Source organism: Hydrogenophaga sp., assembly GCF_030656115.1.
Lineage (GTDB): Bacteria > Pseudomonadota > Gammaproteobacteria > Burkholderiales > Burkholderiaceae_C > Hydrogenophaga.
In genome coordinates, this window is the sequence record NZ_JAUSOO010000028.1 from 1 (window position 1) to 55,330 (window position 55,330).

The 55,330-nt window shown below is 65.2% G+C and carries 46 protein-coding genes, 1 tRNA gene and 3 pseudogenes; 30 read left to right on the top strand and 20 right to left on the bottom strand.

All coding sequences use genetic code 11. The features are described 5' to 3' along the window. From Q7J58_RS02905 to Q7J58_RS02925, 5 genes and pseudogenes are all read right to left on the bottom strand, one after another. Window positions 1-854 (bottom strand): annotated as a pseudogene (locus Q7J58_RS02905) (pyruvate dehydrogenase (acetyl-transferring), homodimeric type); the annotation flags it as partial. Between the two features lie 19 nt (window positions 855-873). Continuing rightward, window positions 874-1,122, bottom strand: a pseudogene (locus Q7J58_RS02910) (LysR family transcriptional regulator); the annotation flags it as partial. Window positions 1,123-1,185: 63 nt separating this feature from the next. Then, entirely contained in the window at window positions 1,186-2,358 is a 1,173-nt protein-coding gene (locus tag Q7J58_RS02915) for a methionine gamma-lyase (protein ID WP_304823171.1), read from the bottom strand. Further along, entirely contained in the window at window positions 2,355-2,894 is a 540-nt protein-coding gene (locus tag Q7J58_RS02920; protein WP_304823173.1) for an OsmC family protein, read from the bottom strand. The genes Q7J58_RS02915 and Q7J58_RS02920 overlap by 4 nt, the downstream gene beginning before the upstream one ends. Before the next feature lie 59 nt (window positions 2,895-2,953). Beyond that, on the bottom strand, window positions 2,954-4,255 hold the full coding sequence (locus Q7J58_RS02925) for a PLP-dependent aspartate aminotransferase family protein (protein ID WP_304823176.1): 1,302 nt from the start codon (window positions 4,253-4,255) through the stop codon (window positions 2,954-2,956). A 140-nt stretch (window positions 4,256-4,395) separates the two neighbouring features. Between Q7J58_RS02925 and Q7J58_RS02930 the strand changes: the two genes are divergently transcribed. Then, window positions 4,396-4,863, top strand: coding sequence for an Lrp/AsnC family transcriptional regulator (locus Q7J58_RS02930; RefSeq protein WP_304823179.1), 468 nt, complete (start codon window positions 4,396-4,398; stop codon window positions 4,861-4,863). A 444-nt stretch (window positions 4,864-5,307) separates the two neighbouring features. Here the strand turns inward: Q7J58_RS02930 and Q7J58_RS02935 are convergent, their stop codons facing one another. Next, window positions 5,308-5,763: a GFA family protein gene (locus tag Q7J58_RS02935; protein WP_304823182.1), complete on the bottom strand. Its 456-nt coding sequence runs from the start codon at window positions 5,761-5,763 to the stop codon at window positions 5,308-5,310. Between the two features lie 254 nt (window positions 5,764-6,017). Here Q7J58_RS02935 and Q7J58_RS02940 point away from each other — a divergent pair, with 254 nt between their 5' ends. Beyond that, window positions 6,018-6,977 (top strand): alpha/beta fold hydrolase, encoded by a 960-nt coding sequence (locus Q7J58_RS02940; RefSeq protein WP_304823185.1) that lies wholly within the window; start codon window positions 6,018-6,020, stop codon window positions 6,975-6,977. Between the two features lie 22 nt (window positions 6,978-6,999). Here the strand turns inward: Q7J58_RS02940 and Q7J58_RS02945 are convergent, their stop codons facing one another. Further along, window positions 7,000-7,911: a LysR substrate-binding domain-containing protein gene (locus tag Q7J58_RS02945; protein ID WP_304823188.1), complete on the bottom strand. Its 912-nt coding sequence runs from the start codon at window positions 7,909-7,911 to the stop codon at window positions 7,000-7,002. A 128-nt stretch (window positions 7,912-8,039) separates the two neighbouring features. On the opposite strand from Q7J58_RS02945, the gene Q7J58_RS02950 reads away from it, so the two are divergent. The 3 genes from Q7J58_RS02950 to Q7J58_RS02960 are packed head-to-tail and all read left to right on the top strand — an operon-like array spanning window position 8,040 to window position 10,401. Beyond that, on the top strand, window positions 8,040-9,230 hold the full coding sequence (locus Q7J58_RS02950; protein WP_304823191.1) for an MFS transporter: 1,191 nt from the start codon (window positions 8,040-8,042) through the stop codon (window positions 9,228-9,230). Then, complete coding sequence (locus tag Q7J58_RS02955; RefSeq protein ID WP_304823194.1) at window positions 9,227-9,361, top strand: hypothetical protein; 135 nt, start codon at window positions 9,227-9,229, stop codon at window positions 9,359-9,361. Before Q7J58_RS02950 ends, Q7J58_RS02955 begins: the two co-directional genes overlap by 4 nt. Continuing rightward, window positions 9,358-10,401: an isocitrate lyase/phosphoenolpyruvate mutase family protein gene (locus Q7J58_RS02960; RefSeq protein WP_336623467.1), complete on the top strand. Its 1,044-nt coding sequence runs from the start codon at window positions 9,358-9,360 to the stop codon at window positions 10,399-10,401. The genes Q7J58_RS02955 and Q7J58_RS02960 overlap by 4 nt, the downstream gene beginning before the upstream one ends. Before the next feature lie 658 nt (window positions 10,402-11,059). On the opposite strand, the gene Q7J58_RS02965 is transcribed toward Q7J58_RS02960, so the two are convergent. After that, window positions 11,060-11,227 carry a hypothetical protein gene (locus Q7J58_RS02965; protein ID WP_304823197.1) on the bottom strand — a complete coding sequence of 56 codons (168 nt, stop codon included), beginning with the start codon at window positions 11,225-11,227 and terminating at the stop codon, window positions 11,060-11,062. 146 nt (window positions 11,228-11,373) lie between these two features. Here Q7J58_RS02965 and Q7J58_RS02970 point away from each other — a divergent pair. The 3 genes and pseudogenes from Q7J58_RS02970 to Q7J58_RS02980 form a co-directional block, all read left to right on the top strand. Next, window positions 11,374-11,580, top strand: a pseudogene (locus Q7J58_RS02970) (3-hydroxy-2-methylbutyryl-CoA dehydrogenase); the annotation flags it as partial. Between the two features lie 348 nt (window positions 11,581-11,928). Next, window positions 11,929-14,250, top strand: coding sequence for a kelch repeat-containing protein (locus tag Q7J58_RS02975; RefSeq protein WP_304823200.1), 2,322 nt, complete (start codon window positions 11,929-11,931; stop codon window positions 14,248-14,250). A gap of 17 nt (window positions 14,251-14,267) precedes the next feature. After that, window positions 14,268-15,614: an SH3 domain-containing protein gene (locus Q7J58_RS02980; protein WP_304823202.1), complete on the top strand. Its 1,347-nt coding sequence runs from the start codon at window positions 14,268-14,270 to the stop codon at window positions 15,612-15,614. Here the strand turns inward: Q7J58_RS02980 and Q7J58_RS02985 are convergent. Continuing rightward, window positions 15,593-16,222: a hypothetical protein gene (locus Q7J58_RS02985; RefSeq protein ID WP_304823205.1), complete on the bottom strand. Its 630-nt coding sequence runs from the start codon at window positions 16,220-16,222 to the stop codon at window positions 15,593-15,595. The two genes, Q7J58_RS02980 and Q7J58_RS02985, sit on opposite strands and share 22 nt — an antisense overlap. A 215-nt stretch (window positions 16,223-16,437) precedes the next feature. Further along, complete coding sequence (locus Q7J58_RS02990; protein ID WP_304823208.1) at window positions 16,438-17,229, bottom strand: enoyl-CoA hydratase; 792 nt, start codon at window positions 17,227-17,229, stop codon at window positions 16,438-16,440. A 146-nt stretch (window positions 17,230-17,375) separates the two neighbouring features. On the opposite strand from Q7J58_RS02990, the gene Q7J58_RS02995 reads away from it, so the two are divergent. From Q7J58_RS02995 to Q7J58_RS03030, 8 genes are all read left to right on the top strand, one after another. Next, window positions 17,376-18,554, top strand: coding sequence for an acetyl-CoA C-acetyltransferase (locus Q7J58_RS02995; protein ID WP_304823212.1), 1,179 nt, complete (start codon window positions 17,376-17,378; stop codon window positions 18,552-18,554). 94 nt (window positions 18,555-18,648) lie between these two features. Further along, complete coding sequence (locus Q7J58_RS03000; protein ID WP_304823215.1) at window positions 18,649-19,494, top strand: ABC transporter ATP-binding protein; 846 nt, start codon at window positions 18,649-18,651, stop codon at window positions 19,492-19,494. Beyond that, window positions 19,491-20,207 (top strand): ABC transporter ATP-binding protein, encoded by a 717-nt coding sequence (locus tag Q7J58_RS03005; protein WP_304823218.1) that lies wholly within the window; start codon window positions 19,491-19,493, stop codon window positions 20,205-20,207. The genes Q7J58_RS03000 and Q7J58_RS03005 overlap by 4 nt, the downstream gene beginning before the upstream one ends. Window positions 20,208-20,219: 12 nt before the next feature. Further along, the gene (locus Q7J58_RS03010) at window positions 20,220-21,092 is read left to right on the top strand and encodes a branched-chain amino acid ABC transporter permease (RefSeq protein WP_304823220.1); all 873 of its coding nucleotides are present in this window, start codon (window positions 20,220-20,222) and stop codon (window positions 21,090-21,092) included. A gap of 27 nt (window positions 21,093-21,119) precedes the next feature. Beyond that, window positions 21,120-22,136, top strand: coding sequence for a branched-chain amino acid ABC transporter permease (locus Q7J58_RS03015; RefSeq protein WP_304823223.1), 1,017 nt, complete (start codon window positions 21,120-21,122; stop codon window positions 22,134-22,136). Beyond that, complete coding sequence (locus Q7J58_RS03020) at window positions 22,133-22,933, top strand: enoyl-CoA hydratase-related protein (RefSeq protein ID WP_304823226.1); 801 nt, start codon at window positions 22,133-22,135, stop codon at window positions 22,931-22,933. The genes Q7J58_RS03015 and Q7J58_RS03020 overlap by 4 nt, the downstream gene beginning before the upstream one ends. Window positions 22,934-23,072: 139 nt before the next feature. Further along, complete coding sequence (locus Q7J58_RS03025) at window positions 23,073-24,299, top strand: ABC transporter substrate-binding protein (protein ID WP_304823229.1); 1,227 nt, start codon at window positions 23,073-23,075, stop codon at window positions 24,297-24,299. Between the two features lie 87 nt (window positions 24,300-24,386). Next, window positions 24,387-26,024, top strand: coding sequence for a 3-(methylthio)propionyl-CoA ligase (locus tag Q7J58_RS03030; RefSeq protein WP_304823231.1), 1,638 nt, complete (start codon window positions 24,387-24,389; stop codon window positions 26,022-26,024). Between the two features lie 55 nt (window positions 26,025-26,079). Here Q7J58_RS03030 and Q7J58_RS03035 read toward each other — a convergent pair whose 3' ends face one another. Next, window positions 26,080-26,877 (bottom strand): SDR family oxidoreductase, encoded by a 798-nt coding sequence (locus Q7J58_RS03035; RefSeq protein ID WP_304823234.1) that lies wholly within the window; start codon window positions 26,875-26,877, stop codon window positions 26,080-26,082. Between the two features lie 130 nt (window positions 26,878-27,007). Between Q7J58_RS03035 and Q7J58_RS03040 the strand changes: the two genes are divergently transcribed. Continuing rightward, window positions 27,008-29,704 (top strand): LuxR C-terminal-related transcriptional regulator, encoded by a 2,697-nt coding sequence (locus Q7J58_RS03040; protein WP_304823237.1) that lies wholly within the window; start codon window positions 27,008-27,010, stop codon window positions 29,702-29,704. 27 nt (window positions 29,705-29,731) lie between these two features. Here Q7J58_RS03040 and Q7J58_RS03045 read toward each other — a convergent pair whose 3' ends face one another. Further along, entirely contained in the window at window positions 29,732-30,481 is a 750-nt protein-coding gene (locus Q7J58_RS03045) for a tyrosine-protein phosphatase (protein WP_304823240.1), read from the bottom strand. A 168-nt stretch (window positions 30,482-30,649) separates the two neighbouring features. On the opposite strand from Q7J58_RS03045, the gene dctP reads away from it, so the two are divergent. The 8 genes from dctP to Q7J58_RS03085 are packed head-to-tail and all read left to right on the top strand — an operon-like array spanning window position 30,650 to window position 39,373. Beyond that, window positions 30,650-31,735, top strand: a complete 1,086-nt coding sequence (gene dctP, locus Q7J58_RS03050) for a TRAP transporter substrate-binding protein DctP (protein WP_304823243.1) — start codon at window positions 30,650-30,652, stop codon at window positions 31,733-31,735. A 1-nt stretch (window position 31,736) separates the two neighbouring features. Next, entirely contained in the window at window positions 31,737-33,047 is a 1,311-nt protein-coding gene (locus Q7J58_RS03055) for a TRAP transporter large permease subunit (RefSeq protein ID WP_304823245.1), read from the top strand. Then, window positions 33,044-33,598, top strand: a complete 555-nt coding sequence (locus Q7J58_RS03060) for a TRAP transporter small permease (RefSeq protein WP_304823248.1) — start codon at window positions 33,044-33,046, stop codon at window positions 33,596-33,598. Before Q7J58_RS03055 ends, Q7J58_RS03060 begins: the two co-directional genes overlap by 4 nt. Before the next feature lie 10 nt (window positions 33,599-33,608). Continuing rightward, a complete protein-coding gene (locus Q7J58_RS03065) occupies window positions 33,609-34,637 on the top strand; it encodes a phosphotransferase family protein (RefSeq protein WP_304823251.1) in 1,029 nt (342 codons plus the stop codon). Between the two features lie 13 nt (window positions 34,638-34,650). Further along, window positions 34,651-35,898 carry an acyl-CoA dehydrogenase family protein gene (locus Q7J58_RS03070; RefSeq protein ID WP_304823254.1) on the top strand — a complete coding sequence of 416 codons (1,248 nt, stop codon included), beginning with the start codon at window positions 34,651-34,653 and terminating at the stop codon, window positions 35,896-35,898. A 10-nt stretch (window positions 35,899-35,908) separates the two neighbouring features. Then, window positions 35,909-36,751, top strand: coding sequence for an enoyl-CoA hydratase-related protein (locus tag Q7J58_RS03075; RefSeq protein WP_304823257.1), 843 nt, complete (start codon window positions 35,909-35,911; stop codon window positions 36,749-36,751). Next, on the top strand, window positions 36,748-37,764 hold the full coding sequence (locus Q7J58_RS03080; RefSeq protein ID WP_304823260.1) for a nitronate monooxygenase family protein: 1,017 nt from the start codon (window positions 36,748-36,750) through the stop codon (window positions 37,762-37,764). Before Q7J58_RS03075 ends, Q7J58_RS03080 begins: the two co-directional genes overlap by 4 nt. Next, window positions 37,754-39,373 carry a class I adenylate-forming enzyme family protein gene (locus Q7J58_RS03085; RefSeq protein ID WP_304823263.1) on the top strand — a complete coding sequence of 540 codons (1,620 nt, stop codon included), beginning with the start codon at window positions 37,754-37,756 and terminating at the stop codon, window positions 39,371-39,373. Before Q7J58_RS03080 ends, Q7J58_RS03085 begins: the two co-directional genes overlap by 11 nt. Before the next feature lie 92 nt (window positions 39,374-39,465). Here Q7J58_RS03085 and Q7J58_RS03090 read toward each other — a convergent pair whose 3' ends face one another. Together Q7J58_RS03090 and Q7J58_RS03095 are read right to left on the bottom strand one after the other, a co-directional pair. Continuing rightward, window positions 39,466-40,614, bottom strand: coding sequence for a diguanylate cyclase (locus Q7J58_RS03090; RefSeq protein WP_304823265.1), 1,149 nt, complete (start codon window positions 40,612-40,614; stop codon window positions 39,466-39,468). Between the two features lie 381 nt (window positions 40,615-40,995). Continuing rightward, window positions 40,996-41,085: transfer RNA gene (locus Q7J58_RS03095), tRNA-Ser, on the bottom strand. 122 nt (window positions 41,086-41,207) lie between these two features. On the opposite strand from Q7J58_RS03095, the gene Q7J58_RS03100 reads away from it, so the two are divergent. Next, window positions 41,208-42,617 (top strand): HAMP domain-containing sensor histidine kinase, encoded by a 1,410-nt coding sequence (locus Q7J58_RS03100; RefSeq protein WP_304823267.1) that lies wholly within the window; start codon window positions 41,208-41,210, stop codon window positions 42,615-42,617. A 22-nt stretch (window positions 42,618-42,639) separates the two neighbouring features. Here the strand turns inward: Q7J58_RS03100 and Q7J58_RS03105 are convergent, their stop codons facing one another. The 6 genes from Q7J58_RS03105 to Q7J58_RS03130 form a co-directional block, all read right to left on the bottom strand. Further along, window positions 42,640-43,233, bottom strand: a complete 594-nt coding sequence (locus tag Q7J58_RS03105) for a response regulator transcription factor (protein ID WP_304823270.1) — start codon at window positions 43,231-43,233, stop codon at window positions 42,640-42,642. Window positions 43,234-43,402: 169 nt separating this feature from the next. Beyond that, window positions 43,403-44,698, bottom strand: a complete 1,296-nt coding sequence (locus Q7J58_RS03110) for a tryptophan--tRNA ligase (protein WP_304823273.1) — start codon at window positions 44,696-44,698, stop codon at window positions 43,403-43,405. A 12-nt stretch (window positions 44,699-44,710) separates the two neighbouring features. Continuing rightward, entirely contained in the window at window positions 44,711-45,379 is a 669-nt protein-coding gene (locus Q7J58_RS03115; protein ID WP_304823276.1) for a site-2 protease family protein, read from the bottom strand. Between the two features lie 106 nt (window positions 45,380-45,485). Further along, the gene (locus Q7J58_RS03120; protein ID WP_304823279.1) at window positions 45,486-46,121 is read right to left on the bottom strand and encodes an L-threonylcarbamoyladenylate synthase; all 636 of its coding nucleotides are present in this window, start codon (window positions 46,119-46,121) and stop codon (window positions 45,486-45,488) included. A 100-nt stretch (window positions 46,122-46,221) separates the two neighbouring features. Next, window positions 46,222-47,076 (bottom strand): 3',5'-nucleoside bisphosphate phosphatase, encoded by an 855-nt coding sequence (locus tag Q7J58_RS03125; protein ID WP_304823282.1) that lies wholly within the window; start codon window positions 47,074-47,076, stop codon window positions 46,222-46,224. Window positions 47,077-47,184: 108 nt separating this feature from the next. Next, window positions 47,185-50,163 (bottom strand): phosphoenolpyruvate carboxylase, encoded by a 2,979-nt coding sequence (locus Q7J58_RS03130; RefSeq protein ID WP_336623468.1) that lies wholly within the window; start codon window positions 50,161-50,163, stop codon window positions 47,185-47,187. 203 nt (window positions 50,164-50,366) lie between these two features. Between Q7J58_RS03130 and hemC the strand changes: the two genes are divergently transcribed. Genes hemC through Q7J58_RS03150 form a run of 4 tightly spaced genes read left to right on the top strand, consistent with a single transcriptional unit; the run spans window position 50,367 to window position 54,792 of the window. Beyond that, window positions 50,367-51,341, top strand: coding sequence for a hydroxymethylbilane synthase (hemC, locus tag Q7J58_RS03135; protein WP_304823288.1), 975 nt, complete (start codon window positions 50,367-50,369; stop codon window positions 51,339-51,341). Window positions 51,342-51,344: 3 nt separating this feature from the next. Next, window positions 51,345-52,235: a uroporphyrinogen-III synthase gene (locus tag Q7J58_RS03140; RefSeq protein WP_304823291.1), complete on the top strand. Its 891-nt coding sequence runs from the start codon at window positions 51,345-51,347 to the stop codon at window positions 52,233-52,235. Further along, on the top strand, window positions 52,232-53,473 hold the full coding sequence (locus Q7J58_RS03145) for a uroporphyrinogen-III C-methyltransferase (protein WP_304823294.1): 1,242 nt from the start codon (window positions 52,232-52,234) through the stop codon (window positions 53,471-53,473). The genes Q7J58_RS03140 and Q7J58_RS03145 overlap by 4 nt, the downstream gene beginning before the upstream one ends. A gap of 23 nt (window positions 53,474-53,496) precedes the next feature. Then, on the top strand, window positions 53,497-54,792 hold the full coding sequence (locus Q7J58_RS03150) for a heme biosynthesis HemY N-terminal domain-containing protein (protein ID WP_304823297.1): 1,296 nt from the start codon (window positions 53,497-53,499) through the stop codon (window positions 54,790-54,792). Window positions 54,793-55,330: the final 538 nt, after the last annotated feature.

Below are 55,330 nucleotides of genomic sequence, written 5' to 3' on the forward strand. Positions count from 1 at the left end.
TTTTCCAGCTCGTCGATGATGCGGCCGTTGCCGCGCACCGGGCCGTCCAGCCGCTGCAGGTTGCAGTTGACCACCCAGACAAGGTTGTCCAGCTTCTCGCGCGCGGCCAGCGTGAGCGCGCTCATGCTCTCGGGCTCGTCCATCTCGCCGTCGCCAAACACGCCCCAGACTTTGCGGCCTTCGCAGTTCAACAACTGCCGGTGCGTGAGGTAGCGCATGAAGCGCGCGTGGTAGATCGAGCTGATGGGGCCGATGCCCATGGAGCCGGTGGGGAACTGCCAGAAATCGGGCATCAGCCATGGGTGCGGGTAGCTGGAGAGGCCGCGCGCGCCGCTGGCCGGGGCGGTGATCTCCTGGCGGTAGTGCAGCAGGTCTGCCTCGCTCAGGCGGCCTTCAAGGAAGGCGCGGGCGTAGACGCCGGGCGCGCTGTGCGGCTGGAAGAACACCAGATCGCCCTGGCGGCCGGCTTTGAAGAAGTGGTTGAACCCGGTCTCGAACAGATCGGCCGCACTCGCATAGCTGGCGATGTGCCCGCCCAGTTCGCCATACGCCTGGTTGGCCCGCACCACCATGGCCAGCGCGTTCCAGCGCATCAGCGAGGCCAGGCGCTCTTCCACCGCCAGGTCGCCAGGGAACGCGGGCTGGTCTTCGACCGCGATGGTGTTGATGTAGGGCGTGTTCAGCTCGGGCTGCCAGCCGATGCGCTGGCCCCGTGCCAGGCGAGAGAGATCGTCCAGTATGAAACGGACCCGGTCGGGGCCGGCGTTTTCCAGCACCGACAGGAAGGCTTCTCGCCACTCCGTGGTCTCCTGAATGTCGGTATCTTTCTGGGCCGACGAAGATGGCTCATGCATGGTTGTCTGTCTCTATCAGTTGAAGGTTGGTCCGTGCAGACTGAAGGCTGTGAAGTGCATCGATGGCTTTCCACCTCAGCACCTGGCCAGCTGGCGTCAGCCTTGTAGGATGGGTCGAGCGGTCCACCAAATCAGTTCCGGCCCAGTGTTCCAGTGACTTGATGTGCCTGGACAGGGTGGGCTGGGAGACATGGCGGAGTTCTGCCGCACGACTGAAACTCCGTGTCTCTGCTAGGGTGATCAGATCTTCAAGCAATTTTGTTTCCATACGGATCCCTTGGATCAAGCATCAGGGAGGAAGAGAGAGTCCGCTCTTGTACTGGCCTTGTGATCAATCCAGGGCCTGGGCAATGTCGTCCGTGATGTCCTTCAAGTCTTCCAGCCCGATGGACAGTCGCACCAACCCATCTTCAATACCGTGAAGGCGCCGCTGCTCGGGGGTATACGAAGAATGGGTCATGCTGGCCGGGTGCTGGGCCAGGGTCTCGGCATCACCCAGGCTGACCGCGCGTGTCACCAGTTCCAGTGCATCCATGAAACGCTGCCCAGCCTGCAAGCCGCCCTTCAACTCGAAAGCGACCATGCCACCGAACTGCCGCATCTGACGGCAGGCCAGTTCGTGCTGGGGAAACGTGGGCAACCCGGGGAAGTGAACCACGGCCGTCTTTGGGTGCTCCTGCAGCAGCTTCGCGACCTGCATAGCACTTTGACAGTGGCGGTCCATGCGCAAGGTCAGGGTCTTGAGACCCCGCATCACCAGGTGCGCATCTTGCGCCGACATGACGGCGCCGGTCATGTCCTTGAGGCCCTGCAGACGCACGCGCTGCGCCAGCTCCGCATCGGCAAACACCGCCGCGCCTGCCGTCAGGTCACCATGTCCACCCAGGTACTTGGTCATGGAATGCAGCGAAACGTCGGCACCCAGGGTCAGGGGCTGCTGGAGATAGGGCGTGCAATAAGTGTTGTCCACCACCACGCGCGCCTGAACCGCATGGGCCAGCTTCGCCACTGCGGCGATGTCGGCCATGCGCATGTTGGGGTTGGCCGGTGTTTCAAAGTACACCACCCGGGTCTTCGCGTGGATCGCCTGGGCGACCTGCTCCAGATCGCTCATGTTCACATGCCGAACCGTGACGCCAAAGCGCGCCAGGCCGTGCTGCAGGAAGGCAAAGGTGCAACCGTAGAGCGTCAGATCGGCCAGTATCTCGTCGCCGGGCTCCAGCAGGGTCCACAGCGTGGAAGTCACCGCGCCCATGCCCGATCCGAACACGACCGCAGCTGCGCCCTCTTCCAGACTGGCCAGACGGGACTCCAGCAAAGCCAGCGTGGGGTTGCTGATGCGGGTGTAGAAGTAACCCGGCTCCTCGCCGGCAAAGCAACGGCCACCATAGGCCGTGTCCGGAAAGGAGAACGTGGAGGAGGTGTAGATCGGGGGCACCAGGGCGCCGTGGTTCTCCGCCGGGTTGTATCCGAAGTGGATCGCTCGCGTGCTGAAACCGCTCATGCCAGCTCCAGCGTTCCGGACACCGGCACAGCCGTGGCCAAGGACATCGCATTGGGGCTGTGGGCCTGGGCGGCCTGGCGCAGTTGTTCGAACTGCTCGGGCGTGCCATCGCCCGCCACACGGACCACATAACGAATGCCCTGGAGCGGCACCGGGGCGCCATCGCGCGCCGAGAGGAAGCCCGCCAGATCAATCCCGCTGCGCACCTCGATCTCCAACTGTGACAGTTGCAGGCCCATGATGGTCGCCCCCACCAGGTAGGCCACCATCAGGCAGGAGCCAAAGCCGCTGAGCAGATACTCCTGCGGATTGGGGGCGTGGTTGCTGCCGCCGAGTTGTTTGGGCTCGTCAATCAACCATGAAAAATCGCGGTTGACCGACTGGTCGCCCACCTTCATGGGCAGGGCGCTGGCCTGTGAACGGGTGCCGGACAGCCAGCGCACCTGCACGCCGTAGGTGGCGATGCCTTGTGCGGGGTTTTGTTGGATTTCATGGGCCAGTTCGGACAGGCCGGCCGCGGGAATGCCGTTGCGCATAGGGAACTCCTTGGGAATGGAAAAACAGGAAAGAGGTTGAGGCGGTGAAGCCGCTGTGATCAGAGGGCGGCCAACGCCTGCTCGAGGTCGGCGATCAGGTCTTGCGGGTCTTCAATGCCGACCGACAGACGCACACAGCCGGCCGGGATGCCCAGGCGCGTGCGCTGGTCGGACGTGTAGGCGGCGTGCGAGGTGTTGTAGGGCAGGCTGACCAGCGTTTCGACGCCACCCAGACTGGTCGCCTGGCGCATGAGTTGCAAGCGATCGAGCAGCTTGAGGGCCATGGCGTCGCTTTCGACGGCAAAAGCGATCATGCCCCCCATGTTGCTCAGCAGCTTCTTGGCCAGTGCGTGGTCGGGGTGGCTGGGCAACCCCGGGTAGTGAACCTCACGAATCTTGGGGTGCTGTTGCAGGAACGTGGCGACCGCGTGTGCCCCCTCGGCGTGTGCCCGCATGCGCAGCGGCAGCGTCTTGAGGCTGCGCTCCAGGAGGAAACACGCGTGTGGATCCAGGCAGCCGCCAAACGCCAGCAGGCGCGGCCAGATCGCGTCCATGTGTTTGCGCGCTCCCATGGCCACGCCGGCCACCAGGTCGCTGTGCCCATTGAGGTACTTGGTGCAGGAATGCACGACCACGTGGGCACCGTGTTCCAGCGGGTGCATGCCCAGCGGGGTGGTGAACGTGGCATCGACCACCAGGCGAAGACTGTGCCGCCGGGCGAGTTCGCCGATGGCCGGCATGTCGACCACCTTGACCAAGGGGTTGGTCATGGTCTCGAAGTACAGCACCATGGTGTTGGGCTGGATCGCCGCCTCGATCGCCGACATGTCGCGAGGATTCACATAGCTCACGGTGAAGCCCAGCGAAGGCAGCTCGTGATGGAAGAAGTTGTAGGTGCCACCATACAGCTCGTTCGACGCCACCACGTGTGCGCCCTTGTCGAGCATGGACAGCACCGTCGCGGAAATGGCCGCCATGCCACTGGAGAATACGATCGCCGACTCGGCCCCCTCCAGCGCCGCCAGCTTCTCTTGCACCGCCCACTGGCTGGGATTGCCGTAACGGGTGTAGATGAAGCGGTCACGGGCGTAGCCTTCTTCGACGGCTCGGTATTGATCCTCGCCCAGGATGAAGGTGCTGGTCTGGTAAATCGGTGTGCCCACCGCCCCGGTGACCGGGTCGTCGTGCGTTCCCGCATGAACCGCTGTGGTGGCAGGGCGCCAGGTCGTCGAGCCGCTGCCATGCCCGCTCAAGCGCTGCGAAGGGCCGCTTTGCCGCTTGCGCCCCATTTCGTTGACCCACTTCACCGTGCCCACGCCCGGCAGCGCCGCAGCGGGGTCACCCTTCACCAATTGCTCCATGCTCTGACTCCTGTGTTGACGATGTCTGGACAGAAGTTTCGGTCCTTTGATGAGGCAAATAGTTGCCTTTTGATCCTATAAAAGACATTAAATGAGGCAATATATGCCTTGAATTGTGATTTTTGAGGAAAGGATCAGAAGTGGAAACCGTGAAGCTCGATGCGACCGACCGGGCGCTCCTCTGGGCCCTGCAAAAAGACAGCCGCGTCACCATCGGTGAGCTGGCGGAAAAGGTGAACCTGTCGACCTCGCCGTGCTGGCGGCGCGTCAAGCGGCTGGAAGAAGCTGGCTTGATCGAGGGATACACGGTGCAACTGTCCCGGCACAAACTCGGCCTGGGCGTCACGGGTTTCGTCCAGCTTCAGATGGAAAACCACACGCCGGAAGCCGCAGCCTCGTTCGAACGCGAGGTGATCGCGTTGCCGCAGGTACTGGCTTGCCACAACCTGTCCGGTCGCTTCGACTACCAACTCGAAGTCGTGGGTCAGGATCTGGAGAGCTTCTCGGAGTTCGTGCGCACGCGGATCCGTGCACTGCCGGGTGTTCGAGAAATCTCGACGAGCTTTTCGCTCAAAGAACTAAAGCGCTCAACCAGTCTGCCCCTATAACGTGTTCAATCTGCTGTTCATGCAGCGCCGTCGTGAAGGGTTGAGGTTGCGCGGTTTCGCCTGTCGTCGAAAGAATCGTTTGGAGGCATTTCCTCAGTACCGATTCCCTGCCGTCACGGTGAGAACGCTGACCGAACATTGAATGCCTGGAAACGCAGGCGCAGCGGTTGTTCGCATCCTCCGTTCTCGAATGACGGGTGACCACGACGAGCGACCTTCAGGCGTGCTAGGTCACCGACAGCAACCAGCCTCAAGCGCCTGTTGCTATTTTTTGGGATGTAGTCGTTCAGTTCGATCACGTCCCTGTCAGCGTTTGTGGCTCAAATCGGGACCGGCGCCCAAACTCACATGAACCACCAGGCGGTCGCAGCAGGTGGTGGGCAGCACACAGCGGGCCTGTCAGTCGGCCTCTGCCATTGCCAACTACGCTGGCGTGCCCCGTCGTTAAGCATGAGAAGCGCCCCAAGCTGCGAGTAGTCCATCGAAATCCGGTGGATTCCCAACGTACTGCAGTTGTGTGTCCGATATGCAAACCCAAGCCTGTTTGCTGGAGGTCCAGATATGCCCCACAGGTACCAGCGCCCGGGCATTGTTGAGCGTGCCGGGTTTGATGCTTAAAAGCGCTGATTGACCGAGCACCCTATGGAACAAGCGCGTACCGCAGGTGGGGCAGAAGCTGCAAACCATGCTGCGTCCAGAGGGCATGAGGCGTGTCCACTCGTTCAGTGCGCCACAAACCAGATCAACCTCTGCTTGACGCAGCCAGAGCGCCATGCCGAAGGCGCTCGCTGACTGACGCTGGCACTCTGTGCAATGGCACACAAACACCGTGGCAGCCGTGCCCTTCACACGGTATTTCACACCGCCACATTGACACTGTCCTTCAAAGGTTTCGCTCATGAGAAATGCCATTTTGAACTCTCGGACACCGATACCGTTTCACGAGGTTCCCGGGGACCCTCAAACGCACCTCAAGCGGCGCCGAAGTTTGGTTTTTTTGAAAGAACCACACGCCGAATGCTTATGGAGTGTCACACATCAGAACGTACTTTTCGCATGAGTAAAGCGCATGTTTTTGAGCCAAATATGTCGCGTGAAAATTTCTATGGATTAGATAGATTTCACACGTATCACATGCACCATGAGAATGCGAAATGCCTCACAACAACACTGGTCCAGAGTTGGTAGAAATCACCGCTTCCGATGGGTACACCCTGAAGGGGGTCTGTTGGCGGCACGAACGTCCTGATCCCAGGCGACCTGTGGTGGTGGTCAACCCCGCCACCTCGGTGTGCTGTCGCTACTACGTCCGGTTTGCCGAGTTTTTACATCACCATGGTTTGGATGTGTTGATCTACGACTACAGGGGCATTGGCGAGTCGCGCCCAGAAACATTGCGAGGGTTCAATGTCGGCTGGATCGACTGGGGACGCTTGGACTTCGAGGCAGCACTCCAATGGGTGAGCCACTCGATGCCTGGTCAGCCTATCCATGTGGTGGCCCACAGTGTTGGAGGTTTTCTGGTGGGACTTGCGGAGTCCAGTCACCGGATATCACGGGTTTTCACCGTGGGTGCGCAGTACGCCCATTGGCGGGACTATGCCCGCGGTCATCGCTTGCGCATGCTCTTGAAGTGGCACGTGGCCATGCCCGCCCTCACTTCGGTGTTTGGCTATTTTCCGGGCAAACGCTTGGGCTGGCTGGAAGACACGCCGAAAGGGGTGGTGCGTGACTGGACGTCCCGCACCCCTCGGTTCGAAGACACCTGGCGCAAGGGCTCACGGGCGCTGAGCACCGATGAACGCCGAGCTTTGGTCAGAAGGTTTTCAGATATGCAGGCCGAAATACTGGCGCTGAGCCTCAGTGACGACGAGTTTGGAACCGTGGCGGCGGTACGGCGCTTGTTGGCCTACTTCTGCGGCAGCCGTCGCACCCATCTGCATCTGCACCCTCAGGAAGTGGGTGAGACCAGAATCGGTCATTTCGCTTTTTTTCACAGCCGCTTTCAACACAGCTTGTGGCCTGTGGCGCTGGAGTGGTTGCGCCATGGACTCGTTCACCCGAATGTTCAAGGCGAGGTGAGCAGGCAATGTCCAGTTCCAGCACCTCGCTAACTGGTAGGTCGGCGGCCTCACACTACGAAGCGCCCAGAGCGGCTTGAGCACGAATCCACTCCACCACCCTGAACACTTCAGGGCTGGGGTTGGCATTGGCTTGAATCAACCAGGAGGAAGGGCCATCTTCCGGAGCTGCTCGATGTGCTTCCAGAGCAACCAGGCGGCCATCCGCCAACAAGGTATCTACCAAGGGCTTCCGTCCCAGGGCAATTCCCTGTCCAGCCATTGCGGCATGAATGGTCTGGTCATACTGATTGAACCGGAGCATGCCCTTCGGCCGGATGGCTGACCAGCCATGACCAGCCAGCCAGTCAGCCCACTGGAGCCAAGGGCGATACGGCCCGTCAAATTCCAGCAACACCTGTCGCTCCAACTCCGCCGGGTTGTTCAGCACAGATATCCCCAGCGATGGATGGGCCACTGGCACCACGGTTTCGCCAAACAGCAGCTCTGCCCCTGCGGGCATGGACTCGCGTTTGCCGTACCGGATGGCCAAATGGACGCCTTCAGCCTTCAGGTCAACCAGGCGATCGCTTGCCGACAAGCGGACTTCGATGTCAGGGTGTGCATCGATGAATCCCCCCAGCCGGGGCATCAGCCACAACCCCGCAAACCCGATGGGAGTGGTCAGCGTCACCACCCGTTGGTCATTGCTTCTCTTGAGCTCTCCCACCACATCCTGCAGCTGTTGAACCGCACGGTCGGCGCTGCGAAACAGCCGTTCACCTTCCGGGGTGAATGCGATGCTCCTGTGCCCCCGAACCAACAGCTTCATGCCCAGGGCTTCCTCCAAAACATGAATTTGCCGACTGACGGCCGACTGCGTCAGGCACAGATCCTGAGCGGCCAAGGTGATGCTCATGCGCCGACCCACGGCCACAAACCCTTTGACAGCATCGAGTGAAGGCAAGCGCGTCAAAGATATTGACATTCTTTTTTTGCATCCAAGTTGTTCATAAAAGTCGTTTGAAAGACGCTTGGACAGCCAGTGTAATGGGCTCTCTTTGTCAGCTCAACACATTCACAAATCGAATGCTAAAAAGTCCTTCAAAAACCTGGATGCAAAACCCCTGGACCCTCGTGTTGGCCGCAGGTTTGATCATGGGGTTGTCGCTGGGGGTGCGTCACTCGCAGGGCATCTTTCTGTTACCAATTACCCTGGATCGGGGTTGGTCGCGTGAAGATTTTGGGTTTGCCATCGCCTTGCAAAACCTGCTGTGGGGGGTAGCCCAGCCCATCACGGGCATGTGGGCAGATCGGTACGGCTCGCGCTTTGTCATGGCGGGTGGTCTGGTGATGTACGGCATGGGCTTGATCGGAATGTCCATGTCCACCACACCCTTGGGCTTCACGCTCTCAGCAGGCCTGTACGTGGGACTGGCACTGTCGGGCACCGCGTTTGGCGTGGTGTACGGTGCACTCAGCCGAATGCTGCCCGCGGACCGTCGCAGTTGGGGTTTGGGCGTGGCGGGTGCCATTGGCGGTTTGGGGCAATTTTTCCTGGTACCCCTATCTCAGGGCTTGATCGGGGCAGCGGGCTGGGCCGGCGCCTTGGTGATACTGGCCATCCTGTGCGCGGTGGCGCTGCCCTGTGTATTGCCCATTCAGGATCGGCCACAGGTGCCGTCCCATGCTGAACAGAGCCTGAAGGATGCGCTGACCGAGGCGTTTTCGCACCGCGGGTTCTGGCTGCTCAATCTGGGCTTTCTGGCTTGCGGTTTTCAACTGGCCTTCATCGCATCCCATCTGCCTGCGTACCTGATGGACCAGGGCCTGCGTGCTTCTGATGCGGTGGCGGGCCTGGCCATCATTGCCTTGACCAACGTCGCTGGAACCTATTTTTGCGGCTGGCTGGGTGGGCATCGGCGGCGAAAGTACCTGCTCAGCGCCATCTACTTGGTCCGATCGGCAGCCATGGCGCTGTTTGTCCTACTCCCTGTCAACGTGTGGAGCCTTTACGCGTTCTGCGCCGTGATGGGCTTTGTCTGGCTGGGCACTGTGCCGCTGACCAACGGGTTGGTGTCTCAGATGTTTGGCGTGCGCTACATCACCACCCTGTTTGGCTTTGTGTTCCTGGGCCACCAAATCGGAGCGTTTTTCGGGGTTTGGCTGGGGGGTTATGTGTTTGACACAACGCAGTCGTATCAGCCTCTTTGGGCCATCAGCATTGCATTGGGGGTCATCGCAGCGTTGCTGCATTACCCCATCGATGACAGGGAGCTTGTCCGATCGGCGGCGGTTCCGGCATGACCCGCATCCCCACCTTCACCCGCTGGGCACTTGCCTGTGTGCTTGGTCTGGCGCTGGTTTGGGCCTTTGAGGCCTGGACTCGGCCTGAACTGGTGTTCAACGTCACATCCTTCATGTCCTTCTGCCCATGAAAACCCAATACCAGAAAGCCCAAGCATTCCGGGCTCTACATGAACGCCCCGGACTTTTCGTCACACCCAACCCGTGGGATCGGGGCTCCGCCATCCTCTTGGAACAAATGGGCTTTCAAGCCCTGGCCACCACGGGAGCAGGCTTTGCCTTTTCCTGTGGGGCGCCGGACAACAGTGTGGGTCTGGATCGCATGCTGATGCACCTGCGCGAAGTGTCCTCCGCGACGCAGCTTCCCGTCAGTGCTGATCTGGAAAACGGGTATGCCCACACCCCGCAGGCCGTGGCACGAACCATCTCACGGGCTGCAGAAGCCGGGGTGGTGGGCGGGTCCATAGAGGACTCGACAGGAAACCCCCAAACGCCGCTCTACCCGTTTTCACAGGCTGTCGAGCGTGTCCATGCTGCCGTGGAGGCAGCGCTGGCTTTGCCCTTCCCATTCACCTTGACGGCGCGGGCCGAGAACTACTTTTGCAGCCCCAACCCTGATCTGGACGATGTCCTGCGGCGGCTGCAAGCGTATGAGGCTGTCGGGGCTGACGTTCTGTTTGCTCCCGGCATCAGACGCTTGTCGGACTTGGCTACGTTGGTACAAGCTGTTCACCGCCCTGTGAATGTGATGATGGGATTTCCGTCGGCGGACTTTGGATTGAAAGAATTGGCCGATCTGGGTGTAAAGCGGGTCAGTCTGGGCGGGTCTCTGGCCCGAACAGCACTGGGGGCGGTGCTCCGGGCCGGGGAAGAAGTCCTGAAGCTGGGCACGTTCAGTTTCGCAGACCAAGCCATCCCCAACGGAGAAATGAACGCACGCTTCGCCAACCGCGCGCAGCAGCAAGGCGAGGGCGGATGCCATGGGTATACACCCTACCGGACAAGGTCGTTGTTGGCCCGCTTGTTGGACCTGCTGGCGCGCCACCCACCCCCCCTGGGTGATCAACGTGTGACGCACGCGATGCTGAAGGACCTGGGTCTAAGCCGAAACGACATCCCAGCGATTCGAACCGGTCGCTTCGTCCAAGACGAAACCAGGCGGCAACGCTGAGTGAGGATTGCAAGCTGTGGTTTTGTTCAGCAACCACCGGTCGGCCGCATGAGCCAACTGCCAAGTCTGACTGGCTGCTTAAGCCATGTTGGCGTTTGATGAGAGGCCGGTAACTGAGGAGCAGCGATCGTTCGACCCTTCCATTCTCGAAGTACAGGTGACCACGGCGGCCGACATTCAGTCGTGCTTGGTCAGCGGCAGCAACCAGCCTTGATGTAGAGCTCTACATCAAGGCTGTTATGCGCAGTCCACGGTTATGAACAGTTGCCGAGGTTGATTGAGCTGAGTGCTTGGATTCGTCTATGCCACTGACAGTGGCAGTCTTCGTGAACTGGACATAAGCCCGGCGCTGCCGCAAGACTTGTGATCCCATAAAAGAAGAGGGCGCTGTCCCGGCTGCAGAATCCCTGCGTCGTCGCACGCCGCTTTCGGGCAGATGACTCGCTATTGGACTTCCTCACGACCTTGTGACTATGTTCAGCCCATGGCTGCGATGGCTCTTCTCGTTCGAGGGAGCGCCCCTGCCGTGCAGGGCCGAACTGCTCATAACTGAACCCTGTGCATAACAGCCTGGCGCCGTCGTTCGTTCGAGAACCACGTGTGGAACTTCCTCGCCGTGAGCCACCAATGACCTTGGGCAAGCAAGAAGCTCGACACCTTATCCCTGCCTCCGCCCCCGTTCCTGCACCGCCGCCCGCCGCCTCTCCAGTGCCTCCGGTGTCTGCGCGGCTGCCCATTCCTTCGACCGCTGCGCTTCCAGCGCCATCGCCTCACCCAGCGGCAGGCCGAACCCTTCGTCGATCAAGCGTTTGTAGGCGCGCAGCATGCCGGGCTCGGCGCTGGTCTGCGATGTGCGTCAGGTCACGCCTGACGCCCGCATGAATGCCAGCTTCATCCGCATCGGGCGGACCGGTTGCGACATGACCGCTTGAATTTACTTTTCAGCCCGCTGCATTTCGGAGGGGATTACCCACCATCCTGCCCGGCATCTTCAACACCCCGCTGCTGCAAGGCGCCCCCGAACATGTGAAAGCCGCACTCGCCGCCTCGGTGCCGTTCCCCAAGCGCCTGGGCGAGCCCGACGAATACGTCCACGTGGTCGAAACCATGCTCACCAACGGCAATTTCAACGGGGAAAGCTTGCGGCTGGACGGGGCGATCCGGATGGCGCCACGTTGAGGGGGCATGGCTGAGCGCTTTTGGCACTGAGCGATGGGCGGCTGATGGGTTGTTGGCGAGGTCCGTTTTGTCAGCGGTGGCTACAGGTCAACCGCTGGTCGTTCTGTTGGCGCCAAGGTCAGCTATGGGCCAGCAGCCGCCATTGCTGAAGGGCTGCTTCCTGGAAGCTCATCTATCAACTTACTTCGGAATCCACGCGAGGCGTTCGCCAATTTGAGCACGGTAGTTGTTTGACTCGGTCTCGGGACGCCGCCTTGAGGAAATATGAGGTCACCCAAGGACTGAGCCCTCGGAGTCTGATGCTCAATACCATTGACGTTTTCCCTTCTCAGCATTCGTAATTCCCAGATGCAGACTATCCGCAAAATCTTGTTGGTATTCACGTGCGGCCTCGCGTTGTTGCAGCTACAGGCAGCACACGCGGTGTTCATTTATCACCCAGCACCTTTGGCCGATCCTGTGGCGGTCGGCCACGACGAGATGGTCTTCTTGTTCGACGTTGGTTGGGAGTTGCGAGTCGAGCGTCGCCATTGGGCGAGCGGCAAGGTCACTACGCACCCGCTGCCTTTGCCGCCGCGCGATGGGAAAGGACTCCTGCCGCGGCACGTGCTTGCTGTGAACGGCAGTGGCATCTGGGTCGTAAGCCACAAGGTGACTCATGTGCGCAGCGACGGCAAGCTTGCGCAGGTGGATTTCCCGATCCCGGCCACGTCGCGTGGACTGTCGACGTACGAAGAGGGTTCGCAGGACATCGCGATTGGCCTGGCCGACGGCGACCTGTTGCTGCTGCGTAAGGTGCGTGGCGAAACACGAGGGGCGGCGTTCCGCATCCGCAGGCAAGGGCTCGACCGCCTGGCCATCCAACGCGTCGACGGTACGCCGCAGTTCAATCACGGTGCTGCGGCAACGCGGCTGCGTGACGGCCGCGTGTTGCTCTTGGCTGGCTATGGGACAACGGACCAGGCATGGCTGTTCGACCCGTCCAGTGACCGCTGGGTGCAGACAGGGTCGCTGCGTTTGGGGCGGATGCATGGTGCATTGGCTGCTACCCCCGATGGCGGCGCCTTTGTCGCCGGCAACGGATGGCCGGTGCAGAGGGACAAGGTGGGTGCACGCGAGCAAGCCTCTCACGGGGCGGAGATCTGGAACCCAACCAACGGCAACTGGTCACCCCTGCCGCCACTGCCGCTCTCGTTGAGAGTCAGCACCTTTCTTTCTGAACGGCCTTCCGCTACGGCGCTACCGGACGGATCGCTACTGGTGGCAGGAGGCATGCACCCGCACGTGCAGTTGCTGCGCGCCCGCAACGGCACCTACGCGCCGGACTGGCAAGCCGTTGCAAGTCTGTCGGAGTCTCGTATGGGTGGCGTCGTGCAGGCTCTGAGCAACCAGGAAGTGCTCGTGTCGAGCGGTATGCAGCCCAACCGGTGCTGCCGGTATGAGTTCGGCACGGAGCGAGTTGCCTGGCAGGGCGATGGCGAGCGAAGGGCCTCGAGCGTGGGCCTTACGAGGCGCGAGGCCGCTGTGGCCCAGCGGGCTGACCGCGTGTTCGTGGCTGGCGGCTGGGAGTCGTTCCATTTCTTTACAGGCACCATTCAAGCCAGTGCGGTGGCAGAACTGGTTGACTTGCCAGCTGGCACCGTGCGGGCTTTGCCGCCATTGCCGCATCCCATGTTCACCGGAAAGGCGCAGTGGCTGGATGACGATCATGTCGTCGTGAAGGCCATCGCGAACGGCGCGGTGTACGACCAACCGTTTCAGGGCTTAGATGGCCGCTCGCTGGAGTTTGATTCCCGCGGTTTCCTTGCCGTACTTGACCTGAAGCGCAACACCTGGACAACGCTGAACGACAACAGACTTGCCCGGGCTGAGCTCGCTGGTGTGCTGAGGGGCGAGGCTGTTCTGCTCAACCCTGACGGCGCTGGCTGGCTCGTGGAGCCGATCAGCGGGCAGGTACGCAATTTGCCACCTGCAATTTTCGCGCGACGCGGCGGCACCTTCCGTGTGCTGCCTGATGACCGCGTCGTTGTCGCTGGAGGCGCGGCGCAGTCGGAGTCCATCCAGGCCGTCGATGCCGATTGCCAGGGCGCCGCGTGCAAGGAGCGCTCTTACGGCACTGGGCCGCTGACGCCGGCGCACCGTTTTGAAGTTCTGCGCGAAGGCCATTGGGCTGCGAGCGCCCCGAGCCGCGCCGGCAGCACCAGTGCCATCGTGCGGAACGATGGCCGGGTGATGACGTTGGGTTGGTACGAGCCGGCAGCGAAATCCGCAGCATCAGAGGTCGGTCGCTGGCTGATCGAGCAGTCGACCGTGTCGGGCGGTCAATGGCGCACGATACCGTTACCTGAGGGTGTGTCCCCTGCGGAAGGTGCACCAGGTACCTCCTGTGGCCACAGCGCAGACGAAGCGATGTGCAGACTTGTGTTTGTGGAGCATCCGGCGCTGGCGCCGAGCTCGATCTTCCTTTTGCGCACCGGCACGGGCGGTTTTCTGGAGGACGTGTGGCGTTGGGTGGATGATGCGAGCGCCTGGAGCCCGGCGCCGCGCACGTCTCGCACCAGGTCAGCCATCCCGTTCGCTGAAAATCGCGTGCCGATGCAGATATTGGGCGGCAAGACCTTGTATGGTGCCGATATTCTGTCGGCGGGTGCACGCTACTGGTTGGAATGAAACTGACGGAGCATTGGATGAATCGAAGTGTTTTGGCGGCTACGGCGGTGGCGATTGCGCTTTCCATCGGTCACGCGCGAGCGGCCGAAATACTGTGGATACAGGGCTCATGGGTCAATCTGCGCGCGGAGGCTGCTGCAAACAGCACCATCGTCGATCGGCTGATCGTCAACACGGAAGTGGCGCTGCTGTCGAAGCAGGGCAACTGGTGTGAGGTGACGGCGAAAACGCCCGAAGTGCGAGGCTTTGTGGCCTGCGCCCTGCTCGGCACGCAAGCTGTTTCGCTGGCGGAGGTGGGGTCGCCGACGATGGCTGAGGATAAGGCCAACCCACATTATTCGGCGCAACGTTCGTTCTGGCTTGCGCCTTCCATGAGGCGGCTGCTGGAGGCTGGCGAAAACTTCTGGAGCGCCATGCTCACGCAAGAGCAACAGGAGAAGGAGCGGCCTGGCTGGTTTTCAGTCGCATATTCGGGCAATCAGCCCGCGCCTGTGCGCTATGCCATCCCTGAATTTGAGGCCATGAAAAATGTGATGAAGGTGGGCATCGTTGCGGCGCCTGAGCGCCGTCCGATGCTCACCCGTTGGAGCGAACTGAAGCAGAGGGTGGACGCGAGTGTCGATGTGCAATACGCGTCAATCCAGCTATCGGGCGGGCAATGGGTGCCGGATGAGGTGGCGTCGATGGTTCGCATTGCGCGGCTAAATCCTGCGAGGCCCTCATTCTTCAAGCACCAGGGCGAATTGGCGCCTGCGGTCAGTGACGTCGAAGCACTCAGTGCGCAGTTCGGCATCGTTGAAAGATTGAAGGTGCTGAGTGGTCCGAAGTGGGTGCATCCGCGCCACAACGACCCATTTGTGGAAGGCAGCTGGGATGTTGGCTCGTTCGAGGTCACTCTGGACAAGCCCGTGCTCGAGTATGCGATTGGCCGCAGGGGGCTTGCGGAGCTGCGCGAAGCGGTCATTTCGTGGAAGTTTGACGTGAACGCGGAGGAATCGTGCAGCGAAGGGTTCAACCTCAAGCCGCGCGCGATGGCGCGATCCCTGTCAGGCTATCCGCGGGTCAAGCATCCACTCGCTTGGCTACACGTTGCCGAGCCGATACCTTTCAAAAAAGTACAAATCACAACGGCAGCTCGAAAGCTGGTCACTCAGCCAAACGAACAGCATGGGCGTAACGCTTTCACGACAATTTTCATGCACGACGTGGACGTCGAAGGCGACGGTGTGCCGGACCTCGCCGTATGGGAAGGCATGCTGCGCGAAGGAAGCGGGGGCGACATGCTCGGTGTCCGCGTCGTTTTCGCGAACATCGGCGGCGAGTGGTTCCTTTTGGACTCCGATTACTTCGCCGAGTGCTCTTGATCGGTGATGGGTACGCCCCTGCGCCAACCGAGCAAGGTACCGGCGAAAAGCGCTTCCGCCACCACTTCGAGCGCCTCTTCCAAGCGCGCCAGGTTCGGCGGCCAGCCAGTGAGGTCCACCAGGATCGCGAGGCTGGCCACCGTAAGTGATGACCAGAGCCACAGGCGGCAGCCCCGATCACGAAGCAGGCAATGCAAGTGCGCGACCGTCGCCGCGCCCGCAATGGCCACGGCCAGGATGGGCGCTTCGGTCATCCAATGGTGGTTGCGACAGGCATCGAACCATTGGTGGCAACCATACTTCCAATGCTCGTGGAACATGAACTGTTCGTCGCATGCCAAAAGCATCATGGCGACGGCCATCCATGCGGAGGTGAGAACGGGCAGAGAACGGTCGGCGCCGAGGCGCAGTGACAAGAGGGCGATGGTCCACAGCTGCGCGCTGGACAGCCACGAGACGGGCGAGTTGTCGGATAGGAACGCAAGTTCCGGGGTGGGCCAATGCCACGCGGCGGCGAGCGCCATGAAAAGGACTGCTCCGGCCACAGTGAAGCCGGCGACCCAAGGGGTGAAAGCGCCTTCAGCCTTGCGTTCTCGTGTGTTCTGCATTCGCGGGGATCATAGTCTCGCGCAATCTGACCTTCTGGCTGGCACGCTCATATTGTTTCGCTTGGCAACCACAGGTGAATTGATGAGGTTCAGCGCAAATCGAGTGCATGCGCCTCTCTGGCAACGGGCGGCTTCCCGGCAATGAGCCCGTGTCGGGATAAATCCGCTCCGGGTCGTCAGCAGTCAGACAGATGAGCCAATGCGGCGGCCCGGCGTTAGCCTTGCCCCGCCTGCCCCCGCCCCCGCCCCCGCCCCCGTTCCTGCACCGCTGCCCGCCGCCTCTCCAGTGCCTCCGGTGTCTGCGCGGCCGCCCATTCCTTCGACCGCTGCGCTTCCAGCACCATTGCCTCACCCAGCGGCAGGCCGAACCCTTCGTCGATCAAGCGTTTGTAGGCGCGCAGCATGCCGGGCTCGGCACTGGCCATGTCGGCGGCCAGGGCGAGGGCGGCGGGCAGCAGTTCGTCGGGGCTGAGCACGCGGTTGGCGATGCCCCAGCGTTCGGCGGTGGCGGCGTTGATGAAGTTGCCGCTGAAGGCCATTTCTTTGGCGCGGGGCAGGCCGATCAGGCGGCTGAGTTTTTGTGACAAGCCCCAGCCCGGGATTACGCCGATGCGGGCGTGCGTGTCGGCAAAGCGCGCGCTGGTGGAGGCCAGCAGCACGTCGCAGGCCAGCGCCAGTTCAAAGCCGCCGGTGACGGCCGCGCCGTTGACGGCGGCGATCAGCGGTTTGCTGAAGGCGGTGATGGCGCGCACCGGGTCGTTGGCGCCGCCCAGGGTGGGCACGCCCTCGGTGCCGAGTTCGCGCAGGTCCAGCCCGGCGCAGAAGGCTTTGCCCGCGCCGGTGAGCACCACGGCGCGCACCGTGTCGTCGCGGTCCAGCGCCTGCAGCGCCGCCACCAACTCGGCGCGCAAGGCGGCGCTGAGCGCGTTGAGTGCGTGGGGGCGGTGCAGCGTGAGCACGGCGCAACCGGGTTGGGGGCGGCTCTGGAGCAGGGGCGATTCGGTCATGGTGGGGGCCTTTCAAAACGGGTGGGTTCAGTGTGCGCGTTACCGGGCTTTTGAAAATCGTCTGTTCCGACGAAGCCCCTGCCGCAGGCGCCCCACAGAATGGCCGCAACCCTTTCACCTTCCACCCAATCCACGAAGCGTCTCTTATGTCTGAAGCCTATATTGTCTGTGCCGTCCGTACCGCAGGGGGGCGCCGAGGTGGCCGCCTGGCTGGCTGGCACCCTGTTGAACTCGCCGCCCAGGTGCTCAATGCGCTGGTGGACCGCACCGGGGTCGACCCGGCGCTGGTCGAAGACGTGATCATGGGCTGCGTGAGCCAGGTGGGCGAGCAGTCCACCAACGTGGCGCGCAACGCGGTGATGGCCTCCCGGCTGCCCGATTCGGTGCCCGGCACCTCGCTGGACCGCCAGTGCGGCTCCTCGCAGCAGGCGGTGCACTTTGCGGCGCAGGCGGTCATGTCGGGCACCATGGACGTGGTGATTGCGGCGGGCGTGGAGTCGATGACGCGCGTGCCCATGTTCAGTCCCTCGTCGCTGGCGCAGAAGGCGGGCATGGGCTTTTACCAAAGCCCGGCGATCGACCGCCGCTACAACGGGGTGGCGTTCAGCCAGTTCGTGGGCGCCGAGATGATGGCGAGCAAATACGGCCTGAGCCGCGAAGACCTGGACCGCTTCGCCTTGCTGAGCCACCAGCGCGCCATCGCCGCCACACGGGCCGGCGCGTTTGACGCCGAAATCCTGCCGCTGCCGGTGCGCGATGCCCAGGGCCTGGACACGGCCGAGATCCACAGGACGGACGAAGGCATCCGCTACGAGGCCACGTTCGAGTCCATCCAGGGCGTGAAGCTGCTGCAAGAAGGCGGCGTGATCAGCGCGGCCAACGCCAGCCAGATTTGCGACGGGGCCACCGGCGTGATGGTGGTGAACGAACGCGGTCTGAAAGCGCTGGGTGTGCAGCCGCTGGCGCGCATCCACCACATGACGGTGATGGGCCACGACCCGGTGATCATGCTGGAGGCACCGATTCCCGCCACCGAGCGCGCGCTGAAGAAGGCGGGCATGCACATCGGCGACATCGACCTGTACGAGGTGAACGAGGCCTTTGCCTCGGTGCCGCTGGCGTGGCTGAAGGCGCTGGGCGCCGATGCCGACCGCCTCAATGTGAACGGTGGCGCGATCGCGCTGGGCCACCCGCTGGGCGGTTCGGGCACCAAGCTCATGACCACGCTGGTGCACGCACTGGGCGCGCGCGGCCAGCGCTATGGCCTGCAAACCATGTGCGAGGGCGGCGGCATGGCCAACGTCACCGTCATCGAACGGCTGTAAACCGGCTCCGCCGCTGGCGCACGGCGCCAACAGACCCCGACAACCGCTTGAACAACCGCTTGAACAACCCCTTGAACAACCCAGGGATCGAAGCATGACCCATGACAACGATCACGGCGACCCGAAAACCCGTCCCCTGCTGCAGGTGCAGGGTGTCACCGTGCGCTTTGGCGGCATCGTCGCGCTCGACGGGGTGTCGTTCGACATCCACCGTGGCGAAATCTGCGCCCTGATCGGGCCCAACGGCGCGGGCAAGAGCACGCTGTTCAACTGCCTCTCGCGCCTGTACGACTGCAACGCCGGCAGCATTGCGTTCAACGGCCAGACCATTTCTCGCCTGCCGCGCCACCGCATGGCCGGTATCGGCATGGGCCGCACGTTTCAAAACCTGGCGCTGTTCCACTCCATGACGGTGCGCGACAACGTGCGCGTGGGCTGCCACAGCAAGCACCACGCGGGCATGCTGCGCAACGCTTTTCGGCTCCCGGGGGCGGCGCGCATCGAGGCCGAGGCGCAGGCCCGCGCCGAGACGCTGCTGGACTTTCTGCAGCTCTCGGCGGTGGCCGAGCGCACCGTGGCCGACCTGCCGTTTGGCACGCAAAAGCGCGTGGAGCTGGCGCGCGCCCTGGCTTGCGAGCCGCAGCTGCTGCTGCTCGACGAACCGGCCTGCGGCCTCAACCACGAAGAGCTGGAAGGCCTGGGCCAGCTGATCTGCGAGATCCGCGACCGCCTGGGCGTGACCGTGCTGCTGGTGGAGCACCACATGGGCCTGGTGATGAAGATTTCCGACCGGGTGGTGGCGCTGAATTTCGGCAAAAAGATCGCACAGGGCACCCCGGCCGAGGTGCGCGCCCACCCCGAGGTGATCCGCGCCTACCTGGGTGCGGACGAAGCCGAAGAAGCACAAGCACAAGCACAAGCACAAGAGGCACTGCCATGACCCATTTGCTCGAAGTGCGCGGCCTGCACGCCCGCTACGGTGCCACCCAGGTGCTGCAGGGCCTGGACCTGGATGTGGCCGAAGGCCAGGTGACCGCGCTGCTGGGCGCCAACGGCGCCGGCAAGACCACCACGCTGCGCGCCCTGTGCCGCTTCATGGTGCAGGCCAGCGGCTCGGTGACGCTGGCCGGCGAACGCATCGACGGCCGCTCCACCGAACAGATTGCCCAGCTCGGCGTGGGCCATGTGCCCGACGGGCGCGGCACCTTCATGGGCCTGAGCACCGAAGAAAACCTGCACCTGGGCGCGTATTCGCGGCGCACGCGCAGCGGCGTGGCCGACGACATGGAGCGCATCTACGGCTACTTTCCCCGGCTGCGCGAGCGCGCCACGCAGCAGGCCGGCACGCTGTCGGGCGGCGAGCAGCAGATGCTGGCGATTGGCCGCGCGCTCATGGGCCGCCCGCGCCTGTTGCTGCTGGACGAGCCTTCCTTTGGCCTGGCGCCGCTGATCGTGAAAGACATTTTTTCGATCATGAAGCGCATCAACCGGGAAGAAAAGGTGTCGATCCTGCTGGTGGAGCAAAACGCCAAACTCGCGCTCGACCTGGCCGACACCGCCTACCTGCTGGAGACCGGGCGCGTGGTGCTCAGCGGCCCCTCGGCCGACATGCGCCGCAACGACGCGGTGCGCCGCGCCTACCTCGGTGAATAAGAGACCACGCCCATGAACGAATTTCTGCACCAACTGCTGGCCGGCCTGGCCACCGGCGGCATCTACGCCAGCGTGGCGCTCGCGCTGGTGATGATTTACCAGGCCACGCACCACATCAATTTTGCCCAGGGCGAAATGGCGATGTTTTCCACCTTCATCGCCTGGTCGCTGATCCAGGCCGGCTTCCCGTACTGGGGCGCCTTCGCCATCACGGTGGTGCTGTCGTTCGTGCTGGCCGCGGTGATCGAGTTCGCGGTCATCCGGCCCATGCACAACGCGCCGGTGCTCTCGGTGGTGGTGGTCTTCATCGGCCTGCTGGTGATCTTTCACAGCCTGGCGGGCTTTTTGTTTGGCTACACCATCAAGCCGTTTCCCAGCCCGTTCCCGGCCGACGCCTGGTACGGCGGCAGCCTGATGTCGGCGCACGAGGTGGGCGCCATCGTGGTGGCGCTGGGCATGGTGTCGCTGCTGTTCGTGTTTCTGCGGTTCACGCCGCTGGGCCTGGCCATGCGCGCTGCGGCGCAAAACGCGGCCTCGTCGCGGCTGGTGGGCATCAACGTGGGGCGCATGCTCATGCTGGGCTGGGGCCTGGCCGGCGCCATCGGGGCGGTGGCCGGCATGATGGTTGCGCCGGTGGTGTTTCTGGACCCGAACATGATGACCGGCGTGCTGCTCTACGCCTTTGCCGGCGCCCTCATTGGCGGCATCGACAACCCCATTGGCGCCGTGCTCGGCGGCTTCATCGTCGGTGTGCTGGAGAACCTGCTGGGCACCTACGTGGTGGGCACGGAACTCAAGCTGTCCGTGGCGCTGGTGCTGATCATCGTTGTGCTCATCGTGAAACCGTCCGGTCTGCTGGGCAAGACCATCGTCACCCGGGTTTGAACCATGCCATCCAGCCACTCGTCTCCCATGCCCAACGTTGCCCACGCGCTGTCGGCGCGCACGCCCAAGGCCCCGTCCATCCCCACGTCGCGCGGCCGCTGGCCCTGGGTCGTGCTGCTGGTGCTGCTGCTGGCCGCACTCACCGGGGTGCTCAAGGGCTACCAGCTGTTCCAGGGCACCATGGTGCTGTGTTACGCCATTGCGCTGCTGGGCCTGAACATGCTCACCGGTTACAACGGCCAGATTTCGCTGGGCCACGGCGCGTTCTTCGCGCTGGGCGCCTACGCCGCCGCCATTGCCATGGAGCACGGCGGCCTGCCGTACTGGCTGGCGGTGCCCGCAGCCGGGGTGGCTTGCCTGGTGGTGGGCTACCTCTTTGGCCGGCCCGCGCTCAAGCTCGAAGGCCTGTACCTGGCGCTGGCCACCTTCGCGCTGGCCGTGGCCATGCCGCAGCTGCTGAAATACAAACACCTGGAGGCCTGGACCGGTGGCGTGGGCGGCATCGTGCTCATGAAGCCCGACGCACCGTTTGGCCTGCCGCTGTCGCAAGACCAGTGGCTGTTCCTGTACGCGCTGGCGGTCACGGTGGTGATGTTCGTGATCGGGCACAACCTGCTCTCCAGCGGCAGTGGCCGGGCCATGCGCGCCATCCGCGACCACGCCATGGCCGCCGAGGCCATGGGGGTGGACAACCCGCACTACAAGTCCATGACCTTCGGCATCTCGGCCGCGTTCACCGGTGTGGGCGGTGCGCTGTCGGCGATTGCGGTGCAGTTTGTGTCGCCCGACTCGTTCACCCTGTTTCTCTCCATCTCGCTGCTGGTGGGCGTGGTGGTGGGCGGCCTGGGCACGCTGTGGGGTGCGGTCTTCGGCGCGCTGTTCATCATGTTCGTGCCCAGTTTTGCCGAGAGCATTTCCAAGGCCGCGCCGTGGGCGGTGTATGGCGTGGTGCTGATCGCCATCATGTTCGCCATGCCCGGTGGTGTGGTGGGCTTGCTGCGCAGCACCGCCGCACGCTGGCAGCGGCGCAGGGCGGCGCCATGAGCGCCGAGCCGGTGCTGCTGCGCGAGCGCCACGGCGCGGTGGCGCTGCTGCGGCTGAACCTGCCCGCGCGGCTGAACCCGCTCACCCTGCCGTTGCAGCAGGCGCTGCGCGACGCCCTGGCCGAACTGCGCGAAGACCGCACGGTGCGCGCGCTGCTGCTCACCGGCAGCGGCAAGGCCTTTTGTGTCGGGGCCGATCTGGCGTCCATGTCGCCGCCCGAACACGGCAGCCTGGGCCAGCAGACGGCCGACACCATGCACGCCCTGTCGAACCGCCTGATTGAAGACCTGCGCAGCCTGCCGTTTCCGGTGCTCAGTGCCGTCAACGGCGCCTGCGCGGGCGCCGGTGTGGGCCTGGCGCTGGCGGGCGACGTGGTGCTGGCCGCGCGTTCGGCCTACTTTTACCTGCCTTTCATGCCGCGGCTGGGTATCGTGCCCGACCTGGGCACCACCTGGTTTCTGGAGCGCAGCGTGGGCCGTGCGCGGGCGGTGGCCCTGTCGCTGCTGGGCGAGCGCCTGGGGGCCGAGCAGGCCGCGCAGTGGGGTCTGGTGTGGCGGTGTGTGGACGACGCCGATCTGCCAGCGCAGGCCCTCGCGCTGGCGCAGCGGCTGGCCGCCTTGCCGGCCCACGCGGCGCCCGAGGTTCGCGTGGTCTTTGAGCAGGCCGGGCGGCAAACGCTGCCCGAGCAGCTGCGCAGCGAAGCCGAACGCCAGCGCGAGCTGATCGACCGGCCCGCCTTTGCCGAGGGCGTGCGGGCGTTTCTGGGCAAGCGCGAGCCGGTGTTTGCGCCGCGCTGACGGCGCCCGGCCAATATCGTCAGTTCCGACGATGCCCCGGGTGGAGGGCCTTCATACGATGGAACCCGAGCCGAAGCCACTGCCGTGAACACAAACGCAGGGCACGGCTCGTTTGGCCACCCCCCTTATGGAGACTCTCATGCCCCAGACTCACAACGCCGGCTTGCGCCGGTCCCTCCAGCTCGGTGCCGGCCTCGTGCTGGCCGCGTTGCTGCCTTTCTCGGTCCACGCGCAGAAGCAGTACGACCCGGGCGCCAGCGACAAAGAGATCAAGCTCGGCAACCTGGTGCCGTATTCCGGCCCGGCCTCGGCCTACGGCACCATCGGCAAGGCCATGACGGCCTACTTCGAGAAGGTCAACGCCGACGGCGGTGTCAACGGTCGGCGCATCCACTTCATCACCGCCGACGACGCCTACAACCCGGCCAAATCGGTTGAGCAGACGCGCAAGCTGGTCGAGCAGGATGAGGTGCTGGCCATGGTCGGCTCGCTGGGCACCTCGCACGGCATCGCGGTGCAGCGCTACATGAACGCCAAGAAGGTGCCGCAGCTGTTTGTGGCCACCGGTGCCACCCGCTTTGGCGACCCCAAGGCCTTCCCCTGGACCATGGGCTGGCAGCCCACCTACCAGGCCGAGGGCAAGGTCTACGCGCAGCACATTCTGCAAAACAACCCCGGCGCCAGGATCGCCGTGCTGATGCAGAACGACGACTTCGGCAAAGACTTCCACAAAGGCTTCATGGACGCGCTGGGTGACAAGGCCAAGACCATGGTCGTCTCGTTCCAGACCTACGAAGTGACCGACCCCACCATCGACAGCCAGATGGTGTCGTTCAAGGCCTCGGGTGCCGACACCTTCTTCAACATCTCCACGCCCAAGTTCGCGGCGCAGGCCATCCGCAAGGCGGCCGAGATCGGCTGGAAGCCCACGCACTACGTTTCCAGCGTGTCGCAGTCGATGAACTCGGTGCTCAAGCCCGCCGGCTTCGAGAACGCGGTGGGCATCATCACCTCGACCTACCTGCTGGGTGCCGACGACCCGGCCGGCAAGGGCAACAAGGCGGTGGACGAGTACCTCGCGGTGATGAAACAGTACTACCCCGCAGGCGACCCGTACGACACGCTCAACGTGATCGGCTACGTCACCGCGGCCACCATCGTGCAAACGCTCAAGCAGGCCGGTGACAACCTGACCCGCGAGAACGTGATGAAGCAGGCCGCCAACCTGAACTTCACGCCGCCCATGCTGTACCCCGGCATCGACATCAAGACCTCGCCCACGGACTACTATCCGATCGAGAAGAAGACGCTGCAGCGTTTCAACGGCAAAACCTACGAGGCGTTTGGCCCCATCTTTGGCGGCTGAAACCCCCACACACACCCGCACGGCGGCTCTGGGGGACCCACCAGAACGGCTTGTGCGGGTGATCCGTTTGATTTCTGGAGACACCCCATGCATGGCCTGATGCAAGACCGCCCGCTGCTGATTTCCTCGCTCATCGAGCACGCAGCCACCTTCCACCCCCACACCGACATCGTCTCGCGCCTGCCCGAAGGCACGGTGCACCGCACCAACTGGCACGGCGTGTGCCTGCGCTCGCGCCAGGTGGCCAACGCGCTGCAGGGCCTGGGCATTCAGCAGGGCGAGCGCGTGGGCACGCTGGCCTGGAACTCGTACCGCCACCTCGCGCTGTACTACGGCGTCTCGGGCAGCGGCGCGGTGCTGCACACCGTGAACCCGCGCCTGTTCCCGGAGCAGATCGACTACATCGTCAACCACGCCGAAGACCGCGTGCTATTTTTCGACATCACGTTTGCGCCGCTGGTGGAGCAGCTCGCGCCCCGGCTCAAGTCGGTGCAGGCCTTCATCGCCATGACCGACCGCGCCCACATGCCGGCCATCAACGTGCCCAACCTGCTGTGTTTTGACGAGCTGCTGGACGCGCAGAGCACCGACTACACCTGGCCCGAGTTCGACGAGAAAAGCGCGTCGTCGCTGTGCTACACCTCGGGCACCACCGGCAACCCCAAGGGCGTGCTGTATTCGCACCGCTCCACGCTGCTGCACACGCTGATGGAGCTGGCGCCCGACACCTTCGGCATCAGCTCGGCCGAGACGCTGATGCTGATCGTGCCCATGTTCCATGCCAACGCCTGGGGCGCGCCCTACGCGGCGGCCATGGTGGGCGCCAAGCTGGTGCTGCCCGGCCCGCACCTGGACGGCGAGAGCGTCTACAACCTCATGCGCGACGAAAAAGTGACCTTCTCGCAGGGCGTGCCCACGGTCTGGATGATGCTGTTCCAGCACCTGGACAAGCACCCGCAGCTCGACCCGCGCTCGCTGGGCGTCAAGCGCATCGGCATTGGCGGGGCGGCCGTGTCGCGCGCCGTGCTGGAGCGCTTTGAGAACCAGTTCGGCGCCGAGGTGGTGCAGGGCTGGGGCATGACCGAAACCAGCCCGATCGGCGTCATCAGCAAGCTGCTGCCCAAGCACGCCGGGATGGACCCGGAGAAGCTGGTCAAGGTCAAGCTCAAGCAGGGCCGGGGCGTGTGGGGCGTGGACCTGAAGATCGTGGACGCCGACGGCCGGGCGCTGCCCTGGGACGGCGTGGCCTTTGGCAACCTGTATGTGCGCGGCCCGTGGATCGCCAGCGGTTATTACCAGGGCGAGGGCGGCTTGGTGCTGGACGAAGAAGGGTTCTTCCCCACCGGCGACGTGGCCACCATCGACCCCGATGGGTATTTGCAACTGGTGGACCGCGCCAAAGACGTGATCAAGTCCGGCGGCGAGTGGATCTCGTCGATCGATGTGGAAAACGCCGCCGCTTCACACCCGGGTGTGGCCGAGTCGGCGGTGATCGGGGTGTCGCACCCCAAGTGGCAAGAGCGCCCGCTGCTGCTCGTGGTGCGCCGGCCGGGTGCCAGCGTCCAGCCCCAGGAGCTGATCGACCACCTGGGCGCGCGCATCGCCAAGTGGTGGCTGCCCGACGAGGTGCTGTTCGTCGATGCCTTGCCCCACACCGCCACCGGCAAGTTGCTCAAGACGAAATTGCGTGAGCAGTACCGCGACCACAGGTTGCCCACGGCCTGAGCACGTGGGCCCGGGTGGTTGGCGCTCAGAGGCTGAGCGAAAGACGCGCAGCCTCTCAGATGCCCACCACCGCCGAAGCCCCGCCATCCACCGGCAGCAGCACGCCGGTGATGTGCTTGCCCGCGTCGGAAGCCAGCAACAACACCGCACCCTTCAAACCCTCGTCGTCGCCGATGCGGCGCAGCGGCACGTTCGCCACGATGGGCGCCAGCACGCTGGGCGCCAGCATGTGCTGCGCCATCTTGCTCGGGAACACGCCCGGCAGAATCGCATTGACCGTGATGCCGTGCGGCCCCCATTCGCAGGCCAGGGCACGCGTGAGGCTGGCCACCGCACCCTTGCTCGCGTGGTAGGCCGCGGCCTGCATGGAATGCGCGGTGCCGCCCAGCGCCGCCACCGACGCGATGTTGACGATGCGGCCCTGGCCGCGCGGCAACATGCTGCGCCGAACCACCTCGCGCGTGAGCAAGAACACACTGCGCGCGTTCAGGTCCATCACCTTGTCCCAGGCGTCCATCGGGTGCTCGGCAGCCGGGGCACCCCAGGTGGCCCCGGCGTTGTTCACCAGAATGTCGATGTGGCCCAGCGTGGCCAGTGCGTGCTCCACCAGCGCCATCACCTGCGCATCGTCGCGCCCGTCGGCGGCGAACACGTCCACCGTGTGGCCGGCGGCGCGCAGCTCGGCGGCGGCTTCGGCCAGCTCGGGCGCCTTGCGCGAACTGATCAGCAGGCGCGCACCGGCTTCGCCCAGCGCGTGCGCCAGCTGCAGGCCCAGGCCGCGCGAGCCGCCGGTGATGAGCGCGCTGCGCCCGCGCAGGTTGTGAAGTTGTTGAACGGTGCGGTGCGTGCCCATGGCGTCTCCTGTGAGGGGGTCAAAACGCCAGCCTACGGCCAGGCGCGGCGCGGCACCATCGTCGTTTTGGACGAAAGGCGCTCGCAGCCGACCGCGTGAACCCTGTCTGAGTACCCATTGAACATGGCCCATGAACCCGCTTGAAACCCCCACGACCCTGCCCCGGCTGGAGCCGGGCAGCATCGAACGCACGCGGCTGCTGGCGCGCCTGGCCGAGGCGCGCCACAAGACCTGTGTGCTGATCCTCGGCCCGGCCGGCTGCGGCAAGACCACGCTGGCGCTGCAGTGGCGCGCGCAGGCGCTGGGCTTTGGCCACGAGGTCGCCTGGATGACGGTGATGCCCGGCGACGACACGCAGGCCCTGCTGGACGCGCTGTTCACCGCCCTCGACCGGGTCGACCCGGACATCGCGCGCGAAGCGCGCTTCATCTACAACCGCGACGGCGAGCTGCGTTCGCCCGACCCGATCGCCATTGCCGTGCTGCGCAGCCTGATGCAGCGCCCGCGCCCGCTGGTGCTGCTGATCGACGACTACCAGAACATCGGCGACGCGCGTGCCCACGCGCTGCTGCAGATCTGGCTCGACGTGGCGCCCGCCAACTTCCACCTGGTGCTGGTGTCGCGCAGCGTGCCCCCGCTGTCGCTCTCGCGCCTGCGCGACCGCGACGCCGTGATGCAGCTGGACTTTGCCGACCTGCGCTTTGCGCTGGACGAGGTGCGCGCCTTTGTGCGCAGCCGCCACCCCGACCACCCCGAGCGCGATGCGCGGCGCCTGCACGACATCACCGACGGCTGGATCGCCGGGCTGCAACTGGTGTCGCTGGACATCCGGCGCCAGCCCGATCGGCTGGGCCGCGCCGCGCCGGTGCAAAACCCGCACGACTTCACCGCCTACTTCAACCGCGAGGTGCTCTCGCAACTCGACCTGCCCGAACTCGACGCCATGACGCGGCTGGCGGCGGCGCGCGGTTTCAATCAGGCCCTGGTGGACGGTTTGCTCGGCGACGCCATGGGCCCGGCGCTGCTGGAGCGCATGCGCCGCGAGCACCTGTTTCTGATGCCGCTGGACGGCATGGAGCGCGAGGGCTGGTTCCGCTTCCACCCGCTGTTTCGCGACCTGCTGTTTGAGCGCTTCGAGCGCTGGCCCGAGGCCGAGCGCCGCCGCACCCACGCCACGCTGAGCCAGTGGTTTGGCCGGCGCAAGCGCCTGCGCGAAGCGGTGCACCACGCGGTGGCCGGCGGCGACCTGGCGCAGGCCGCCGACTGGCTCGACCGCTGGGCGCGCGAGCTGTTCCTCAACGGCGAGCTGCAGCGCCTGGTGCGCGCGGTGGCCGAGCTGCCGCGCGCCGTGTTGCGCGAGCGCGGTTCGCTGCTGCTGTGGCTGGGCTGGGCGCAGCTGTGCTACCGCCAGTTCCCGGCCTGCCACGAAAGCCTGGCCGCGCTGCGTGCGCAGATGCGCCCGCACGACACCGAAGCGCAGGCCCACTGGTGCCTGCTGGCGTTTTCACTGGCGCTGCAGGAAGACGACATTCCCACCGCCCAGGCCCTGCTGCCCGCCCTGCAGACCCTGCGCCAGGGCGGGGACGCGGTGCTCACGGGCGGGCGGCGCAACCTGCTGGGCTGGCTCTGCATCCACCTGGGCGACTTTGAGCAGGCGCACGCCGTGCTGCAAGGCCCGGTGCCCAGCCGCGAAGACGGCTCGGCGCTGCTGGATTCGCCCTTTGGTGCGCTCATGAGCCAGGCCCTGCACGGCTTCGCGCATTTGCACGCCTGCGACATGCGGCGCGCCGAACCGGCCCTGCGCGACGCGCTGGCCGAGGCCGAGCGCGCGCTCGGCCCCTACTGCGAACCCGCCTGCAACGCGGCCGCGTTCCTCAGCGCGGTGCTCTACGAAACGAACGACTTCCCCGGACTGCACCAGCTGCTGGAGCCGCGCTTTGACGCCATTGAGCGCGTGGCGCTGCCCGACGCGGTGATCACCGCCGCCGTGGTGCGCAGCCGGTTGCGCCGGCTGGAAGGCAACCCGATGGAGGCGCTCGAAGGCCTGGAGCGGCTGGAAGACCTGGCCCAGCGGCGCGGTGTGGACCGGGCGCTGGGTTTCGCGCTGATCGAGCGCGTGCGCACCCAGCTGCACATGGGCGACGCGGCCGCGGCCCACCACACCCTGCACGCGCTGCAGGCGCTGGCGCGGCGGCACGCGGGCGATCCGCGCGCCACGAGCGTGCGCATTGTGGGGCTGTCGGCGCTGGCCACGGCCCAGGTGTTGGCGGCCGGGCACGACGACCGGGGCGCACTGGCCGCGCTGGAGCCGCTGTGCGGGCCGGACGACCCGAGCATGCTGCGGCGCGACCGCAGCAGCGCGCACGGCCTGCGTGCCCTGCTGTGGGCGCGGGTGGGCCAGCGCGACCAGGCCATGGCCTTGCTCGCGCAGTTGCTGCCACAAGCGCAGCGCCAGGGCCTGGTGCGCAGCCTGCTGGACCTGGGCGACGACTTCATGGCGCTGGTGCAGCAAGCGCTGCGCGAGACGCCCCACCCAGACCCCATGCTGGTCTTTTATGTGGAGCAGTTGCAGGCGCAGGCCGGGCTGCACCGGCCGCAGGCGCCGCGCCCGGCGGTGCCGCTCAAGGACGTGCTGAGCGAGCGCGAGCAGGAGATCCTGCGCGCCCTGGCCCATGCGATGTCGAACAAACGCATTGCGCAGGCGCTGGGCGTGTCGCCCGAGACGGTGAAGTGGCACCTGAAAAACGTCTACGGCAAGCTCGGCGTGACCGGCCGCGACGAGGCGGTGGCGCGGGCGCGCGACCTGGGCCTGGTGGGCTCGGTGTGAGATCGTTCAAGCTTCGCCGCCGGGGCTTCAGGCTTCCAGCAAGCGGGCACACAGGCGATCGCGTTCCTGCGGCCCCAGGCCCATGGGGCCTTCCAGGTAACGCGCCAGGCCACCGAAATCGGTGTCGATGGTGTCGAGCGCGGCGTTCAGAAACGCGGGCTGCACCTGCCACAGCACGTCCATCACATGCGCCGGGCCGTGCGCCTGCACCAGCGGGCTGCGCCGGTAGAGCTGGTTGGTGAGCAGGTAGTCGGCCATCACCGCCTCGCGCGGCACGCCCAGCGCGCCCAGCAGCAAGGCGGCGGCGAAACCGGTGCGGTCTTTGCCGGCGGTGCAGTGGAACACCAGCGGCGTGGGGTGCGCCAGCAGGTGCTGGAAAAAACGCGCGTAGGTGGGCGCGGCGGCGTGGGCAAAGGCGCGGTAGGTGCGGCACATCAGCGCCACCGTTTCGGCCTCGGTGGGCACCTGGCCGCGCGCGAGCAGGGCCTGCACCTGCACCACCACAGTGGGTTCGATGGCCAGCGACACGGCGGTGGCGCCGGGCAGGGCAGAGGGCAGGGCGCTGCGTTCGGCCACGCCCCGAAAGTCGATGCTGTGCGTGATGCCCAGCGGCTGCAAGGTGCGGTGGTCGTCGGCGCTCAGGGCGCCGAGGTGGTCGGAGCGAAACACCTGGCCGGTGCGCACGCGCCGCCCGTCCAGGCCAGTGAGGCCGCCGAGGTCGCGGAAGTTGGACGCGCCGCTGAGCGCGGGCCGTGGTGCAGGGGTGGTGGTGGACATGGGTGGGCATTGTCTGCGCTGCGTGGGCGCTTGCGGGTGGGTGGCCGGGAATACCCTAGCCACCCGATTCGGGGGGGCCGTGGCGGGGCGGGCGTGCCGGACCATGGCGGTGCGTTCGGGGCTCACCGAACCCGGCGCACACGAACCCTCAAAAGACAGGAGACAGACATGTTCAACCGCACCGCGCGCCGCACCCTTGTGGCTTCCCTCGCCCTGAGCGCCCTTGGCGCCGCCGTGGCCGCCGACCTCACCATCTCGGCCGGCATTCCCAAGGCCCACTTCTGGGTCGGCCAGCACATGGACCCGTTTGCCAACGCCATTGAGGCCAGCACCGCCACCAAGTTCAAGCGCTTCTACGCGGGCGAACTGGTGGCCGTGGGCCGCGAACTCGACGCGCTCAAGGGCGGCACCATCGACGTGGCCGCGCCGCTGCTCGCGCCCTACCACGAAGGCCGTTTTGCGCTGTCGGACGTGACCCAGCTGCCCACCTACAACACCAGCGCGGTGTCGGTCACCCGGGCGTTCCAGAAGCTGATGGATTCGCCGGCCAAGATCAAGGGCGACAAGTCGTTCTACCAGTACGAAATTGCCGACAAGGGCATTCGCGCCTGGCCGCTGGGCGCCACCGCCCCCTACGCCATTTCCACCACCGGCAAGGTGCTGCAGTCGCCGGCCGACCTCAAGGGCCTGCCGCTGCGCGCCGGCTCGGCCATGCACACCATCGTGCTGCAGCAGCTGGGCGCCACGCCGGTCACCATGCCGGCCTCGCAGGCCTACGAAGCGCTGTCGCGCGGCACGGTCAACGGCCTGGTGCTGTCGGTGGGCGACTGGAAGTCGTATTCCTTCCAGGACCTGATCAAGTACACCGTGACCGGCGTGTCCATTGGCCACTGGGAAAGTTACCTTGCCACCACCGAAGACCTGTGGAACAAGCTGCCGGCCAGCGAGCGCCAGACCTGGGACCGCATCGCGCGCGAAACCGCCATGAAGAACGCGGAAGGCATCGACAGGCAAGACGTGGAGGTGCGCGACACCTCCGAGAAAAAAGGCGGCAAGTTCGTGGCCATCACCGCGCTGCCGGCCGACATGCAGGCCCACATCGCCAAGGCCTCGGCCAACACCTGGATCCAGTGGATCGAGCAGACCGAGAAGAAGGGCCACCCGGCCAAGGCCACGGCCCGGCTGTGGGCTTCGCTGGTGCAGGCCGAAGGTGGCAAGGTGCCCGACGGCGTGGCCGAGTACCTGGCGAAGTGACATGTCTCAATCCCTGATCCTGTGGGCCGTTGGCGCCTGGTTCACGATCTTTTTGCTGCTGGGCCAAAACGTTTCCACCGTGCTGCTGGGTTCGGGCGTGGTCGGTGTGGCGCTCTGGATCGGCCCACGCGTGTTCGACGGCATCATCGGCCCCGACATTTTTTATACCGCGTCGATCTACTCGCTCTCCATCATCCCGCTGTACCTGGTGATGGCGCAGCTGCTGTTGCGCGGCGGCGTGATCGTGGACCTGTTCCGCGTGGCGCACCGGCTCTCGGGCTACAAGCGCTTCCCGCTGGGCGTGGCGACCATCCTCACCGGGGGGCTGCTGGGCGCGGTGTGTGGTTCGGGCTCGGCCAGTGCGGCGGCGCTGGCCACGCTGGCCGGCCCGGAGCTGGAGCGGGTGGGCTACACGCGCCGTTTCGCGGTGGGCCTGGCGGCGGTGTCGGGCTCGCTGTCGGCGGTGATTCCGCCGAGCCTGATCGTCATCATCTACGGCTCCATCACCATGGTGCCCATTGGCCATCTGTTCATCGGCCTGGTCGGGCCGGGCCTGCTGTGCATGGTGGTCTATGTGGTGTGCATCCGTTGCTTTGCCGAGGTCAAGCCCGGTGCGGTGGACGGCGTGAAACTCGACGAGCACGAAGACCCGCGCCTGTTTCGCCGCAGCCTCCACGCCTTTGCGTTCGTGTTGCTGCTGATGGCGGTGGTGTTTGGCGGTATCTACGGCGGCATCATCACCGTGGCCGAGGCCGGCGCCATCGGGGCCTTCACCGCGCTGGTGGGCATGGTGGCCATGCGCCGGGTGACGCTCAAGGACATCGCGATCTCCATGAGCGATTCGGCCAAGGTCACCGGCATGCTGATGATGCTGGTGATTGGCGCGCAGATCATGGCGCGCTTCCTGGCCTTCTCGCGCGTGCCGCGCGAGCTGGTGGCGCTGCTCGAACCCATTCTGGACCAGCCCTACCTGCTGCTGGCCCTGCTCATGGGCCTCTTCTTCCTGGCCGGGATGATCCTGGAATCGGCCGCGGTGATCGTGCTGCTGGTGCCCATGCTGTTGCCGCTGCTGCAGGCCGCGCAGATCGACCTGCTGTGGTTCGGCGTGATGGCCTCTTTCATGATCGCCCTGGGTTTGCTCACACCGCCGGTGGGGCTCTCTGTGTATGCGGCGGCGAGCGCCGCGCGCTTTCCCGTGGCCGAGGTGTTCCGCCCGGCCACGCTCTTTGCCGTGGCGGCGGGTGTGATCGTCACCACCGCCATGCTGGTTTTCCCCGGCCTGGTCACCTGGCTGCCCAGCCACATCCCATGAACGAGCACCCCATGAACTTCTACAAAACCCTGGGCCGCATCGAGGGCGGCATGGCCTCCGTCGGGGCCGGTGTGTGCCTGCTGGCCATGATCGTCATCACCGTCATCAGCGTGGTGGGTCGCTATGTGCTGCAGCAAGACATCTTGCCCGGCGCCTACAACCTGATCGAGCGCGTGGCCTTCCCGCTGATCGTTTTCTGGGCCGTGCCCATGGCGCACCGCGAAGCCACCTTTCCGCGCTTTGACACGGTGGTGCTGGCCTTGCCGCCGCGCCTGCGCCGCGCGGTGCAGGTGTTCGTGGGGCTGGTGGAACTGGCGGTGTACGCGGTGGTGATGTGGTACGTGTTGCGCTTCACCTGGAAAGGCATTCTGGACGACCGCACCATGCAGATCGGCGCCGACTTCTGGCCCATCTGGCCGGTGCTGGTGATGATGCCGCTGGCCTTCTTGTTGATGATGCTGGAGATGCTGCGCCTGGTCTGGTGCGGCCTGCGTGGCGAGCGCGGCGATCCGCCTTCATCGGGCAGCGACAACGTGTCGGCCGCATTCTGAGGCGCAACCCATGACCGTGAACACGCCCGAATTTGCCCCGCGTCTGGATCCTTTTCTGCGCGCGCAGCTGCCATCGCTGACCGGACCCATGCGCCTGCAGGCCATTGGCGGCGGCCAGTCCAACCCGACGTTTTTTGTGGACTTTGACAACCGCCGCCTGGTGTTGCGCAAGAAGCCCGAGGGCGATGTGCTGCCCTCGGCGCACGCGGTGGACCGCGAGTACCGCGTGATGCGGGCGCTGGCCCGCACCGCGCTGCCGGTGCCGCCCACCGTGCTGTACCACGCAGGGAGCGAGGTGGTCGGCACCCCTTTCTATGTGATGGACCGGGTGGAAGGCCGCGTGTTTGCCGACAACGCGTTGCCGGGCCTGGCGCCCACCGAGCGCCGCGCCATCTACCTCGCCATGGCCGAGACCCTGGCGCAGCTGCACCGGGTGGACTGGCGCGCCGCCGGTCTGGCCGACTTCGGCCGGGAAGGGCCGTTCTTCCAGCGCCAGCTGCGCCGCTGGACGCAGCAGTGGGCGCTCTCCAAAACGCGCGAGAACCCGGCCATCGACCAGCTCATCGCCTGGCTGGGCGCGCACATGCCCGACGACGACACCACCACGCTCGCGCACGGCGACTTCAAGCTCAACAACCTGATGTTCCACCCCACCGAGCCGCGCGTGGTGGCGGTGCTCGACTGGGAGCTGTCAACCCTGGGCCACCCGCTGGCCGACGTGGCCTTCAACACCGTGCCCTGGCGCACGCTGCCCACCGAGTTCGGCGGCATCCGCGGGCTGGACCTGCAAGCCCTGGGCATTCCCAGCGAGCAGGAGTACCTGGCGCACTACCAGTGCGCCATCGGCGGTGGCGCCTTGCCCGCGCCGTTTCACTGGGCCTTTGCGTTCATGCGCTGGGCCGTCATTTTTGAAGGCATCGCGGCGCGCGCCCAGCGCGGCAACGCCGTGGCCGACAACGCGGCCGAGGTCGGCGCGCTCAGCGTGGCCATGGCGCAGCGCGGCCTTGAGGCCCTTCACACCCCCGCCTTTCCCTCTTGATCAGGAGCACCCCTTGGACTTTCAGTTTTCCGAAGACAACCTGCAGATGCAGCGCACGATGCGCCAGTTCATGGACCGGCATGTGTTGCCGCAGAACCGCGAGTGGCAGCGTCTGGTGGACAGCGGCGTGTACCCCTCGGCGGTGATCGAGCCGCTCAAGGCGCTGGCCAAGGAAGCCGGCCTGTGGAACCTGTTCCTGCCCGGCTTGCGCGAGGGCGAGCCCGGCACCCGCCTGACCAACATGGAATACGCGCCGCTGGCCGAGATCATGGGCCGCATTCCCTGGGCGGCGGAGGTGTTCAACTGCAACGCGCCCGACACCGGCAACATGGAAATGCTGCACCTGTTCGCCACGCCCGAGCAGCACGAGCGCTGGCTCCAGCCGCTGCTGGCCGGCGAAATGCGTTCGTGTTTTTCGATGACCGAGCCCGATGTGGCCTCGTCCGACGCGACCAACATCCAGACCACGATCCGCCGCGAAGGCGGCGAGTACGTGATCAACGGCCGCAAGTGGTTCAGCACCGGTGCCCTGCACCCGCTGTGCCGCTTCACCATCGTGATGGGCGTGTCCGACGAGAGCCCCGATGCCAGCCCGCACAGCCGGCATTCCATGGTCATCGTGCCGCTGGGCACGCCCGGTTTCACCATCGTGCGCAACGTGGCCATCATGCACCACCACACCCCCGAAGGTCACTGCGAGGTCACGTTTGAGAACGTGCGCGTGCCGGTCTCGAACCTGTTGGGCCAGGAAGGGGCGGGCTTTGCGCTGGCGCAGGCCCGCCTGGGTCCGGGCCGGGTGCACCACTGCATGCGCTCCATTGGCCAGTGCGAGCTGGCGATGGAGCTGATGTGCGAACGCGCCCTCACGCGCAAGGCGTTTGGCAAGCACCTGAGCGATTTTGCCAACGTGCAGGACTGGATCGCCCACTCGCGGGTGGAGATCGACCAGGCCCGCCTGTTGGTGCTGCGCGCGGCGTGGCTGATGGACACGCAGGGCAACAAGGCCGCGCGCATCGACGTGTCCGCCATCAAGCTGGTGGCGGCGCTGTTGCAGACCCGTGTGCTCGACCGCGCCATGCAGGTGTTCGGCGCCATGGGCATCACACCCGACACGCCGCTGTCGTACCTGTGGACCTGGGGCCGCGCCATGCGCTTCTTTGACGGCCCGGACGAGGTGCACCTGCGCGCCATCGCGCGCCACGAGCTGGGCCGGGCGCGCGAGCACCTGGGCTCGACCGCCGCTTACTACAACGCCCCCTGAGGAGCACCCCATGACCTACCCCGACCGCAGCAGCGACCCGAGCGCGAGCGTGTTGTGCTGGCGCGAAGGCGCGGTGGCGCAACTGCGCTTCAACCGCCCCACCGCGCTCAACGCCATCGACGTGGCCATGGCGCAGGGCTTTCACGCCGCGTGCCAGGCCATCGCCGCCGACCCCTGGGTGCGCGCGGTGCACATTTCGGCCGAAGGCCCCGCCTTCATGGCCGGCGGCGACCTGTTGGCCATGCGCCATGACCCGGTGCCGGTGGCACGCGAACTCATCGCCGGCATGCACGGCGGCCTGCTGTTGCTGGCCGCGCTGCGCGCACCGGTGGTGGCCAGCGTGCAGGGCGCGGTGTTCGGCGGCGGGCTGGGCCTGGTGTTGGGTTGCGACCTGGTGGTGGCGGCCGAGGGCACGCGCTTCGGCATGGCCTACCCGCTGATCGGCGCCAGCAGCGACTGCTCAACCTCCTGGGGCCTGGTGCAGGTGCTGGGGCTGCGCAAGGCGATGGAGGTGGCGCTGCTGGCCGATGTGGTGGACGCCGCCGAGGCGCTGCGCCTGGGGCTGGTGAACCGCGTGGTGCCACCCGCAGCGCTGCACGCCGAGGGCGAGCGGCTGGCGCAGCGCCTGGCCGCCGGCCCGACGCAGGCCCTGGGTCAGCTCAAGCGCCTGCTGCGCGCCGCCGGGCAGAACGACCTGCCCACCCACCTCGACGCCGAGGCGGCGGCCTTCCTCGCCTGCGCCCAGACCGCCGACTTCACCGAAGGCGTGGGCGCTTTCCTGGCCAAACGCCAACCGATCTTCACCGGTGCCGAACGCGCACCGCTGCCCCCAACCCAGACCGAGAAACCATGAAAACCCGAATCACCGAACTGCTGGGCATCCGCTACCCCATCATCCAGGGCGGCATGCAATGGGTGGGCACCGCCGACCTGGCCGCCGCCGTGTCCAACGCTGGCGGCCTGGGCGTGCTCACCGCGCTCACGCAACCCACGCCCGAGGCGCTCGCGCGCGAGATTGACCGATGCCGCAGCATGACCGACCAGCCCTTCGGCGTGAACCTGACCATCCTGCCCTCGGTCAAGCCGCCGCCGTACGCCGAGTACCTCGACGTGGTGATCGAGCACGGCGTGAAGATGATCGAAACCGCGGGCAACAGCCCCAAGGACTTCATCGAAAAGCTCAAGCGCCACGGCGTGCGCATCGTGCACAAATGCACCAGCGTGCGCCACGCGCTCTCGGCCGAGCGCAACGGGGTGGACGCGGTGAGCATCGACGGCTTTGAATGCGCCGGCCACCCGGGCGAGGACGATGTGCCGGGCCTGGTGCTGATTCCGCTGGCCACGCGCGCGCTGCGCATCCCGGTGGTGGCCTCGGGCGGCATCGCCGACGGGCGCGGCATGGCCGCCGCCCTGGCGCTGGGCGCCGAGGGCGTGAACATGGGCACGCGCTTTTGCGCCACGGTGGAGGCGCCCATTCACGAGCAGATCAAGCAGGCGCTGGTGCGCGCCAGCGAGCGCGACACGCAGCTCATTTTCCGCAGCCTGCACAACACCGGGCGCGTGCTGAAAAACGCGGTCTCCGACGAGGTGGTGGCGACCGAGCGGCGCCCCGGTGGCTGTGTGTTCGCCGACATCCAGCCGCTGGTGGCCGGTGCGCGCGGGCGCGCGGCGCTGCTCAGCGGCGAGGTCGATGCCGGGCTGGTCTGGGCCGGCCAGGTGGTGGGCCTGATCGACGACATTCCCACCTGCGACGCGCTGCTGCAGCGCATGGTGGCGCAGTGCCGCGAGAGCCTGGGGCGTGCCGCCGCCTGGGCCGCGGCCGATGGGGCGCACGCGCACGAAAGCCAGGTGCCGCATGCCCACTGACGCCACCACCGGCATGGCGACCCGCCTGGAGCGCCACGGCCCAGACCGCGTGGTGCGCTGCTTCACCCAGCGCCCCGCCCATGTGAACCAGATGTGGCGCGAGGCCGCGCGCTGGCGCCCCGAGGCCGAAGCGCTGGTGTGCGGCGAGCGCCGCCTGAGCTGGGCCATGTTGGAAGACCAGGTGTTGCGCACCGCCGCCGGTTTGCAGGCGCTGGGTGTGGCGCCCGGCGACCGCGTGGCCCTGCTGCTGGGCAACAGCGTTGAGTTTGTGATCGCCTCGTTCGCAGTGCAGGCCGCGGGCGCGGTGCTGGTGCCGCTGAGCACCCGCGACCAGACGCCGGGGCTGGCCTACTGCCTGCAACACTGCGGTGCTTCGGTGCTGATCTCCGATGCCGCGCTGCAAGACCGCTGGCCCGCGCCGAGCGAGACACCGGCCCTGAAACACCGCGTGCGGGTGGGCGTGCCGCCGGAGCACGCGGGGTCGTTTCAGCGCCTGGTGCAACACGCCCCGCTGGCCGACTGTGTGGCGGTGGACGAAGACGGCGTGGCCGTGATCCTGTACACCTCGGGCACCACCGGTTTCCCCAAGGGCGCGATGCTCACGCACCTGAACATCGTCCACTCGGTGCTGCACTACGCACAGGCGCTGTCGCTGCCGCGCGGTGTGCGCGGCGCGGCGGTGGTGCCGCTGAGCCATGTCACCGGTCTGGTGGGCTTGATGATGGTCACCCTGGGCCTGGGCGGTACGCTGCTGGTGCAGCCGGCCTTCAAGGCGGCGGATTTCCTGCGCTTTGCGGCGCGCGAGCGCATGGGCTTTACCGTGATGGTGCCGGCCATGTACAAGCTGTGCCTGCTGCAAGACGACTTCGCGGCGCACGACCTGTCGGCCTGGCAGGTGGGCGGCTTTGGCGGTGCGCCCATGCCACCGGCCACCATCGACCAGCTGGCGCAGCAACTGCCGGCGCTGCGCCTGTCCAACTGCTACGGGGCCACCGAAACCGCCTCGCCCGCCACCATCATGCCGGCGCACCTCACGCGCGCGCACCTCGACAGCGTGGGGCTGGCGCTGCCCTGCGCCGAGGTGGCGGTGATGGACGAGCAGGGCGTGGAACTGCCGCGCGGCGGGGTGGGCGAGTTGTGGCTCAAGGGGCCGATGGTGGTGCAGGGCTACTGGAACAACCCGCAGGCCACGGCCGACAACTTCATCGGCGGCTTCTGGCGCAGCGGCGACGTGGGCAGCATGGACGCGGCGGGCTTCGTGCGCGTGCTCGACCGGCACAAGGACATGCTCAACCGCGGCGGCTACAAGATCTTCAGCGTCGAGGTGGAAAACGTGCTGTGCCAGCACCCCGACGTGCTCGAAGCCGCCGTGGTGGCCAAGCGCTGCCCGGTGCTGGGCGAGCGGGTGCACGTGTTCGTGGCCGCGCGCGAAGGCCGCACGCTGGACGCCGAGGATCTGCGCACCTTCTGTGCCGCGCGCCTGTCCGATTACAAGGTGCCCGAGAGCTACAGCCTGGGCCGCGAGCCGCTGCCGCGCAACGCCAACGGCAAGCTGATGAAGCGCGTGCTGCGCGAACGGCTGTTATCGGAAAACCACCCGCTGGCCTGAACCCCAAGGAAATGCCCATGGGCGGCGCAGCCCGCGCTGGGGTGCCTCGTGTTGGAACGCCAGTGCAGATCGCACCGGGCCCACGCCATGCGCTACACGTCCGAGAGCACCGAGCGGTTGCGTCCCGATTTTTTGGCGGCGTACAGCGCGGCATCGGCCTGCGCGACCAAGCCCAGGCCGTCCTGCATGTCGGTGGGCTGGCAACTCGCGGCACCCACGCTCACCGTGACCACAGGGGCTGCGTCCGACGCGCGGTGGGGAATGGCCTGGGCTGCAACCGCTGCCACCACGCGTTCTGCCACGGCCAGGGTTCCAGCGGCATCGGTGTCTGGCAAGATCACCACCAACTCTTCCCCGCCATAACGGGCGACCAGATCGGTTTCGCGCAACAAGGCCCCTTGCACCGCTTGGGCCACCGTTTGCAGGCAGGTATCGCCAGCTTGGTGGCCGTAGCTGTCGTTGTACCGCTTGAAAAAATCAACGTCGATCATGAGCAGGCCCAAAGGCTGCTGGCGGCGCAACGCGCTGGCCCAGGCTTCTTTCAGCCGGACATCGAAGTACTGTCGGTTGGCAATCTTCAACAGGCCATCGATGCGGGAGTAAGCCTCCAGCTGAACGTAGGCCTGTTGCAGTCTTTCATTGGCTGTTTCCAGCTGCACCGTGCGTTGCGCCACGCGCGCTTCGAGGGCCTGATTGGCTTGCACCAGCGCCATGTTCTGCTGCGAAAGCAAGCGGTACAGGTTGGCGATCAGCTTCAGAACCGCTTGCATGCCGTTGTCAAGCGCCTGGTCCTCCTGCTCAAAAGCTTCAGCCGGCCCCGCGCCGTTGTGGATCAGCTGGATCTGGCGCGCCAGCGATTGATCGATCCCCAGGATGTGCAGACCCAACCACGAGGTCAGAAAATTCACCAGGCTTTCCCCCGGTTGGGGCATGGTGTGTCTGCGTTCCCACATCGCCTGCAGTTGCTCGACGAAGTGTTCATGGGCCAGGTGGTGCATGTTCGCGTGCCGACTGTCCACGCCTTCTGTACGCATCAGGCTTTCTTCGTCTTGAAAGTGGTAGCGCGTGTAGTCCAGGATGCGTGCGAAGGTGTCGCTCAGCACCGCGTCCTGTTCCTGGTCCGTTCGGGTCGAAAACAGCGAGTTGTTGAACTCGTTGAACAGATCCACCAGTTTGTGGTGTTGTTCGTCCACCTCAGGCAGTCCGGTGACAAAGTTCTGGTCCCAAACAAACGCATCCATGGCACAACTCTCAAGGGTTGGTGGTATATAAGCAACAAACCATTCTATAGAACGGCGCAGCCACCGCCTGAAGGCACCGGCTGCGGTTGTGGTCGTCCCCACCGGTCGAGATGAAGGCCAGATTTCCGGTAGCCAGCCCCAGGTTGGCTGCACAAACCTGGGGCGTCTTGGGGAGGGGTGCCGTGACCCGTGGCTCTGAGAGGCTGAGACGGTGGGCGCTTGGTATGACGCGCGGTGAGATCCGACGTCAGATGTGCAGGCCCGGCTACAGGCACAACTTCGGAGCTTGTAAACCGGTCGGGCAAGGCGTATCCGAGACGCGGGTGGGTGTGGGGGACACAAAAGAAAAACGGGCCGAAAGGCCCGTTTTTTCTGGTGTTCTGGCGGAGAGGGAGGGATTCGAACCCTCGGTGATATTGCTACCACGCCTGATTTCGAGTCAGGTACATTCGACCACTCTGCCACCTCTCCGGGGTGTGATTCAGGTCAGAAGCCGCGTAGTCTACCAGACTTGCAGGGCCTGAATTTTGCGAATGCCTGTGTTTCGTGACCTCAACATGCTTGTCGATACCCAACCTGCGACCCATCAACACGTGCCAGCGTCCCCCGAGGCCCGCCGCCAATGGGTGGATTCGAAGCTGATTGATCTGTTGATGGCCAACGCCATGTCTTCGTTGATCTCGGCGGCGCTGGCGTTGCCCGTCATGCTCTACCTGATGGCGGGCGAGGTGCACACGCTGGCCTTGGTCGTGTGGACCTCGTTGTTGCTGGCCTTGCTGGCTTACCGCTACCGCATGATCGTGACCTACCGGTTGCGCTACGACAGCACCGAAGGCACCACGCGCATGGACTTCATCCGCCGCTATGGGTGGTCCTGGTCTGCGATTGGCGTGTTGTGGGGCGTCTCCATTGGGCTGACTTTTTTGCAAGCCAGCGTGCCGACCCAGTTGGTTTGCGGTTTGGTGGTGCTGGGCCATGGCTTGTTGTCGCTGACGGCGCTCAGTGCCTACCTGCCTGTGTTTCGCTGCTACACCCATGCCTTGGTGGTTTCGGTGTTGCTGGGGTTGACCGTGCCCATGCTGCTGGGCGTCGTGCCGGTCATGGGTTTGAAGTATGTGATCCCGCTGATTTTTTTGCTGTTGATTTTTTGGTGGTGGTTGCACACAGCGGGGCAGCGTTTGCACCAGGTCCAACGCGCCAGCCTGGAGTTGCAGTTTTTCAATCAGGAGCTGATTGACTCGCTGACGCAGCAAACCCGCGCCTCTTTGCGCGCGGTGGCCACCAAAAACCGTTTTTTGGCATCGGCCGCCCACGACCTGCGCCAACCGGTGCACGCCCTGAGTTTGTATGCCGATTGGTTGGCCACCGAGCCCGAAATGGCGCCCGATATTGCACCGCGCATTCTGCAGTCCACGCGCGCCATCAACGAGCTGTTTGACTCGTTGTTCGACCTGACACGCATTGACGCCGGGAACTACAAGCTGCGCTTGCAGCATGTGGATGTGCAGCAGCTGTTTGCGGACGTGGTGTTGCAGTTTCAGCCGGTGGCGGCGGGCAAGTCGCTCAAGCTGCGCACCCATGCCCGCCCGACCACCCTGTGGGCCGATCCCGTGGTGTTGCGGCGCATTCTGGGCAATCTGGTGTCCAACGCCTTGCGCCATACCCACCAAGGCGGTGTGTTGCTGGGGCTTCGCCACCGCTCAGACATGCTGGTGTTTGAGGTGTGGGACACGGGTGTGGGCATTGCCCGAGAGCACCAGCAAGCGATTTTCCAAGAGTTTTTTCGGGTCTCGCAGCACCAGGGCACCGAAGACAGTCTGGGGCTTGGGCTGACCATTGTGTCCAAACTGGCCACCCTGATGGGCTACCAGTTGGCGCTGCATTCGGTCGCCAACCGGGGCAGTGTTTTCCGGGTGATGTTGCCGGCTTACACACAGACCGGCAAGGAGGCTGCCGAAAACAGCCGCGGTGTGCTGGATCCCGCTGCCATGGGTGTGCGTTGAGCGCCTGCGATGGCGCCAATGCCTACAGGTCCAGCAGACCCGCAGAACGGGCCAGGTGGCTGGCCTGCGATCGGCTCTTGACGTTGAGCCGACGAAACAGCCGCCACAGGTGGACCTTGACGGTGTGTTCGCTGATCTGCAGCTGTTCTGCAATGTCCCGGTTGCTCAAACCCCGGTCGAGCATGCCCAGCAGTTGCTTTTGGCGTTTGGAGAGTTTGTTGGGGATGGTGGGCGCGTTTTCGTCTTCTACCTCGTCGGCCAGGAACTCGCGCAGCACTTTGGCAATCTGGGCCGGTCCCGTCGATTTTTCGACGTAGGCATCGGCGCCGGCTTCGCGGGCCAGGTCTCCGTAGTCGCAGGCCGGCGATGCCGACAGCACGATCAACGAGGTGTCGGGCAGCATCTGACGCACTTCGCGTACACCCGAAACGCCGTGGGTATCGGGCAATTTCAGATCGAGGCACACCAGTTCGGGTTCGCCGTGTTCGGCAATGGCTTTGCTGACGGCGGCCAGCCGTTCCAGTTCGATCACCTGGGTGGATGAACGCAGTCTGCGCAACAGCATCACAACGGCTTCGCGCATCAGTGGGTGGTCATCAATGACAAAAATACTCATGACAGGCGGTGTTGTGTTCAAGGGTTTCAAGGGGCGCAGCATATCGACAAGGGTGGGGTTTGGCGATGGTGCCTTGCGTTCACACAGATGAACGGTGGTCGGGCCGGGGGTGCCGTGGCCCGTTGTGCGGTGCTGGCTGCACCCGCCAGACGGCATCCGTCTGGAAAGTTCAGTTCGCGGCCTCGCTGAAGTGGCTCAGGGCCTGGGCCACGGCTTCGGTGTCGGCTTCCAGGCGCAGTTGGCTTGGGTATTCAGCCAAGGCATTCGGCCCATTTTTCTTCAGCCGTGCCATGGTCTGCGCGGCTTCTTTGGGTGAGGAAAAACCGGTGCTTTGCAACAGCAACTGGCCTTTGGCGTCCATGAGTTTGAAGTAGAACAGACCATCGGCTTCGCGGTACTGTTTGAAGCTGGGTGCGGCGAGTTTGACCGTTTTGGAGGTTTTGTGGGTATCGGCCAGGCTGTCCAAGGGGCGCAAGCCCACGGCATGGCGCAGACGGGCGGTGAACGGGGTGGCGACCGCGCGGGCTTTTTCGGCACCCATGCGCAAGGTTTTTTCGATTTGAGCGGGGTTCTGAATCAGTTCATCGTAGACCGTGCGCATGGGGGCAATTTCGGCATCGAGGCGTTCAAACAGCACCTGTTTGGCCTCACCCCAGGCGATGCCGCTGGCGTAAGCCTGGGCCAGGGCGGCGGTTTCTTCGGCTGTGGCAAAGGCCTGGTACAGCTGGAACAGGGCCGAGCCCTCGGTGTCTTTGGGTTCGCCGGGTGCTCGGGAGTCGGTGACGATGCCCATGATGAGCTTCTTCAGCTGTTCGCGTGGCGCAAACAGCGGAATGGTGTTGTCGTAGCTTTTGCTCATCTTGCGGCCATCCAGCCCCGGCAAGGTGGCCACATGGTCCTCAATGGCGGCCTCGGGCAGGGTGAAGTGCTCGCCGTACAGGTGGTTGAAGCTGGACGCCATGTCGCGTGCCATCTCGATGTGTTGGATCTGGTCGCGGCCCACGGGCACCTGGTGGGCGTTGAACATCAAAATGTCGGCGGCCATCAGCACCGGGTACATGAACAGGCCGGCGGTCACGCCGGCGTCGGGTTCTTCGCCGGCGGCGGTGTTTTTGTCCACCGAGGCTTTGTAGGCGTGGGCGCGGTTGAGCACGCCTTTGCCGGTGACGCAGGTCAGCAACCAGGTCAGTTCGGGAATTTCTGGGATGTCGGACTGGCGGTAGAAGGTGACCTGCTCCGGGTCCAGGCCGCAGGCCAGCCAAGTGGCGGCAATCTCCAGCGTGGAGCGCTGCACCCGGGCGGGGTCGCCCACTTTGATGAGAGCGTGGTAGTCGGCCAGAAAGTAAAAGCTTTCCACCTCAGACAGGCGGCTGGCGCGCACCGTGGGACGCACGGCACCCACGTAGTTGCCCAGATGGGGGGTGCCGGAGGTGGTGATGCCGGTGAGGACGCGCAGGGTTTTCATGAACGGGGGCGGTTAGAGGATCAACATGCGCAGGGGCGTGAGCAGCAGTTCAATGGCGCTGCTGGTGAACGACATGAGCGGGCGCAGCCAGAGGTTGCCCACCACGCCGGAGATCACAAGCGCCATGACGATGAAAAACCCCCAGGGCTCTACACGCGACACGAGTTCGGCTTGTTTCCAGGGCAGCAGGCCCACCAGAATGCGGCCGCCGTCCAGCGGGGGCAGAGGGAACAGGTTGAAGGCGAACATCACCAGATTCACCAGGATACCGGCCCGGCACATCTGCAAAAAGAAGCGCTCTTCGATGCCGATGGCCACCAGCACATAGAGCAGCACGGTCCAGAGGACCGCTTGGACGAGGTTGGCGCCTGGCCCGGCCAGCGCGACCCACACCATGTCTTTTTTGGGGTTGCGCAGACGGCTGAAATTGACGGGCACCGGCTTGGCGTAGCCAAACAGGAACGCACCCGAGGTGGCAAAGTACAGCAGCAGCGGCATGGCGATGGTGCCGATCGGGTCGATGTGTTTGACCGGATTCAGGGTGATGCGCCCCAGCAGGTAGGCGGTGTTGTCGCCGTAGTGGCGTGCCGCGTAGCCATGCGCTGCCTCGTGCACCGTGATGGCAAACAGCACGGGAATGGCGTAGATGGCAATGGTTTGAACGATCTGGGCGAAATCCATGGCGGCGGTGATGGGGCAAACCGTTATTGTCCCAGATGGCGCTGTGTGCCGTGCAGGCCGGGTGCTTGTCCCGACCTTTTTGTGCGTGCCCGGCAGGGCACGGTGTTCACATGCCCAGCCGGGCCAGCGAGCCTTGCCCCTGGCGCACCAGTTCGGGCTCACCGCCGGTGCCCATGGGGGCGAGGTCGATCACGGTGGTGGGCTCCAGGGCGCAGGCGCCCGCGTCGATCACGCCGGCCAGCTCGTGTTGGAAGCGTTCGCGAATGGCTTGCGCGTCGTTCAGCGGGTCGGTTTCGCCCGGTGGAATCAGTGTGGTGGCCAGCAGCGGTGCGTTGTGCAGGTCGAGCAGCGCCAGCAAGGTGGGGTGGCTGGGCACACGCAGGCCAATGGTCTTGCGCGAGGGGTGGCTCAGGCGCCGGGGCACCTCTTTGCTGGCTTCGAGGATGAAGGTGTAAGGCCCGGGTGTGGCCTGTTTGAGCAGGCGGTACTGTCGGTTATCCACCCGGGCGTAGCTGGCGAGTTCACTCAGGTCGCGGCACAGCAGCGTGAGGTGGTGTTTGTCGTCCACCTGGCGGATGCGGCGCATCCGGTCGGCGGCGGCTTTGTCGTCCAGGTGGCACACCAGCGCGTAGCTGGAGTCGGTGGGCACCGCCAGCACGCCACCGCGCGCCAGCAGTTGCACCGCTTGCTTGAGCAACCGGGGTTGGGGGTTGTCGGGATGAACGTCGAAAAACTGTGACATGCGGGTATTGTGCGACGGACCGGGCCAGCCCGATGGACCCGCAACCACCCATGCAACGGCGCTGGTGTGTGGCCGTGTGCAACGGGTCGCGCTCAGCCGCTCACTGGATACGCGATTGCAGCAGCGCCCACACCGGCGTGACGCTGCCCGGGAGGTCGGGCAGTTTGCCCAGGTCGGTGTGGCTTTCTTCGGGGCTGTGAAAGTCGCTGCCGCGCGAGGCGGCAAGGCCAAATTCTTGGCAGTATTCGGCGTATTTCACGTAGTCGGCCGGACCGTGCGCGCCGGTGACCACTTCAACGCCTTGACCGCCGTGCGCCTTGAATTCGGTGAACAAGGCATATTCTTCATTGGTCGTGAATTTGTAGCGCCCGGGGTGCGCAATCACCGCCAGGCCGCCGGAGCCGGTGATCCAGCCCACGGCGTCGCCCAGCGTGGCCCAGCGGTGTGGCACAAAGCCGGGTTTGCCGTCGTTGATGTATTTGCGGAACACCTCGTTGGTGTCGCGGCAAACACCGGCTTCCACCAGGTAGCGTGCAAAGTGGGTGCGCGAAATGAGTTCGGGGTTGTCCACGTATTTCAGGGCGCCCTCAAACACACCGGGAATGCCCACGCGCGCCAGGTCGTCGCTCATGGCGCGGGCACGCTGCTCGCGTCCGCCGCGCGTGGCGTGCAGCCCCTGCACCAGCGCGGGGTGGGTGGTGTCCATGCCCAGGCCCACGATGTGCACCGTGACACCGGCAAACGTGACGGAAATTTCGGTGCCCGTGAGGTAGGGCAGACCCACCGCCCGGGCGGCCTCCATGGCGCGTGCCTGGCCGCCAATTTCGTCGTGGTCGGTCAGGGCCCACAGTTGCACGCCGTTGGCTTTGGCGCGCTGCGCCAGCGCCTCGGGCGTGAGCGTGCCGTCGGACACGGTGGAATGGCAGTGGAGGTCGGCGTTGAGTAGGTGGGTCACGGTGTCATTTTAGGTTTGACTGAAAACCCTTACAGATACAACCCGTAGCCGGAGCTTCCAGCTCCGGTTTTCCTGGAGCTGGAAGCTCCGGCTACTTGCACCGGCCACTTAGCCCGTGTTGCGTAACCCCGCCGCAATGCCGTTGATGGAAATGTGAATACCCCGGCGCACTTTCTCGTCGCGGTCGGCCTGGTTTTCCCCGGCGCGGTAGCGGCGTACCAGCTCCACTTGCAGGTGGTGCAGCGGGTCGATGTAGGGGAAGCGGTGGCGAATGGAGCGCTGCAGCGCCGTGTTGTTCACCAGGCGCTGCGCTTCGCCGGTGATGAGTGCCAGGGCTTCGGAGGTGCGGTGCCATTCGGCTTCGATGGCGCTGAACACCTGGGTGCGCAGTTTTTTGTCCTGCACCAGTTCGGCGTAGCGCGAGGCCAATGCGAGGTCGCTCTTGGCCAGCACCATGTCCATGTTGGACAGCAAGGTGCTGAAGAAGGGCCACTGTTTCACCATCTTCTGCAGCAGAGCGGTTTGCTTGGCCACGCCGGCTTCGCCGTCGCGGTTCAAAAACGCGTGCACCGCCGAGCCAAAACCATACCAGCCGGGCAAGGTCAGGCGGCACTGGCCCCAGCTGAAGCCCCACGGAATGGCGCGCAGGTCTTCAATTTTTTGCGTGGCCTTGCGCGAGGCCGGGCGCGAGCCGATGTTGAGCTCGGCGATTTCGCGGATGGGGGTGGAGGCAAAGAAGTATTCGGCGAAGCGCGGGGTGTCGTACACCAGTGCCCTGTAAGAGGCCATGCTGTGCTCGGACAGTGCGTTGGCCGCCGCCAGAAACGCCGCTGGCGGGTTGCGCGTGGGCTGCAGCAGCGTGGCTTCCAGGGTGGCGGCCACCAGGGTTTCGAGGTTGCGTCGGCCAATTTCGGGGTTGGCGTATTTGGAGCCGATCACCTCGCCCTGTTCGGTCAGGCGGATCTGGCCGCGCACCGTGCCGGGCGGCTGGGCCAGGATGGCCTGGTAGCTGGGGCCACCACCCCGGCCCACGGTGCCGCCCCGGCCGTGGAACATGCGCAACTGGATATGGCCCCCACGCTCCCCCGCTGCGCGAGGTCCGCTGCCCCCCGGGGGGGTTGTTTCGCCTTGGGGCGGCCCGGCGGCGAAGCTGGGAGCCCCCACGCTCCCCACTGCGTGTGGTTCGCTGCCCCCCGGGGGGGTTGTTTCGCCTTGGGGCGGCCCGGCGGCGAAACGGTGGCCTTCACTGGCCTCGGCTTCTGCGTTCAGTGTGTCGAACAGTTCCACCAGCGCAATCTCGGCGCGGTACAGCTCCCAGTTGCTGGTGAAGATGCCACCGTCTTTGTTGCTGTCGGAGTAGCCGAGCATGATGTCTTGCTCGCTGTAGCCCGTGGCGTGCCCGCGCTGCACCATGGCGCGCACGCCGGGCAGGGCGTAGTAGTCGCGCATGATGGGCGCGGCGTTGCGCAGGTCTTCAATGGTTTCAAACAGCGGCACCACGATCAGGTCGCAGGTGGCGTCTTCTTGCAGCAGGCCGTGCACCAGGCCGGTTTCTTTTTGCAGCAGCAGCACCTCCAGCAGGTCGCTCACGGTTTCGGTGTGGCTGATGATGGCGTGGCGGATGGCATGCGCGCCAAAGCGCTCGCGTCCGCTGCGGGCGTTGTCAAAGATGGCCAGCTCGTCTTGCGTGTGTGCCGAATAGGCAGCACCGGGCACGCGCAGGGGCCGCGCGTCGTTGAGCTGGCGCAGCAGCACGGCGCGCTTGCCCATTTCGTCCAGCGCGCTGTAGTGGGGCTCAATGCGGGCGGTGGCCAGCAACTCGGCCACCACCTCTTCGTGTTTGTCCGAGCTTTGGCGCAGGTCGATGGTGGCCAGGTGAAAACCAAACACCTCGACCGCACGGATCAACGGATGCAGGCGCGCGCGCGCGAGCGCCGCGCCGTGGTGCGCCACCAGCGAGGCTTCGATGGTGCGCAGGTCCGCCAGCAGCTCGGTCGCGTCGGTGTAGGGATCTTGCGGCGCCACGGCATGGCGGGCCGCTTCGCCGCCGGTGAGGCTGTGCAGTGTGGCGGCCAGGCGGGCGTACATGCCGGTGAGCGCGCGGCGGTAAGGCTCGTCCTGGCGGTGGGCGTTGGTGTCGGGCGAGCGCTCGGCCAGCGCCTGCATGGCCGGGCTCACGCTGGCCAGCATGGCCGAGACCGACAGTTCGGCACCCAGCAGGTGCACCTGGCGCAGGTGGTGGCGCAGCACCATGTCGGCCTGGCTTTGCAGGGCGCGCTCCAGGGTTTGCGCGGTGACGTTGGGGTTGCCGTCGCGGTCGCCACCAATCCATTGGCCCATGCGCAAAAACGTGGCCACGGGTGCTGTGGCAGCACCGGGTTCGATCAGTCCTTCTTCCAGCTCGCGGTAGAGCTTGGGAATTTGCGTCAGGAAAGTGGCTTCGTAATAGCTCAGCGCGTTGTCAATTTCGTCGGCCACGGTGAGCTTGGTGAAGCGCAGCAGGCGGGTTTGCCAGAGTTGGGTAACGCGGGCGCGCAGTTGGGCTTCCAGTTCGGCCTGTTCGCGGGGCAGCGGTTGGGTCTGGGTGTCGAGCTCGACCAGCAGGTGGGCAATGGCGCGCTCGGCGTCCAGAATGCTCTTGCGTTGCACCTCGGTGGGGTGGGCGGTGAGCACCGGTGAGATGTGGCTGTTCGCCAGCGTTTGCAGCACGTCGGTGGGCGCAATGCCGGCCTTTTTCAGGCGCTGCAGCGTCATGGCCAGGCTGCCTTCTTGCACGTCGCCAGCGCGCTCGTGCACCGCGCGGCGGCGGATGTGGTGGCGGTCTTCGGCCAGGTTGGCCAAGTGGCTGAAATAGGTGAAGGCCCGGATGACGCTGACGGTTTGGTCGCCGCTGAGCCCTTTGAGCAGTTTTTTCAGGGCCTTGTCTGCCGACTGGTCGGCGTGCCGGCGAAACGCCACCGAGAGCTGGCGAATCTGCTCGATCAGATCAAATGCCGCCTGGCCTTCCTGCTCACGGATTACGTCCCCCAAAATGCGCCCGAGCAGCCGGATGTCGTCTATGAGCGGCTGTTCTTTGTCGGGGCGCACGGCGGGCTTGGCGGTGCTGCTGCGCGCGCGGGTCCGTGACGGGTTGGTGGACGGGGCGGGGCGGGCAGACGGTCGGCTCATGGCGTGCTCGGGTGGTGCTGGTTTTTCGGGCAGGGGGCATGCTAGCATCCAAAGTTGCTCTTTTTGTTACCAAGCAGGTACGAAAACCCCCCTTTGGCTTTGATCTTTTTTGATCTTTCAACGTGTCACTTTCAAATTCCCTCCCAGCGCTGTCCATCACCATCGCCACCCGCGAAAGCCGTTTGGCGCTTTGGCAGGCCGAACACGTTAAAGCTTTGCTGGAAGCGTTGGGCCACAGCGTTCAGTTGCTTGGCATGACGACCAAGGGCGACCAGATTTTGGACCGCAGCCTGTCCAAGGTGGGGGGCAAAGGCCTGTTCGTGAAAGAGCTGGAAATGGCGCTGGAAGAAGGTCGGGCCGACATCGCGGTCCATTCGCTCAAAGACGTGCCGATGGACCTGCCCGAAGGTTTTGCGCTGGCCTGCGTGATGGAGCGCGAAGACCCGCGCGACGCCTGGGTGTCGCCGGTGTGCGCCACGCTGGTTGAGTTGCCCGCAGGCGCCGTGGTGGGCACGTCCAGTTTGCGCCGCCTGGTGCTGCTGCGCGAGGCGCTGGACGCACTGGGCCGTACCGACGTGCGCATTGAACCCCTGCGCGGCAACCTGGACACCCGGCTGCGCAAGCTCGACGAAGGGCAATACCACGCCATCGTGCTGGCTGCTGCCGGGCTCAAGCGACTGGGGCTGGCCGAGCGCATTCGCCATATTTTTGAACCGGTCGCGTCGCTGCCTGCCGCAGGGCAGGGCGCGCTGGGCATTGAGGTGCGCTCCGACCGCACCGATCTGGTGGCCGCCTTGGCACCGCTGGTGCACCTGCCCACCTGGCACCGCGTGGCGGCTGAGCGCACCGTCTCGCGCGCCATGGGTGGCAGTTGCTCCATGCCGCTGGCAGCCTATGCGCATTGGGATGCGGTCGAAGGCAGCCGCTTGCAGCTTGACGCGGCCTGGGGCGACCCCGAAGGTCGGCTGCGCGTGGTGCGCGTGAGCCAGCAGGCGGTGGTGCAAGACCAGGCGCAGGCCGAAGCCCTGGGCCAACGCGTGGCCGATGCGCTGCGTGCCGCTGGCGCCCAGCCGCCTGTGGCATCGGTAGAGAGCTGAGCCTTGGTCGCAGATCCCGCGGTGCCGCCTGACCGACATTCGCTGGTGCCTCTGAAGCGCGTGATCGTCACGCGGCCCGAACCAGAAGCCGCCACCTGGGTGCATGCGTTGCGGGCAGAAGGCTGGCCGGTGCAGGCGCTGCCCTTGATCACCATTGACGAACCGACTGACGCGGAGGTGCGCGAGCGGCTTGAGCAGGCACGCGCGCATTGGCTCGACGCCGATGCCATCATGTTCGTCAGTGCGGCGGCGGTGCAGCATTTTTTTTCAGAGGCGGTGCAGGCACCGTGTGGGGCCAGCGTTCGCACCCGCTTCTGGGCACCGGGCCCTGGCACGGCGCGTGTGCTGGCGCAAGCCCTGGCTGTGCGCGGGCTCGGCTCGGAGCACATTGACGCACCCGCAGCCGACGCCGCCCAGTTCGACTCCGAGTCCTTGTGGCCGGTGGTGGCTCCCCAGCTGCGACCGGGCCAGCGCACCCTGATCGTGCGCGGCGCTTCGCAGGATGCCGTGGCCCCTTCTTCCCCAGAGCCGTCTGAACGGGTTCTGGCGGGCAACGGGCGCGACTGGCTGATTCAGCAATGCCAAGCCGCAGGCGCTCAGGTGCAAACCTGTGTGGCTTACGAGCGCCGTGCACCTGCCATCACGCCCGACCTGAAAGTTCTGATACAAACCGCAACCGGTGCCGGCAACGTGTGGTTGTTCAGCAGCTCCGAAGCTCTGTCGCACCTGCGCAACAGGGTGTTTCCATCCGATTGGACGCAGGCCAGCGCCTTGGTCACACACCCCCGCATTGCGGTCACGGCCCGATCGCTTGGTTTTGCTCAGGTGGTCGAAACCCGGCCCGCGTTGCCCGACGTGCTGCGCGCTCTAGAATCGAACTGGAGCCGTCCATGAGTCAAACCCCCGCTGATATTCCTCCCAACGCACCGCCGCTTGCCAGCGCAACCGCTGTCGCGCCTTTCGTGGCCGCGCAGCGTTCGGGCACTTGGTTGCTGTTGCTGGGCCTCGTGGTGGCCATGCTGGCACTCATCATGAGCGGCTTGCTGTGGCAAAAACTCAACCAGACCCAGCAGGAACTGGCTCGCCGCAGCCAAGATACCGCCGCCCAATCCTTGGCCGCGCGCACCCTTGCCGGGCAAGCTGAGGCCTTGTCGCAAGAATTGCAGGCCCGTTTGGCGGTGGCCGAGGTGCGGCTCTCGGAAGTGAGTCTGCAACGCAGCCAGCTTGAAGAGTTGATGCTCACGTTGTCCCGTTCCCGCGACGACAACTTGGTGCAAGACTTGGAGGCCGCTTTGCGACTGGCCTTGCAGCAGGCCCAACTCACGGGCAGTGCACAACCGCTGGTGTCGGCCTTGCAGGCAGCCGACCAGCGCATTGCGCGTGCTGCACAGCCCCGGCTGAACCCCGTTCAGCGTGCCATTGCGCGCGATATTGAGCGCATTCAATCGGCCTCGTTGGCCGACATTCCGGCCTTGGCCCTGCGGCTGGATGAACTTGCTCGCCAAGTGGACGAGTGGCCGGTGCTCAATGCTGTAGGGCCGGGCCGTACAAGCAGCGAAACCTTCAAAACACCGGCCGGCGCCAAGCCCGCTGGGGCGGCTGCGGGTGGCGAGGGGACAAAAGCCAGCCACCTGCTGGAGCCAGCGCCCAGCGTCGGCAGCGCGTCTTCCCGTTTGTCTGGCAGTGACGCCGATTCGCAGGCTGTAGCGACTGCACCCGCCGACAGTGGGTTGAGCCAAGGCTGGAACCGTGTGTCTGTCGGTTGGCAGGGTTTGTGGAGCCGAATTTGGGCCGACGTGACCCGCAGCGGGCGCGAATTGGTGCGGGTTAGCCGCATTGATCGCCCCGAGGCGGCCTTGCTGGCGCCCGAGCAGGCCTTTTTCCTGCGCGAAAACCTCAAGCTCAAACTGCTCAATGCCCGTCTGGGTCTGCTGGCACGCCACATGGTTTCCAGTCAGGCCGATGTGGCGGCGGTGGAGGTCGCTCTGGACCGTTACTTTGACACCGCGTCTCCCGCTGTGAGCGGTGCACGGCGGGTGCTGGCGGGCCTGCGCAAAGACTTGGTGGACAACAACCTGCCAAGGCCCGACGAAACCCTGGCCGCGCTGGCGGTGGCGGCGGGAGGTCGCTGATGCGCCATGTGCAGCGTGGCGCCATGCGCAGCGTGTTCTGGTTGCTGGGCTTGGCGACGCTGGCAGTGGCACTGGCGCTGCTGGTGGGGCACAACCCAGCCACGCTGACCCTGTTTTGGCCACCTTACCGGTTCGACGTCTCCTTCAACTTTGTGGTGTTCGCGCTGATCGCCGCGTTTGTGCTGCTGCACCTGGCCTTGCGAGCCATTGCTGCCTTGCGAGAGCTGCCGGCCCAGGCCCAGCGATGGCGTGCGCTGCAGGTGGAGCGTGCTGTCGTGGGGGCCGTGGTGGATGCGTTGTCGCACCAGTTGTCGGGCCGTTTTGTACGGGCCCAATCGGCTGCCCAAAAAGCGCTGGACCAACTGGATTCTTCGTCTTTGGCGCAGTGGCCGCGCCGCGATCAGCTCCAGTTGCTGGCCCATCTCTTGGTGGCGGAAAGCGCCCAGGCGCTGCAAAACCGCGAGCGACGCGACCAGCATCTGCAGGCGGCGTTGGCCACTCAGTTGGCCAAAGGCGCACCCGAAGCGCACGAGGGCGCTTTGTTGCGTGCCGTGCGCTGGGCGGTGGAAGATCGCAACATCCAAGCGGCCCGTAGTCGGTTGGCCGAATTGCCACAGGGCGCAGCCCGCCGCATTCAGACTTTGCGTTTGAAGCTGCGCATTGCGCGGTTGAGTGGCGCCACCGCTGAAGCCCTGGAAACCGCTCGCTTGCTGGCCAAACACCGCGCCTTTACGCCATCGGTTGCAGGCAGCATTGTGAGAGGACTGGCCTTGGATGCTTTGGCGCAGGCGCACGATCTCCAGCAGTTGCAAGCGGTCTGGCACAAGCTGGACGGCACCGAGCGCGTTATGCCCGAGTTGGCATTGGCTGCAGCACAACGTGCCAACGAACTGGTGGCACCGGGTGGCGCTTTCGGTGGTGCCGACGATGCCGATCGTGTGGCCGCGGCAGCGTTGGCTTGCCGCTGGCTGGAGCCACTGTGGCAGACGTTCGGTGCCCTGGACCCCGTACACCAACGCCAATGTGTGCAGGCGCTGGAGCCAGGTTTGCCCGAACTGGATGCCGGTTGGCTGGCTCGGTTGGAGCAGACACAGCAACAGCTGCCCAACAACTCTTACCTGCAATATTTGTCCGGCCAGGCCTGTATGCAGCGCCAGTTGTGGGGCAAAGCCACCCAGTTGCTGGGCCAGGCCAGCCACAGCCTCCAAGAACCTGTTTTGCTGCGCCAAACATGGTGTGCACTCGCCGAGCTGGCACAAGAGCGGGGTGACGAAACCGCCGCACAAGCCGCCTGGAAAAAAGCCGCTCAGATCGGCTGAATGCGGAGCGTCCGAGCCCCCTGGACTCTGGGTTTCAGGGTGTTGTTTATCGGTCCCACCCAGCGCAAACAGCCCATGACGTGGCTGCAGTTCGGTTTTGGGTTTGGGTGCTCGATTCGGTGGGGTCTCAACCTGAGCCGCCAGAGAAGGGATCAAACAAGCAGAACCAATGCTCTTGGGCCGCTGAGAAAAGTCTCGTAACCGTTGGAAATCGATTCCGACAGCACGGAAGTCTGCGCACAACCTGTTAAGACGCAATCCCTTGGGAGGCTAAAAACCGCAATTGCCGGCTTATTGCCCCGCTGGAGGTCTCGATGAACCCAGGCTTTTGTGGACACGACGTGGCGCACCCCTGGGCAGCTCACTCGGGCGAGCCCCACGGCCGGCGGTTTTTTTAGATGTGCGCCCAGCATGGGCGCACTCCTGCGGGTGCAAGTCCCGCCGCAAGTTGACCAAGACGAGCGAAGCGAAGCGCAACCGCATGAGGGCGACCGAGTGTGGGAAGGAAGCGTGGAGCGCAAATCATGAGCCGATGGAC

Coding starts and splice junctions, on each gene's coding strand:
- Q7J58_RS02950 (WP_304823191.1), top strand. CDS start 8,040: ATGCAAAACCCCTGGACCCTCGTGTTGGCCGCAGGTTTGATCATGGGG.
- Q7J58_RS02960 (WP_336623467.1), top strand. CDS start 9,358: ATGAAAACCCAATACCAGAAAGCCCAAGCATTCCGGGCTCTACATGAA.
- Q7J58_RS02925 (WP_304823176.1), bottom strand. CDS start 4,255: ATGGAGCAATTGGTGAAGGGTGACCCCGCTGCGGCGCTGCCGGGCGTG.
- Q7J58_RS02980 (WP_304823202.1), top strand. CDS start 14,268: ATGAATCGAAGTGTTTTGGCGGCTACGGCGGTGGCGATTGCGCTTTCC.
- Q7J58_RS03020 (WP_304823226.1), top strand. CDS start 22,133: ATGAGCGCCGAGCCGGTGCTGCTGCGCGAGCGCCACGGCGCGGTGGCG.
- Q7J58_RS03110 (WP_304823273.1), bottom strand. CDS start 44,698: ATGAAAACCCTGCGCGTCCTCACCGGCATCACCACCTCCGGCACCCCC.
- Q7J58_RS03035 (WP_304823234.1), bottom strand. CDS start 26,877: ATGGGCACGCACCGCACCGTTCAACAACTTCACAACCTGCGCGGGCGC.
- Q7J58_RS03030 (WP_304823231.1), top strand. CDS start 24,387: ATGCATGGCCTGATGCAAGACCGCCCGCTGCTGATTTCCTCGCTCATC.
- Q7J58_RS02915 (WP_304823171.1), bottom strand. CDS start 2,358: ATGAGCGGTTTCAGCACGCGAGCGATCCACTTCGGATACAACCCGGCG.
- dctP (WP_304823243.1), top strand. CDS start 30,650: ATGTTCAACCGCACCGCGCGCCGCACCCTTGTGGCTTCCCTCGCCCTG.
- Q7J58_RS02995 (WP_304823212.1), top strand. CDS start 17,376: ATGTCTGAAGCCTATATTGTCTGTGCCGTCCGTACCGCAGGGGGGCGC.
- Q7J58_RS03090 (WP_304823265.1), bottom strand. CDS start 40,614: ATGGATGCGTTTGTTTGGGACCAGAACTTTGTCACCGGACTGCCTGAG.
- Q7J58_RS03040 (WP_304823237.1), top strand. CDS start 27,008: ATGAACCCGCTTGAAACCCCCACGACCCTGCCCCGGCTGGAGCCGGGC.
- Q7J58_RS03105 (WP_304823270.1), bottom strand. CDS start 43,233: ATGAGTATTTTTGTCATTGATGACCACCCACTGATGCGCGAAGCCGTT.
- Q7J58_RS02975 (WP_304823200.1), top strand. CDS start 11,929: ATGCAGACTATCCGCAAAATCTTGTTGGTATTCACGTGCGGCCTCGCG.
- Q7J58_RS03060 (WP_304823248.1), top strand. CDS start 33,044: ATGAACGAGCACCCCATGAACTTCTACAAAACCCTGGGCCGCATCGAG.
- Q7J58_RS02920 (WP_304823173.1), bottom strand. CDS start 2,894: ATGCGCAACGGCATTCCCGCGGCCGGCCTGTCCGAACTGGCCCATGAA.
- Q7J58_RS03000 (WP_304823215.1), top strand. CDS start 18,649: ATGACCCATGACAACGATCACGGCGACCCGAAAACCCGTCCCCTGCTG.
- Q7J58_RS03055 (WP_304823245.1), top strand. CDS start 31,737: ATGTCTCAATCCCTGATCCTGTGGGCCGTTGGCGCCTGGTTCACGATC.
- Q7J58_RS02955 (WP_304823194.1), top strand. CDS start 9,227: ATGACCCGCATCCCCACCTTCACCCGCTGGGCACTTGCCTGTGTGCTT.
- Q7J58_RS02985 (WP_304823205.1), bottom strand. CDS start 16,222: ATGCAGAACACACGAGAACGCAAGGCTGAAGGCGCTTTCACCCCTTGG.
- Q7J58_RS03080 (WP_304823260.1), top strand. CDS start 36,748: ATGAAAACCCGAATCACCGAACTGCTGGGCATCCGCTACCCCATCATC.
- Q7J58_RS03065 (WP_304823251.1), top strand. CDS start 33,609: ATGACCGTGAACACGCCCGAATTTGCCCCGCGTCTGGATCCTTTTCTG.
- Q7J58_RS03045 (WP_304823240.1), bottom strand. CDS start 30,481: ATGTCCACCACCACCCCTGCACCACGGCCCGCGCTCAGCGGCGCGTCC.
- Q7J58_RS03015 (WP_304823223.1), top strand. CDS start 21,120: ATGCCCAACGTTGCCCACGCGCTGTCGGCGCGCACGCCCAAGGCCCCG.
- Q7J58_RS03025 (WP_304823229.1), top strand. CDS start 23,073: ATGCCCCAGACTCACAACGCCGGCTTGCGCCGGTCCCTCCAGCTCGGT.
- Q7J58_RS03120 (WP_304823279.1), bottom strand. CDS start 46,121: ATGTCACAGTTTTTCGACGTTCATCCCGACAACCCCCAACCCCGGTTG.
- Q7J58_RS02940 (WP_304823185.1), top strand. CDS start 6,018: ATGCCTCACAACAACACTGGTCCAGAGTTGGTAGAAATCACCGCTTCC.
- Q7J58_RS02990 (WP_304823208.1), bottom strand. CDS start 17,229: ATGACCGAATCGCCCCTGCTCCAGAGCCGCCCCCAACCCGGTTGCGCC.
- Q7J58_RS03085 (WP_304823263.1), top strand. CDS start 37,754: ATGCCCACTGACGCCACCACCGGCATGGCGACCCGCCTGGAGCGCCAC.
- Q7J58_RS02965 (WP_304823197.1), bottom strand. CDS start 11,227: ATGCTGCGCGCCTACAAACGCTTGATCGACGAAGGGTTCGGCCTGCCG.
- Q7J58_RS03145 (WP_304823294.1), top strand. CDS start 52,232: ATGAGTCAAACCCCCGCTGATATTCCTCCCAACGCACCGCCGCTTGCC.
- Q7J58_RS03010 (WP_304823220.1), top strand. CDS start 20,220: ATGAACGAATTTCTGCACCAACTGCTGGCCGGCCTGGCCACCGGCGGC.
- Q7J58_RS03005 (WP_304823218.1), top strand. CDS start 19,491: ATGACCCATTTGCTCGAAGTGCGCGGCCTGCACGCCCGCTACGGTGCC.
- Q7J58_RS03150 (WP_304823297.1), top strand. CDS start 53,497: ATGCGCAGCGTGTTCTGGTTGCTGGGCTTGGCGACGCTGGCAGTGGCA.
- Q7J58_RS02935 (WP_304823182.1), bottom strand. CDS start 5,763: ATGAGCGAAACCTTTGAAGGACAGTGTCAATGTGGCGGTGTGAAATAC.
- Q7J58_RS03075 (WP_304823257.1), top strand. CDS start 35,909: ATGACCTACCCCGACCGCAGCAGCGACCCGAGCGCGAGCGTGTTGTGC.
- Q7J58_RS02945 (WP_304823188.1), bottom strand. CDS start 7,911: ATGTCAATATCTTTGACGCGCTTGCCTTCACTCGATGCTGTCAAAGGG.
- Q7J58_RS03115 (WP_304823276.1), bottom strand. CDS start 45,379: ATGGATTTCGCCCAGATCGTTCAAACCATTGCCATCTACGCCATTCCC.